This window comes from Streptomyces sp. NPDC052301 (assembly GCF_044593395.1).
GTDB lineage: Bacteria > Actinomycetota > Actinomycetes > Streptomycetales > Streptomycetaceae > Streptomyces.
This window is the reverse complement of sequence record NZ_JBIUBE010000003.1, coordinates 285969-343009: the sequence shown is the minus strand read 5'-3', so window position 1 is coordinate 343009 and position 57041 is coordinate 285969. Positions and strand designations below refer to the sequence as shown.

Genomic DNA, 57041 nt, shown 5'->3' with positions numbered 1-57041 from the left:
TCCGCTCGCGGGCGATGTTGCGCTCCAGCAGGGTGGTGGACGCCTTCACGCCGACTCCGCTCGTGGGGTCGACCTCCGGCAGCCGGCCGTCGGCCTCCTTCAGGTCGGCGAGTGCCGAGTCCATCGCCTTGTGCGCGGCGAACAGACACGGGGTGCTGTAGATCGCGACGTCGACGCCGAGGTCGGACAGTTCGCCGAGGGAGAGGCGGGGTGACTTCCCGCCGGCGATCTGGTTGAAGAGGAGCGGTTTGCCGCCGACGACCTTCCGGATGCGCTCGATCCACTCCACGCTGCGCACTCCGTCGACCAGGACCACGTCGGCGTCGGTGGCGGCCAGCCGCTCGGCACGGTGCAGGATGTCGTGTTCGTCGGTGGCGTCCGTACGGGCGACGACGACCAGGTCGTGGCGGGTGGCCAGGACCTTCTCCAGTTTCTCCAGGTACTCCTCCAGCGGCAGCACCTGCTTGCCGTCGGCGTGGCCGCAGCGGCGGGGCCGCTTCTGGTCCTCCAGGATCACTCCGGAGGCCCCGATGCGTTCCAGGCCCTCGACGACGTGGCAGGCGACCTCGGGGTCGACGTAGCCGTCGTCGATGTCGACCAGCAGATGGTGGTGCGGGAACGCGCCGCGCAGCCGCTGGACGAAGGCCACCATGTCGGGCCAGGCGATGAAACCGATGTCCGGCAGCCCGTAGTACGAGGCCGCGAATCCGAAGCCCGAAACGAACATCCCGTCGTAGTGCTTGGCCGCGATCGACGCCGAGTACATGTCGTACACGCCGATCAGCGGTGTGGTCCCGGGCCCGGCGATGCGCTCGCGCAGCTTCTTACCGTAAGTCAAGGTCCGGCTCCTCCTGTGGGTGGTTGACGCGGGACGGGAGGGTCCCTGCGTCTCGACGCCCTTTGCCAAGACAAGAGCATCTCTAGATAGTCACGTGACTATCTGCGAACGCGAGCTTTACTCACCCCAATGGTGGAAGCGATTCACCGGAGAAACGTCACTCGACGAGCCCCGCGGCCCAGGCGATCCCACCGTTCAGGTGGGCCCGGAACCGGGTTCGCGGTAGGCGTCGGCGGCCGGGACAAAGTCGTGGCGGTGGCCGGTGGGCGGGTGTGGAGCAGGAGTCGAACGGCCATGCGAGGCACCTATGCCGCACGGCGCGTCCGCTCCTCAACTCCTTTACATGTCGCCGAGTTCGCCCGCAGGACCGCAGTGACGCCCGCGCCCGGCGTGGTGCATGCCGGGCTGGGCACGCGGATCCATCTGGTGGGGCTGGCGGGGCGGAGCTAGAAGACCGAGGTGTGCCGGTACGGGTAGGCGCTCACGTCGTCGTGGATCGCCCGCAGCCACGGCTGCCGGACGGCGGGGAGCCGGGCCAGGCTGCCCAGGAACACCTGCCGGTCGGGCCGGAACGTCCAGATCGGGTGCAGCGGCAGCGGGTCGTCGCGCTGGACGTCATGGGGCAGTCCCCCGGTCACGGGCAGGCGCGAGCGGTCCCGGGGGAAGGCCAGGCCCAGCCACACGTCGAAGGGCAGCGGCACGATCGCCGCGGTGCCGGGTGGCTGCCAGATCTCGCCCGTCTGCGGATGCTCCGGGACCAGCGCGATGTCGGGCGCCGGGGCGGAGGCGGGCAGTTGCGGACCGGAAAGAGCAGCGGTGCGGGCGGACGCCCCCGGCGGGCCGGACGGGCTCGCCGGGCCGGACCGGCTCGGTGGGCCGGACCGGCTCGGTGGGCTCGGTGGCAGCAGCGCGTCGAGCGCGCGGCCGAACAGGTCCGTGACCAGTCCGCCGGGGAGGGCCACCGGAGCGCCGCCCGAGGCGACGAGCAGATGGGCCAGGGCCCGGCCCGCCGCCGCCTCCCACTGCGGGCTCCAGCGGCCGGGCGGCTCGACCGGGGGCGCGCTGTCCCGGTCTCCGCGTCCTCCGCGTCCTCCACCAGGGTCGCCCAGTCGGTGACCGGCGTGGCGGGGCCCGCGACGCGGCGTACGGCGTCGGCCTCGAACCACACCGCCTGCCAGAGCGAGCAGTCGTCGATCCGGGTCGCCACGGCCTGCCCGCACCGCGCGCAGGCCAGGTTCGGGCCGTCCCTGCCGTCCAGTCCCGTGCAGTAGCCGTCGCACCGGTCCGGGATCAGCACGGTGCCACGGGTGTCGCCCGGTGCGACGACGACGGCGCCCGGCGGCCCGGACGGCAGCGAGTGCACCGGGGCGAACACCCCCAGTGCCGCCGCCTCCTCCGCGCCGGCCTCGTCCCAGGGACGCCAGGGCCCTCCTCGGGGCTCCGGGTCGACGGCGTACGTGCCCGATGCCATCAGCGCGGGAAGCATCTCGTGCCCGCAGCGATGACGGGCACGCACCGGAAATGCCACCCTCGACACGGAGACGGTCAGTTCGGTACCGCACCGGTCGCAGGCGAAGACGTCCGCCAACAGCCACTCCCCCACTCTCGGACAGACGGATCATCACCGGGCGGCAGGACCGGGAGCAACTTGTCATCCGCCGGGTCCGCCGCGCGCCGCGCAGGCCGTCACCGGGTCCGCCGACGTCGTGTCCGATTTCTTCAAGACCGGGTCGGCCGGCCCTCCCTACGGTGGCCGTATGACTCCACGATTCGCCCTGATCGGCGTGGTGACCTCCGACATGGCCGCCTCGCTCGCCTTCTACCGTCGTCTCGGACTCGTCTTCCCCGAGGGTTCCGAGGAGCAGCCGCACGTCGATGTGGAACTGCCCGGCGGGCTGGTCTTCGCCCTGGACACCGAGAAGACCGTCCACTCCTTCCACCCCGAGTGGCGGCCGCCGACGGGCGGCGGCCGGATCGGCCTCGCCTTCCGGTGCGACTCGCCCGCCGAGGTCGACACAACGTACGAGGACCTGGTGGGCGCCGGCCACCACGGGGAGCTGAAGCCGTGGGACGCCTTCTGGGGGCAGCGGTACGCCACCGTGCACGACCCCGACGGCAACGGTGTCGACCTGTTCGCCCCGCTACCCGCCGCCGAGTAGCTCCCCGAGCGGCATGCCCGCCAACTCCCGCACGTCCCGGGCGAGGTGCGGCTGGTCGGCGTAGCCCGCGCGGATCGCCGTCTCGGCGTACGGCGTCCCGGAGCGGGCCAGTGCCAGCGCCCGTTGCAGGCGCAGGACGCGGGCCAGGGTCTTGGGTCCGTAGCCGAACGCGGCCAGGCAGCGGCGGTGCAAGGTGCGGGCGCCGATGCCGAGTTCGGCGGCCGTCGCGGACACCGGGCGACCCTCGTCCAGGCACTCCACCAGCCGGTGCAGCAGCGGGTCGGGGGCCGCCGTCCGCGCGGCCCGGTCCAGGGCGATGTCCTCCAGGGCCGTCACCGGGTCGGGAGCCGCCTCGATGCGGTCGCGCAGCCGCCGGGCCCGCGCGGCGGACCAGAGGTCGGCCAACTCCACCCGGCGGTCGCGCAGTTCGTGTGCCGGTACGCCGAGCAGCGCGGGTGCGGTGCCGGGGAAGAAGCGGATGCCCGCCCACGACCGGCCGGGCCCCTGGGGGAGGTAGGGGCGGGTGTCGGGACCCGCGACCAGCAGCCGGCCCTCGCTCCACATCAGGTCCATGCAGCCGTCGGGCAGCACGGGCCGCGCGCCGGACCCGGTCGCCGTGTCGGTCCACAGGACCGCGCCGGTCAGCCGGGACGCCCGCTCCGCATACACAGCCGCCAGCGTACGGCGCCGGCGGTGCCCGGTGCGCGGCCGGCCGGTCAGCTCGGGCGCCGGGCCGGGACACGAGAGCTCTCCGGGGCGGGCCGTTCGTTGTCCGCTCGCGCCGTCACCATCGCCGTCACCATCGCCGTCACCGTCGCCGTCGCCGTCGCCGGTCCGGAGGGAGAGGCAGGGGCGGGGGCTGGGGCGCCGAACAGCGGGAGGCCGTGACGGGTGCGGAAGCGGCGGGCGTAGCCGGCGGTGACCGCGGCGGCCAGGAGGAGCAGGAGCAGGGACAGGCCCCGGCCGAGCAGCGGCACCGTGTCCGGGGGCAGGGTGGCGGCGGCGAGCGCACCGAGGCCGCTGTCGAGCAGTTGCTCCGCGCCCCAGACGAAGGTGAGGACGCGCAGGCCCCGGCGGAACTCGGCGGACTCCTGCCAGAGCCTGGCCCGGGCCCGGGCCGCATCACCCCGGTGCAGGCGCCGGCCCAGCTGGAAGGCCAGCGGCCTGCGGGTGAAGCCGGTGCCGGACACCCAGCCGCCGACCGTGAGGGACAGCGCCGCGTCCTTGAGGAGGAGCAGCCGGGTGCCGCCGCCGACGAGGGATGCCAGGGCGGCCGCGGCGAGCAGCAGCGTGAAGAACAGGTCGACGCCGTCGATCCCGCGCCGCCGTACCGCGCCGGAGAGCAGCCGCAGGGCCGGTGGTGCGCCGCTCAGCAGCAGCGCCGGTGCCTGGCCGGCGCCGAGAGCCCGGGCGGCGTAGTAGACGACGAGCGGGAGGACGATGTCGACGGCGAGCCCGAGGAGCGGACCGCGGACCGCACCGCGACTCCCGGCAACGGCTCCGGACCCGGCGGCGGCTCCGGACTCCACGGCGCGTGCGGCCACCCGTGCCGCACCTTCCGCCCCGGCCTCCCGCGCCGCTGCCACCGTCCCCGTGGCCCGCGCCGCACCCGCCGCACCCGCCGCACACGCAGCACCGGTCGCCCGCACCGCTGCGCCCGCCCAGGCCGCCGTTCTCGTCGAACCCCGCCCTCGGTCCGGGCCTCGGCCCCCGCCCCGGCCCCGCCGTCGGCCCTGTCCCGTCACGTCAGCCGCGTCCGTCACCGCCTTCGCCTCCTGTCCCGTGCCCGAGCCGTGCCGGGCAGCGCCGGCCTGGGAAAACGCTAGGCGCGGAGCCGTTTGCGGCGGATCGGAGCACGGGTGGAGAGCGGGGTGGAACCCAGGTGGAGACATCGATCGGCGGTCTCCACCTCGGCGGCACACCCGGGGGTGGAGAAGCCCGGCGTCAGCCCGGCGTCAGCCCGCGTCAGCCCTCAGGGTGCCCAGTCTCCCCGTCCCTGCCGGACTCGTGCGGGTGCCGGGCGTGCGGCTTGTGCGCGGGGTGGGCGCTCTTCGCGTGCGTGCGCAGGCGGGCCGTCACGTCCTCGGGGGGCAGGAAGCGGGACCAGCGCTCCGGGAACTCGGAGGGCATGTCGGGGTCGTCGGGGTCGGACTCGCGGGCCGCCGCCGCGCGGGTGACGTACTCGACGACCTGGGCCTCGCGGATCCGTTCGTTGGCCTCGCGGGCGGCGGCCGTGGCGGCGGCGGGCCAGACCCGGTCGATGGCCGCGTTGACCGCCGCGCCCACGAGGACGGCGAAGGCGGCCACCCCGATCCACAGCAGCACGGCGACGGAGGCGGCGAGGGAGCCGTAGATCGTGGCGCCCTCGATGGTGTGCACGAGGTAGATCCGGAGCAGGAAGCTGCCGAGGACCCACATGGCGAGGGCGACGAGGGCGCCGGGGACGTCCTCGATCCAGGGTGAGCGGACCGGCACGGACACGTGGTACAGCGTGGTCAGGAAGGCGACGCACAGGACGATGACGACCGGCCAGTACAGGACCTGGACGACCGTCTCGGACCAGGGCACCACCCGGACCACCGCGTCCGGTCCCGCCACCATCAGCGGCAGCGCCACCGAACCGATCAGCAGCGCCACGATGAACAGCAGGAAGGACATCATCCGCGTCTTGACGATGCCCCGGACGCCGTCGAGGCCGTACATGACGGTGATGGTGTCGATGAAGACGTTCACCGCGCGGGACCCGGACCACAGGGCGAAGACGAAGCCGATGGAGATGACGTCGGGCCTGCCGCCCTTCATCACGTCGTGCAGGATCGGCTCGGTGATCTCCTTGACGCCCTTGTCGGACAGGACCGTCCGCGAGGCGTCGAGGATGTTGGTCTCCAGGCTCCGGATGGTGTGGGCGCCGGTCCAGGTGTCGACGTAGGCGAGCAGCCCGATGAGGCAGAGCAGCAGCGGCGGCACGGACAGCAGCGTGAAGAACGCCGCCTCGGCCGCCAGGCCCAGGATGCGGTACTCCATGCAGGAGTTGACGGTGTCCTTGAGCAACAGCCAGGCGGTCCTGCGCTTGGAGACGTTCCGGTAGAGGGCTCTGGCCCGGTGGAGGCGGCCGGCGGGCCGCTCGGGGGGTTCACTTGCTGGCTGCACGACCCAAAGGTATCCGCAGCACCCGACCCGCCTCACCTTCCGGGGCAGCTCGACCGGATCATGCACAAGAGGTGGCCGGGTCGGGTACGCGCGCGTGCGGTGCTGTGTCACTCTGGAGGCCATCACCGCCGCCGTCCGGGGTAGGTTCGCAGTCATGGCAGGCACCCCCACCCACACCGTGACGAATCAGCCGCCACCGCTGGTCGCCCACGACGTCTTCACCACCGACCGGGCCCTGGTCGAGGCCGTGGAGCGGTACACCGGTCCGGACGTGCTGGACGAGGTGCGCGCGGAGCTGTCCGCGCTGGGCCGGGCCTGTGGTTCGGCGCAGGTGCAGGAGTGGGGCGCGCAGGCGAACGAGCACCCGCCCCGGCTGCGCACCCACGACCGGTACGGCCACCGGATCGACGAGGTCGACTTCCATCCTGCCTGGCACCGGCTGCTCGGCAAGGGCGTCTCGGCGGGGCTGACCGGTGCCTGGACCCGGCCGTCGGGGCATGTGCGCCGGGCGGCCGGGTTCCTGCTGTGGACCCAGGTCGAGGCGGGCAACTGCTGTCCGCTGTCGATGACGCACGCGGCCGTGCCCGCGCTGCGCGCGGATCCGGAGCTGGCCGACGAGTGGGAACCGCGGCTGACGTCGACGGTCTACGAACGGGAGCTGCGGCCCGCCGGGGAGAAGCCCGGTGCGATCTTCGGCATGGGCATGACCGAGAAGCAGGGCGGCAGCGACGTCCGCGCCAACACCACCGAGGCCCGGCCGCTCGCCGAGGACGGCACGTACGCGCTGACCGGGCACAAGTGGTTCTGCTCGGCGCCCATGTCGGACGCCTTCCTGGTGCTCGCGCAGGCCCGGGAGGGGCTCACCTGCTTCCTGGTGCCGCGTGTGCTGGCGGACGGCAGCCGCAACGTCTTCCGCATCCAGCGGCTGAAGGACAAGCTGGGCAACCGCTCCAACGCCTCCGCCGAGGTCGAGTTCGACGGGACCTGGGCGCGCCGGGTCGGCGAGGAGGGGCGGGGGGTGCGGACCATCATCGGGATGGTCGCGGCGACCCGGCTGGACTGCGCGCTGGGCTCGGCAGGGCTGATGCGGCAGGCGGTGGCGCAGGCCGTCCACCACTGCACGTACCGGGAGGCGTTCGGTGGCAGGCTGGTCGACAAGCCGCTGATGCGCAACGTCCTCGCCGACCTGGCGCTGGAGTCGGAGGCGGCGACCGCTCTCGCGCTGCGGCTGGCCGCGGCCTGCGACGCCGACGGTGAGCGGGAGCGTGCCTTCCTGCGGCTGGCGGTGCCGGCCGCCAAGTACTGGATCACCAAGCGCTGTGCGCCCGTGGCCGTCGAGGCGGCCGAGTGCCTGGGCGGCAACGGGTACGTCGAGGAGTCCGGGCTGCCCCGGCTGGTGCGGGAGTCGCCGCTGAACTCCGTCTGGGAGGGCGCCGGCAATGTCCAGGCGCTGGACGTGCTCAGGGCGCTGCAGCGGGAGCCGGGCGCGCTGGACGCGTGCCTCGCCGAGATCGGGCAGGCGCACGGCGCCGACCACCGCCTGGACCGGGCGGTGAAGGATCTGTTCACCGAGCTCGCCGATCTGGAGGGCGTCGAGGGCCGGGCCCGGCGTCTGGTGGAGCGGCTCGCGCTGGTGCTGCAGGGCTCGCTGCTGGTGCGGCACGCGCCCGCGGAGGTCGCCGACGCCTTCTGCGCCTCGCGGCTGGGCGGCGATCACGGGGCGTCCTTCGGCACGCTGCCGGCGGGGCTGGACCTGAAGGCGATCGTGGAACGGGCGCAGCCGGGCGCCTGACGCGCGGGCCGCCCCGCTCCGCCCGGGTGTTGGACGCCCGGAGGGGGTGGTGCTGCGCCGACACGGCACCACCCCCACCCCATGGGCCCGTTGAGCCCGCGGACGCGCCGCGGACGCGCAACGCGTCGAGGTCCAGTCTCAGCCACCTTCGGACGGTCCACCAGGGTTGCAGGGGGTTGCAACTTGTGGGTGCACATGCGCGGAGTGTGTGCCTCCGGCCTGCCCGGAACGGCAGTATGAGAGGCACAGTCGGACCGGAAACCGCCGCCCGGACGGCTTGACAACTGTGTTCGACATCTTTTTCCGGGAGGGCCCCAGTGGTGAACCCGCCGATGAACGTGGCGCGTCTGGCCGCCGTGGACGCGGCGCAGGCGGCGCGGGTGCTGAGCGAGGTGCGCGAGGCCGCGCTGGCCGGTCAGCGTACGCGGATCGCGCCGCGGCCGGTGATCGAGCAGTCCTGGGGACGGATGCTGCGCAGCGGCGTCGATCCCGAACGGGACTTCAGGTCGGGCCTGTTGCCCTCCGACGAGGTACGGCGCCGACGCGAGGAGTCACCGCTGAGGCATGTCCTGCCGGTGCTGCGAGAGGGTCTGCTTTCGGTCGCGGACGTGTCCCAGCACATCATGGTGGTCGCGGACGCGGACGGGCGTGTGCTGTGGCGGGAGGGTGCTCCTCCGGTGCTGCGCAAGGCCGACGGCCTCGGCTTCGAACTCGGCGCGGACTGGCGGGAAGACGTCGTCGGCACCAACGGGGTGGGCACCCCGGCGGTCGTACGGCGGCCGGTGCAGGTCTTCGCCGGTGAGCACTTCGTCCGCTCGCAGACCTCCTGGACGTGCACGGGCGCTCCGATCACCGATCCCAGGGACGGCCGGCTGCTCGGTGTCGTGGACGTGAGCGGACCGCTGGAGACGATGCATCCGGCGACGCTCGCCTGGGTGGACTCGGTGGCGAAGCTGGCCGAGGCGCGGCTGCGGGAGCGGCACCTGGCCTCGCTGGAGCGGTTGCGGGCGGTGGCGGCGCCCGTGCTGGCCCGGTTGGGCGGGCGGGCGCTGGTGGTGGACCGGGACGGCTGGGCGGCGGCGGTGACGGGGATGCCGTACGTGCGGCGGGTCATGCTGCCCAAGTCGCTGCGGCCGGGCCGCCGGTGGTTGGCCGCGCTCGGCTCGTGCGGGGTGGAGCCGCTGGCCGGTGGCTGGTTGCTGCGGGCGTCCGAGGAGCCGCAGGCGTCCGCCGCCCGCACCCGGATCGTGCTGGACCTCGCCCGGGCGGGCCGGTGTGCGCTGACGGTCTCGACGTCGGCGGGCTCCTGGTCCCGGGAACTCAGCCCCCGGCACGCCGAGTTGCTGTTCCTGCTCGCCGAGCACCGGGCCGGGCGGGGGGCGGCGGCCCTGGCCGAGGATCTGTTCGACGACCCCTCACGCACGGTGACCGTACGGGCGGAGATGTCCCGGATCCGACGGTATCTCGGAGATGTTCTGCACCACCGACCGTATCGTTTCAGCGAGGAGGCGGAGGTCGAGATGCTGCTCCCCGACGACCCCCGTGACCTGCTGCCTGCGTCGACGGCACCGGCGGTGACCCGCAGACGGACGGCCGCGCGCGGCGGCCGGTCCACGTCCTGAGTCGTGCGTCCTGCGCATATTTGCGGGGTCTTCGCCCTGCGCGGCCCGTTACTGCCGTAGCATCCCCTACGGGCCTCCCCACCTGTTCCTCGCGTCAATGTACGGATCACCAGGCGCAGTTGGCCGGCCCCCGGGAGGAGACATGAAGCATCGTGGCAGACACCGCAGGCGCAGGCGGGGCGCCGCTCTGCGCGCGGTCCTGACCGGGACCGCGCTGGCACTCACCGCCGCGGCCACGCTGATCAGCACGTCCCAGGCCGGCGTCGCGGGGCATCCCGGCGCCCTCAAGCCGCTGTCCTCCGCCGCGGACACCGGCCGGCTCCGGCTGCAGGAGCACCTGGTCCCCGCCCGCACCCTCGACCGGCTCTCCGCCGGGATGGGGCGGCCGGTCGGCGTGGACGCCGTGCTGGGCAGCACCGACCGTGTGATGCGCGAGGGCACCGGCTGCTCCTCCGCCGACCACGCGTCCCTGCCCGTCGCCCCGGCCGCGACCCGTGCCTACTGCTGGGATCCGGCCGACGCGTCCGGGGACGCCTGGCGTCCCGCCTCGGTCACCACGTCCGGGGACGCCGGCGGCGACGGCGTCTGGGGCACCCACCGGGTCGTCCTCGCCGGCTGGACGCACAGCACCACCACCGGCCGCGCCGCGGAGCGGGGGCTGGCCCGGGTCGCCGTCGTGGACGCCGACGACCCCGCCCGCCTCTCCTACCGCTGGGTGCTGCTGGTCGTACCGGTCCGGGGCGGCCGTGACTACCGTGGACTGACGTCCGATGTCGCCGGCATGGTCTGGCACCAGAACAAACTGCTCGTCACCACCAGGACCGGCAGCGCCGACGCCCTCTACGTCTACGACCTCGACCGCATCCAGCGCGCCACGGTCGACGGTCCCGCGATCGGCCGGGTGCCCGGGGGCTGGTCCGCCGACGGTTACGGCTACGTGATGCCCGCGGTCGGCTCGTACCGTTTCTCCTCCGGTCACTGTTCCGCCTCCGGGCCGCCGTGCCCGGGGGCGCTCGCCCTGGACCGCGGCACCGCGCCCGACAGCCTGGTCGCCGCGGAGTGGACCGCTGCGGACAGCGACCGGCAGGCGCGGCTGTGGCGGTACGCGTTCGCCACGGAGCCCACGCGCGGCGGGCTGCTCGCCACGGACGGCGCGGGGCGGGTGGACGCGGTGGAGGCCTACCGCACCCGGGCCACCGGGATCCGGGGTGTGCTGTCGTACCGGCCGGCCGGGGCGGCGGAACCGTCCTGGTATGTGGGACACCTGCCCGGCTCGCAGGACGGTCACGGTGGACTGTGGCGTCAGGACGTCCGGGGGGCGAAGGCCGCCCACTGCGGCGCGGACGGCTCCGCCCACTGCTGGGCCGTGGCGGCCGGGTCCATGTCGTACTGGCAGGCGACGGGCGAGGTGTGGTCCCTGTCGGACCGGATGCTGTTCGCCCTGCCCCTGGCCGACCTCGACCGGTCCGTGGAGTGAGTCCGCCCGACCGGCTGCCATCATGACCGCGGGTGTCACGCCCGGCGTTCCCGTGCCGGGGCACGCCCGGCCGCCGGCCGACCCGCCCCCGCCCACCCCGTCACCGGCGTGATCCGGTCGATCGACAGACCGGCCGACGGGATGATTCCCTGGCCCGCATGAGCAGCGTTCCCGTCACCACCTGGTCGCTCCAGCAGACCTCCCCGGCCGATCTCCTGCCCGCCGCGGCTCCCGGGGGAGACGTCCGGATCGTCCGCGCCGAGGTGCCCTCGCCCGAGTTCAGCCGCTTCCTGTACGCCTCGGTCGGCGGTGACATCCTCTGGACCGACCGGCTCCGCTGGACGTACGCGCAGTGGCAGGAACACCTGGAGCGGCCCGGCGTGGAGACCTGGGTGGCCTACGACCGGGGCACCCCGGCCGGCTATGTCGAGCTGGACCCGCAGGACGAGGGCGTGGTCGAGATCGTCTACTTCGGGCTGATCCCGGCCTTCCGGGGCCGGCGCATCGGCGGCCATCTGCTCGCGTACGGTGCGGCCCGCGCCTGGGACCTGGCCGAGCGGTGGCCGGAGCGGACGCCGACCAAGCGGGTGTGGCTGCACACCTGCAGCAAGGACGGCGAGTTCGCCATGGACAACTACCTGCGGCGTGGCTTCACCCTGTTCGACACCAAGGTGGAACTGGAGCCGGAGGTGCCGTCGCCGGGCCCCTGGCCCGGGGCGTTCCCCGCCTGACCCTGCCGTGTCCGCCGCCTGATACCCCGTTGGACGTGCCGGGACAACCCTCCCGGCGGCGCATGTGAGCGACAACACCCTTGTCCCACATTCCGGGACATCGATGTCCGCATGATGGACGAAGCTGGACTGTGTCCAGATCGCCATGACACGCTTCCGTCATGTCCGGAACTGGAGTTGCCTTGGTGAGTCGGCGGCACGTCGACCTCGGCCGCATGTCCAGCGCCATCTGTCCGGCGAGCTGAGCCTCCCAGCACCGCCGAGAAGCCCGTACCCGATCCCTGCTTGCGCAAGGACGCGCACGCATGCCCGCATGCGCACGGACGCGCAGGTCAGAGCATCTTTCCGCCTGTCCCGAAGGACGTAGAACCATGGCCGCCACCCCGCAGAACCCAGCCGCCTCCGCGCCCCGCCGCAGGGTGAGCCGTCACCGCGGTGAGGGTCAGTGGGCCGTAGGCCACTTCACCCCGCTCAATGGCAACGAGCAGGTCAAGAAGGACGACGACGGTCTCAATGTGCGGACACGCATTGAGACGATCTACTCCAAGCGGGGATTCGACTCGATCGACCCCAGCGACCTGCGCGGCCGGATGCGTTGGTGGGGGCTGTACACCCAGCGCAAGCCGGGGATCGACGGCGGCAAGACCGCGGTCCTGGAGCCGGAGGAGCTGGACGACCGCTACTTCATGCTGCGGGTGCGCATCGACGGCGGTGCGCTGACGACGCGGCAGCTGCGGGTGATCGGTGAGATCTCGCAGGAGTTCGCGCGCGGCACCGCGGACATCACCGACCGGCAGAACGTCCAGTACCACTGGATCCGGATCGAGGACGTGCCCGAGATCTGGGACCGGCTGGAGGGCGTCGGCCTGTCCACGGTCACCGCCTGCGGTGACACCCCGCGTGTGATGATCGGCTCGCCGGTCGCGGGCATCGCCGAGGACGAGATCATCGACGGCACTCCGGCGCTGGAGGAGATGAAGCGCCGCGTCCTGAACAACAAGGCGTACTCGAACCTCCCCCGCAAGTTCAAGACGGCCATCTCGGGTTCGCCGGTGCTGGACGTCGTGCACGAGATCAACGACGTGGCGTTCGTCGGTGTCCGGCACCCCGAGCACGGCCCGGGCTTCGACGTGTGGGTCGGCGGCGGGCTGTCCACCAACCCCAAGCTCGGTGTGCGGCTGGGCGCCTGGGTGCCGATCGACGAGGTCCCGGACGTCTACGAGGGCGTCATCTCGATCTTCCGTGACTACGGCTACCGCCGGCTGCGCAACCGCGCCCGGCTGAAGTTCCTCGTCGCCGACTGGGGCGCGGAGAAGTTCCGTCAGGTGCTCCAGGACGAGTACCTCAAGCGCGAGCTGGTCGACGGGCCGGCCCCCGAGCAGCCCGTGCAGCAGTGGCGCGACCACATCGGTGTGCACCGGCAGAAGGACGGCCGTTACTACGTCGGCTTCGCGCCGCGTGTCGGCCGGGTCGACGGCGCCACGCTGACGAAGGTCGCCGACCTCGCCGAGGCGCACGGCTCGGGCCGGGTCCGTACCACCGTCGAGCAGAAGATGATCGTCCTCGATGTCGCGGAGGACCAGGTGGACTCGCTGGTCGAGGGCCTGGAGGCGCTGGACCTCAGCGCCCGGCCGTCCAGCTTCCGGCGCGGCACCATGGCCTGCACCGGCATCGAGTTCTGCAAGCTCGCGATCGTGGAGACCAAGCAGCGCGGCTCGACGCTGATCGACGAACTCGAGCGCCGGCTGCCGGACTTCGACGAGCCGATCACCATCAACCTCAACGGCTGCCCGAACGCCTGCGCCCGTATCCAGGTCGCGGACATCGGTCTCAAGGGCCAGCTGGTCCTCGACGACCAGGGCAGGCAGGTCGAGGGCTACCAGGTGCACCTCGGCGGCGCCCTGGGCCTGGAAGCGGGCTTCGGCCGCAAGGTGCGCGGTCTGAAGGTCACCGCGGACGAACTGCCCGACTACGTCGAGCGGGTGCTGAAGCGTTTCCAGGCCGAGCGCGAGGACGGCGAGCGGTTCGCCGCCTGGGCGGCCCGTGCTTCCGAGGAGGCCCTCTCGTGAGCGAGCGTGCCGCCCCCTTCCACTGCCCCTACTGCGGCGACGAGGACCTGCGTCCGCACGAGCAGGGCCACGGCGCCTGGGAATGCGGGGCGTGCAACCGCGCATTCCAGCTGAAGTTCCTCGGGCTGCTCGCCCGGGGGCTGCAGCGAGCCGACCACGGAGGGGACGAGCGAATATGACGACGGCTCAGCAAGGCCGCACGGCCGAGGAGTTGAAGGCACTCGCCGAGCAGGCGGGCCGTGAGCTGGAGGACGCCTCCGCGCTGGAGATCCTCCAGTGGGCGGTGGACACCTTCGGCACGGCCTTCTGCGTCACCTCCTCCATGGAGGACGCCGTGGTCGCCCATCTCGCCTCCCGGGTGCTCAAGGGGGTGGACGTGGTCTTCCTCGACACCGGCTACCACTTCCCGGAGACCATCGGCACCCGGGACGCCGTCGAGGCCGTGATGGACGTGAACGTCATCACCCTCACGCCGCGGCGGACGGTCGCCGAACAGGACGCGCAGTACGGTCCGAAACTGCACGACCGCGACCCCGACCTGTGCTGCAAGCTGCGCAAGGTGCAGCCGCTGGAAGAGGGCCTGAAGGGGTACCAGGCGTGGGCGACGGGCCTGCGCCGCGACGAGTCCCCGACCCGGGCGAACACCCCGGTGGTCGGCTGGGACGAGAAGCGGCAGAAGGTCAAGATCTCGCCGATCGCCCGCTGGACGCAGGACGACGTGGACGCGTACGTCACCGAACACGGCGTCCTCACCAACCCGCTGCTGATGGACGGCTACACCTCCGTCGGCTGCGCCCCGTGCACCCGCAGGGTGCTGGAGGGCGAGGACGCACGCGCCGGCCGCTGGGCGGGCCGTGCCAAGACCGAGTGCGGGCTGCACGGATGACCGACTCTCAGACTTCCCAGGAGAACGACGTGACGACCGGAGCCACCGTCTGGCTCACGGGTCTGCCGAGCGCCGGCAAGACCACCATCGCGCATGAGCTGGCCGGCCGGCTGCGCGCCGAGGGCCACCGGGTCGAGGTGCTCGACGGCGACGAGATCCGCGAGTTCATCTCGGCGGGCCTCGGCTTCTCCCGTGAGGACCGGCACACCAACGTGCAGCGCATCGGCTTCGTCGCCGAGCTGCTCGCCCGCAACGGCGTCAAGGCGCTGGTGCCGGTGATCGCGCCGTACGCGGACAGCCGGGACGCGGTCCGCAAGCGGCACGAGGAGAACGGGACGCCGTACCTGGAGATCCATGTGGCGACCCCGGTCGAGGTGTGCAGCGTGCGCGATGTGAAGGGGCTGTACGCCAAGCAGGCCGCGGGCGAGCTGACCGGGCTCACCGGGGTCGACGACCCGTACGAGGAGCCCGAGACGCCGGATCTGCGGATCGAGTCGCAGGACCAGACGGTTCAGGAGTCCGCCGCGTCCGTGTACGCGCTGCTGAGCGAGAAGGGACTGGCATGACGACCGTCGCCAAGACCGCGACCGGTGACGAGGGTACGGACAGCCCGTACGCCCTCTCGCACCTGGACGCCCTCGAGTCCGAGGCCGTGCACATCTTCCGCGAGGTGGCGGGTGAGTTCGAGCGGCCGGTGATCCTGTTCTCCGGCGGCAAGGACTCCATCCTCATGCTGCACCTGGCCCTGAAGGCGTTCGCGCCGGCACCGGTGCCGTTCTCGCTGCTGCACGTGGACACCGGCCACAACTTCCCGGAGGTCCTCGACTACCGGGACCGCACGGTGGAGAGGCACGGGCTGCGCCTCCACGTGGCCTCCGTGCAGGACTACATCGACCGCGGTGTGCTCAAGGAGCGCCCCGACGGCACCCGTAATCCGCTGCAGACGCTTCCGCTGACGGAGAAGATCCAGAGCGAGAAGTTCGACGCGGTGTTCGGCGGCGGCCGCCGGGACGAGGAGAAGGCCCGCGCCAAGGAGCGGGTGTTCTCGCTGCGCGACGAGTTCTCTCAGTGGGACCCGCGCCGGCAGCGGCCGGAGCTGTGGAACCTGTACAACGGCCGGCACGCTCCCGGTGAGCACGTCCGGGTCTTCCCGCTGTCCAACTGGACCGAGCTGGACGTGTGGCAGTACATCGCCCGCGAGGGCATCGAGCTGCCCCAGATCTACTTCGCGCACGAGCGCGAGGTGTTCGCCCGCGGCGGCATGTGGCTGACCGCCGGCGAGTGGGGCGGTCCGAAGGACGGCGAGACCGTGGAGAAGCGGCTCGTGCGGTACCGGACCGTCGGTGACATGTCCTGCACGGGTGCCGTCGACTCCGACGCGAGCACACTGGACGCCGTGATCGCCGAGATCGCCGCCTCCCGCCTCACCGAGCGCGGCGCGACCCGCGCCGACGACAAGCTCTCCGAGGCCGCGATGGAAGACCGCAAGCGCGAGGGGTACTTCTAGCCATGAGCACGATCACGACCGAGTCGCTCTCGGCCACCACCCTGCTGCGGTTCGCCACCGCCGGGTCCGTCGACGACGGCAAGTCCACCCTCGTCGGGCGCCTGCTGCACGACTCCAAGTCGGTCCTCACCGACCAGCTGGAGGCCGTCGAGCGGGCCTCCGCGAGCCGCGGCCAGGACGCGCCGGACCTCGCCCTGCTCACCGACGGCCTGCGGGCCGAGCGCGAACAGGGCATCACCATCGACGTGGCGTACCGCTACTTCGCGACCCCGCGCCGCCGGTTCATCCTCGCCGACACCCCCGGCCATGTGCAGTACACCCGCAACATGGTCACCGGCGCCTCCACGGCCGAGCTGACGGTGATCCTCGTCGACGCCCGCAACGGTGTGGTCGAGCAGACCCGGCGGCACGCGGCCATCGCCGCCCTGCTGCGGGTCCCGCACGTCGTCCTCGCCGTCAACAAGATGGACCTGGTCGGGTACGAGGAGACGGCGTTCGCCGCGATCGCCGAGGAGTTCACGGCGTACGCGACCGAGCTGGGCGTCCCCGAGGTCACCGCGATCCCGATCTCGGCGCTGGCCGGGGACAACGTGGTGGAGCCGTCCGCGAACATGGACTGGTACGGCGGCCCGACCGTTCTGGAACACCTGGAGACCGTGCCCGTCAGCCACGACCTGGCGCACTGCCACGCCCGGCTGCCCGTGCAGTACGTGATCCGACCGCAGACCGCCGAGCACCCCGACTACCGCGGCTACGCGGGTCAGATCGCGGCCGGTACCTTCCGGGTCGGCGAGCAGGTCACCGTCCTGCCGTCCGGGCGGACCACGAAGATCTCCGGGATCGACCTGCTGGGCGTGCCGGTCGACGTGGCGTGGACGGCGCAGTCGGTGACCGTGCTGCTCGAGGACGACATCGACGTCTCGCGCGGCGACCTGATCGTGCCGACGAAGGACGCGCCGGCCACCACGCAGGACGTGGAGGCGACCGTGTGCCACGTCGCCGACCAGCCGCTGACCGTCGGGCACCGGGTACTGCTCAAGCACGGCACCCGCACGGTCAAGGCGATCGTCAAGGACATCCCGTCCCGGCTGACGCTGGACGACCTGTCGCTGCACCCGCACCCGGGGCAGCTCGTCGCCAACGACATCGGCCGGGTGAAGGTCCGTACCGCCGAGCCGCTGCCGGTCGACTCCTACGCCGATTCGCGGCGCACGGGCTCGTTCATCCTGATCGACCCCGATGACGGCACCACGCTCACCGCGGGCATGGTCGGCGAGTCGTTCGCCGCTCCCGAGCCGGTCATGGACGGCCCGGACGACGACAGCTGGAACTTCTGACCTATGAACCCGACCGATTTCTACTCGACGTTCGCTAAAGAGGGCGGCCGCGTCGGCAGCGGCGCCCTCGGAAGCGGGCAGGGTGGAGTGGCGCGATGTGTGCGATGACGTACGCGCACCGCTTGCGCGCCCTGTCCCCCCACCCGACGTCCCGGAAGCGACGAAGACCCTTTGCCGAACTCCCGGCCACGACCTGAGAGACCGTGACCGCCGGGCCAACGAGAGGAACACCTCCCGTGCCTGCCAACCGCTCGAAGCTCTTCCGTCGCGGGACAGCCGCGATCGCCGCACTCCCCCTTCTCGCCCTGGCCGCCTGCGGCTACGGGTCCGAGGCCAAGAACGACGGCACCACCAAGGTCGCCGCCGGGGCCGAGAAGACCGACGGCCTCGACTCCGTCAAGATCGGTTACTTCGGTAACCTCACCCATGCCACCGCGCTGGTCGGCATCCAGAAGGGCTTCTTCCAGAAGCAGCTGGGCGCCACCACGGTCAAGCCGGCGATCTTCAACGCGGGCCCGTCCGAGATCGAGGCCCTCAACTCCGGCTCCATCGACATCGGCTGGATCGGCCCGTCCCCGGCGATCAACGGATACACCAAGTCCGACGGCAAGAGCCTGAAGATCATCGGCGGTTCGGCGTCCGGCGGTGTCAAGCTGGTCGTGAACCCGAAGAAGATCACGTCCCTGAAGGACGTCAAGGGCAAGAGGATCGCGACCCCCCAGCTGGGCAACACGCAGGACGTGGCGTTCCTCAACTGGGCCGCCGAGCAGGGCTACAAGGTCGACCCGCAGAGCGGCAAGGGTGACGTCACGGTCGTCCGCAGCGACAACAAGGTGACACCGGACGCCTTCAAGGCCGGCTCGATCGACGGCGCCTGGGTGCCCGAGCCGACCGCGTCCAAGCTGGTCGCCGAGGGCGGCAAGGTGCTGCTGGACGAGTCCACGCTGTGGCCGGACAAGAAGTTCGTGATCACGAACATCATCGTGCGGCAGGCCTTCCTCAAGGAGCACCCGAAGGCCGTCGAGGCGGTCCTGAAGGCAGCGGTCGAGACCAACAAGTGGATCAACGCCAACCCGGACCAGGCGAAGGCCGCGGCGAACAAGCAGCTGGCTACGGACTCCGGCAAGGCGCTCCCGGCGGACGTACTCGACCCGGCCTGGAGTTCCATCCAGTTCACTGACGACCCGCTGGCCGCCACCCTCGGCACCGAGGCCGCACACGCGGTCAAGGCCGGTCTGCTGGACAAGCCGGACCTCAAGGGGATCTACGACCTGACGCTCCTCAACAAGGTTCTCAAGGCCGAGGGCGCGAGCCCGGTCGACGCCGCCGGTCTCGGCACCAGCTGACGCACAGCCCGATGAGTTCCCAGGAGGTGACGACCATGGCCACGACGACCCTTGCCAAGGCCGCTGCGTCGGTCGAGTACGCCGCACGCCTCGAGCACGTCTCGAAGTCGTATCCGACACCGGGCGGGCAGCAGCTCGTCCTGGACGACATCAGCCTCGATGTCGCGCCCGGCGAGTTCGTCACCCTCCTGGGGGCCTCGGGGTGCGGCAAGTCGACCCTGCTCAACCTGGTGGCGGGCCTGGACCGGCCCTCCGCCGGCTCCATCAGCACCGACGGCCGCCCCGCCCTGATGTTCCAGGAGCACGCCCTCTTCCCGTGGCTGACCGCGGGAAAGAACATCGAACTCGCCCTGAAGCTCCGGGGGGTCGCCAAGCCCGAGCGGCGCGACAAGGCCGAGGAGCTGCTCGAACTCGTCCGGCTGAAGGGCGCGCACGGCAAGCGCGTCCACGAGCTGTCGGGCGGGATGCGCCAGCGCGTGGCGATGGCCCGCGCCCTCGCCCAGGAGAGCAGCCTGCTGCTGATGGACGAGCCCTTCGCGGCGCTGGACGCCATCACCCGGGACGTGCTGCACGACGAACTGACCCGCATCTGGGCCGAGACCGGGCTGTCGGTGCTGTTCGTGACGCACAACGTGCGCGAGGCGGTGCGGCTCGCCCAGCGTGTCGTCCTGCTCTCCTCCCGTCCGGGCCGGGTGGCCCGCCAGTGGGAGGTGGAGATTCCGCAGCCGCGCCGTATCGAGGACGCGCCCGTGGCGGAGTTGTCCCTCGAGATCACCGAAGTACTGCGTGGGGAGATCCGCCGTCATGGCCAGCACTGAGACGACCGCCCGCGAGACGGCGGGGAGCGTGGAGGCGGGCCTCGACGCGCTGGAGACCGCGCAGTCGGGCCGTAAGCCGCTGGGCAAGACCCTCGTCGACAAGGTCGTGCCGCCGGTCACCGCGATCGTCGTGGTGCTGGTGGTGTGGCAGGGCCTGATCAGTCTGAAGATCGTCGACGACCCGACCAAGCTGCCCACCCCGGCCGCGGTCTGGCACGCCGTCCGCGAGGACTGGCTGCAGGGCAAGCTGCTCGACTACATCTGGACCAGCGTCTCGCGCGGTCTGCTCGGCTTCTGCTTCGCGCTGCTGATCGGCACCCCGCTGGGCCTGCTGGTGGCGCGGGTGCGGTTCGTGCGCGCGGCCATCGGGCCGATCCTGTCCGGTCTGCAGTCGCTGCCGTCGGTGGCGTGGGTGCCGCCCGCGGTGGTCTGGTTCGGCCTGGACAACTCGATGATGTACGCCGTGATCCTGCTGGGCGCCGTGCCGTCGATCGCCAACGGCCTGGTGTCCGGCGTGGACCAGGTGCCCCCGCTGTTCCTGCGTGCGGGCCGCACGCTCGGCGCGACCGGCCTGAAGGGCACCTGGCACATCACCCTGCCGGCGGCTCTGCCCGGCTATGTGGCCGGTATGAAGCAGGGCTGGGCCTTCTCCTGGCGCTCCCTGATGGCCGCGGAGATCATCGCGAACTTCCCCGACCTCGGGACGGGCCTCGGTCAACTGCTGGAGAACGCCCGCACGGCCAGCGACATGGCCATGGTCTTCGAGGCCATCCTGCTGATCCTGTTCGTCGGTATCGCCATCGACCTGCTGATCTTCAGCCCGCTGGAGCGGTGGGTGCTGCGCAGCCGCGGCCTGCTGGTGAAGAGCTGATTCCCATGCACACGAAGCCCGTTCTCCTCGTCGTCGCCCACGGCAGCCGTGACCCGCGGCACGCCCAGGCCGTGCACGCCCTCGTGGAGCGGGTGCGGTCGCTGCGGCCCGGGCTGCGCGTGGAGACCGGCTTCCTCGACTTCAACGTCCCCTCGGTGAAGGGGGTGCTGGATTCCCTGGCGGCGGAGGGCGTGCGGGACGTCGTCGCCCTGCCGCTGCTGCTGACCCGGGCCTTCCACGCCAAGGCCGACATCCCCGCCGTGCTGCGCGAGGCGCCGGCACGGCTGCGGATCCGGCAGGCGGAGGTGCTCGGCCCGTCACCGCTGCTGCTGTCCGCGCTGGAACGGCGGCTGCACGAGGCGGGTCTGACGCCCGCCGACAAGTCCTCGACCGGGGTCGTGCTGGCCTCGGCGGGGTCCTCCGACCCGGAGGCGATCGCAGTGATCGCAGGAATCGCGCGGGAGTGGCGGCACACCGGTTGGTGCGCCGTGCGGCCTGCGTTCGCCTCCGCCGGTTCTCCCGCGGGGTTCCCGCGCACCGAGGACGTGGTGCGCGAGCTGCGTGCCCTCGGCTGTGAGCGGGTGGCCGTCGCGCCGTACGTCCTCGCTCCCGGCTTCCTGCCGGACCGGATCGCGCGCGGCGCGGCCGAGGCGGACGTGCTGGCCGGCGTGCTGGGACCGGCGCCGGAGGTGGCCCGGGTGCTGCTCGAACGCTACGACGAGGCCCGTGCACCCGCTCTGACGGCGCTCGGCGCCTGACCGCGGCCGTCCCGCCCCGGCAGGCTCCGACCTGCCCGGTTTCCCCGAAAACCCTTCCTGGCCACGTCCGGATCTGCTGGGATGGGTGCGGGAGCACTATCGGGGGAGAGCGGTTCGCGTGACCGGTCACGAGTTCGGGCATCATCTGGGGCTGCCCAGAGCCCTGTCGGGACTGCCGCTGAGCCCCCTCGTGCCCGGATACGGCACCCTCGCCGCCGCCCAGCACGCGGCCGGCTTACGCCATCTCGGCGAGGTGCTGCGGGCCGGGCCCGAGGGGTTACGGGTCCTGGACGGGCTGTACGTCTCGGCGGGGCCGCGCGGCCGGCGCCGGGTGGACGCGGCGCTGCTGGACGATCTGGCCGCGTCGTCGGGTCCGGCCGCCGCGCCGCTCGCCGCACGGCTGGCAGCGCTGCACCGCGCCGATCCGCAGGCCGTACGCCGTGTCGTCCTCTATCAGTTGATATGCCTGCTGCAGGAGCACCCGGAAGCCCGGCGCGCGCAGTCGGCCCGCGATGCGGGGGTGCACGCCGACGAAGTGGCGGGTCTGGTGGCGGCGGCCCGGCTGCGGCCCGTGCTCGACCGGCGGCAGCGGGACGCCGCCGAGTCCCTGGCCGAGGCCCGCGAGCAGCGGCGGCTGCACCGGCTGCGGGACCTGCTCGGCCGGCTCCCCGCCGACGGCGGCGACCCGGCGCTCGCGGCCCTGCGGACGGAGGTGACCGGGCGGCTGCGCGGGGTCGAGGACGCGGTGCGGTGCGGGCGGCGGGCCGAGGACCGCGGTGACCACCGCGAGGCGAGCGCCGCGTACCTGCGGGCACTGCGCGAGGCCACCGACGACCGGCGTGCCTTGTCCGCCCTGGTCCGCGTGCATGGCCGCCGCCCCCGCCTCGTCGCCGAACTGGCCGATTACCAGGTCGAGTTGAGCTGGAAGGACCGGCGGGGGACACCGGGCGAGTGGCGGCTGCTGCGGCTGCTGCGCGACGGGCGCGGCAAGCCTGTCGTCCGCAGTGTCCTCGGTGCCGGTACGACCCCGGCGGGCACCGTCCGCGACCCGGGCGCCGCGCCGGGCTCCACCGTCCGGTACGCGGCCCTGCCGATGCGGGACGGGCGGCCGGACGGCCCGCCGCTGGTGTCGCGGCGGCTGCTCGTCGCCCCGGAGGTGGAGCGCCTGGTGCTGACCGACGGCCCGGACCGGATCGACGGCACCTGGCAGCGCCCGGCGGCCGCCGTCGCCGTCACGGTCGAGCACACCGCGCCCGACGGAACGACCGCCGAACTCGACTCCGGCGAAGGCGGGTTCACCGCCACCGGGCTGCCGTCCGGCGGCCACGCCTTCCGGATCGTGTGCCACTACCGGGCACCCGACGGCCGCCGTGTGTCCTCCCCCGGCATACGGGCGACCGCCACGGTGCACCCCTGGCCCGCACCCGTGGACACCCTGAGCGCGCGGGCCGACGACGGCTCCGTACGGTTCGCCTGGACCGGGGCCGACGAGGCGGAGGTCCGGCTGGTGGTGTGGCCGGGCGGGGCTCCGGCGCCGGGCACCCGGCTGCGCACGGACGCGCTGCCGGCCCCGCTGGACTGGCCCGGGGAGGGCGACGCCCGGCGCCCGCCGCCCGGCAGCTGCACGGAGGTCGCCGCCGTCGCCGTACGCGGTGCCCGGGCAGTGGCAGGACCGACGGTCGACGTGGAGGCCGTGCGCCCCGTGCCCGGGCTCGTGGCGCACCGGCTGCCCGACGGGCTGGCGCAGGTCTCCCTGGACTGGCCCGGGGACGCCACGCACCTCCTGGTCGGCTGGGAGCCCCTGCGGTCCGGGGACGGCGGGGAGCGCACCGTCACCGTGCACGCCTACCGGCGCGGCGGGCTGCGGCTGCCGGTCGGGCCGGATGCCGTCCGGGTGCGGGCGACGGCCCTGCCCCGGGTGCCCGGTGCCGTCGTCGTGACGCCCGACGCGGCCGAGGCGGTACTGCCGCCGGACGCGTCCGTCGCCTATCAACTGGTGCGGGTGACAGGGCGGTTCCGCGGCCGGGGGCACACACTGCTGCGGGTCACGCTGGCCGCGGCCGGCGTACTGCCGGAGGTCCCGGAGTTCGTGTGCGTCGCGCGCGGCGGCACCCTCCGGCCGCGTGACGCGTCGGACGGGACGACCCTCGTGCGGATCCCCGGACCGGAGCTGGCCCGGCACGGCAGCCTGGAACGGGAGCTTCCGGCCGCGCCCTGCCCGGCTCCCTACACCCTGCGCGGCTTTCTGCTCGGGGAGCACGCCGCCTCGGTACGACTCGAAGAACCCCCTCTCGCGAGCCTGGTGGTGCGCTGAGCCATGACGACCGTGATCTGCCCCTACTGCTTCGCCCGCACGTCGGCGGCCAAGCTGCCCTACCGCTGTCTGATGACCCCGAGCGGGGTGCGCGGCGCAGCGCCCTGCGGGCCCGAACGCGACGACCTGTGGGCCGGGTTCATGGGCCCCGGGGTGCCGCCGGCGGCCCGGATGCGCGGCCCCGTGTTCACCCCGCGCCGCAAGCCGGTCTCCTTCGGCGGGGCCGGCAGCAGCGTGCCCTGCCCGAAGTGCGGGGTGCCGACGCCGGTGCGGGTGTGCGCGTCCTGTCACAGCGATCTGCCCAGTGACTACTGCGACCAGGACAGCCGGATCATCGCGCTGGTCGGCGCGAAGGCCTCCGGCAAGAGCACGTACGTGGCCGTGCTGCGCAACGAACTGGACCACCGGGTCGGGCAGGCCTATCACGCCTCGCTGGCCGCGATGGGGCAGAGCACCCAGACGCGGGACCGGGAGATGGCGGAGGACCTGTACGAGCGGCTGCGGCTGCCCGACGCCACCCGCCCGGCCGCGCTCGGCTTCAACGACCCGCTGCTGTACCGGCTCAGCCTGCCCAGACGGGGGCTGCTGGGCGGCTCCGGCACCCGGCACACGACGCTGGTCTTCTTCGACGCGGCCGGGGAGGATCTCGCGGGCGCGGAGGCGATGGACCGCTACACCCGCTATCTCGGTGCCGCCGACGGCATCATCCTGCTCGTCGACCCGCTCCAGCTCGGCTCGGTGCGCGACCGGTTGCCGGTGCACGACGGTCCCCCGCTGCCCGTGGTGGAGACCTCGCCCCGGCAGATCGCCGCCGACCTCGCGGCCCAGCTGCGCGCCCACGGCAAGGGCGGGGCCGGCGGCCGGGTGTCCACACCGATCGCGGTGGCCGTGACCAAGACCGACATGCTCAAGACTCTGCTCGACCCGCACTCCCCGCTGCTGCACAGCGCCCCGCACGGTGACGGCGCCTACGACACCGAGGACCGGCTCGCCGTCCACGAGGAGCTGCGGTCACTGCTGACGGACTGGGACTCCGGTGCGCTGCTGCGCCAACTGGAGCTGGACTTCGCCGAGTTGTCGCTGTTCGGGCTGTCCGCGTTGGGGGCGCCGCCGCCCGCGGACGCCCCCGCGGACGCACCGAAGTCGGGGCCGCAGCCGGTACGGGTGGAGGATCCGCTGCTGTGGCTGCTGTCCCTGCGCGGGCTGCTGCCGGTCCGCGCCACGGCGAAGGGACGTGCCCGGTGAGCCTCGCGCAACTGCACTACACCTCGGCGCCGCCCGGCCCGGACGGGTCCGGCTTCCGGTTCACCGCGGTCAGCCCGGAGGTGCCGGCCACGCTGCTGCGGGAGGCCGAACAGCTCATCGGGTACGAGCCGCCGCGCGACCTGCCGGACCGGCCGGACGCCGAGCAGCTGAAGGGCTTCCCGAAGTCCTTCTCCTTCAGTGAACTGGCCGACGGCGGGCACCTGTTGAGCCGTTCGGTGTACACGGGGGCGGACTACAGCGGGCGCTGGGGGAACTTCCACGCCCACGCGGTCCACCTGCCCGCCGGCCTGCGGCTGCCGGACGGGGCGCTGCCGATCACGGCCTGGGAGTCGGCGCGCTGGGCCGACACCACTCCCCCGGGCGGCCGGCCGGCGCCGATCGACCGGTTCGAGCCGTCGGGGCTGCTGCGCCGGGAGGGGCTGGTGGCGTTCGCCCGGTCCCGCGCGGAGCGGCTCGCCGCCTTCTTCACCGACCTGCGCACCCTGGCCGAGGGCGTCGACGCCCGGCAGATCGTGCTCGTGGAGCGGGACAGCGCCGACGTCGCCCAGTGGATCGCGCTCGCCTGCACGGTCCTGCCCCGCGAACAGGCGCACCGGCTCACCTTCACGACGTACACGCGGCGCCCGCAGCAGGCCCGGCAGCAGATCGTCGGTGCGCTGCCGTCGTCGGAGCCGGTCGGCCACGACCACCGGTTCCGGGTGCACGACTGCAGCGGCCGGCCGGCGGCGGAGCCGGTGACCGACGCGTGGGCCGAGACGTGCGCGCGCGTGTGGGCGGCCGGGCGGCCGGAGCTGTTCCGCGAGACGTCCGGCGAGCTGGGGCCGCTCGCCGTGGCCGCGCTGGCCGACGGCATCGCCCTGCGCGCGGACGCCCGCGCGGCGGCCGCCCGCTGGACCGCCGACCACGCGTCCACCCTGCCGGAGGAGACCCTGACCGCGGTGGTCGCGGAGCTGGCGCGGGAGCGGGGAGGAGACATCGCACCGTTCGGCGGGAACGGGCGGTTCGGTGAGGCCGCTCCGGCCGCCCGTCACTCCCCCACCGGTACGCCGCTCGACGAAGAACCCGCCGCGCTGGGCGCGCTGTTGACCCGGCTGGACCGGCGGGTGCCCACCGCCGTGTCGGCGCCACTCGCCGCACGGGTGCTGACCATGGCCGTGCACGGGCCGGGCCCGGTGCCGGCGCTGGGCGCGGGCTCGCTGACCCCCGGGGTGCGGACCGCCCTGGCCCGGGACCTCGCACCGGCCCTGCGGCGCGGCATCGCCGACCCGGCGGAGTCGGCGACCGGCCGGCCGCTGGCGCTGCTGCGGGTCGCCGACCTGCTCGACGTCGACTGCCAGGACGTGCTCCCGGACTTCGCGGGACGGATCGCCCGGGACCTGGTGAGCGGCGGGACGGCGCGGAGCGCGCCCGGGGACGGAGGCGAACGGCAGGCGGCGCCCACCGGTGAACCCGCGGACGCGGGCAGCCTCCCGGGCGCGCCGTCGTCGCCCCACACCGCCGGACACGGCGGCCACCGGGCACGCCAGGACGGTGAGCCCGCCTGTCCTCCCGCCCTCCTCGACGCCGTCCACGCTCATCCCGCCCTGCGGGCGGCGCTGTTCGGGGCGCTGGACGCGCTCGCGGCGGCCCATCCGCCCGGGGTCGCCGCCCAGCTCGTGGGGTCGGGCCTGCCGGTGAGCCTGGACCCCGGTGTCCCGCACCTGCGGATGTGCGTGCTGGAGGGGGCGCCGGCGCGGCCCGGTGAGGACCGGCTCGGCCGCTGTCACGCCGTGCTGCGCGCCGCCGGGGTCTCCCCGCACGCCGACCCGTCCGTCCTGCGCACGGCGTTCCACCTGGTGTGGCCCGCCGGCCCGCCCACCGGTGCGGAGGCGAGCCTGCTGCTGAACGAGCTGGGCTCGGACGCGCACCGGCTCGCCGGCACCCGGGACCTGCTGGTCGAGGCCGCGCTCGCCGCCCCGGCCGACGACCCCGACGTACCGGTGCTCGCCACCGAACTGCTGCGCTGTTTCACCACCGAGCTGCTCCCCGCGCACCGGGCGCCGCTGCTCCTGCTGGAGTTCGCGGCGCTGCTGGGGGCCGACGGCGAGGGCGAGAACTGGGTGGAGCGGGTCCGGGTGCTGCGCGACGGCGCGGTCGAGCCCGTGCCCGAGCAGGTCACCCGGCGGCTGTACGACGCCCTCGCGCGGCGGTTGCTGCTCACGCCCGCGCCGGAGAGCGAGCTGTACGCGCTGGCCCGCTCGGGTGATGCGGAGCTGCTGGCCGCGTACGAGCGGGTGGCGCGCGGGGACGAGGTGATGCAGCGGCTGCGCACGGTGCCGTCGTACGTCGCCGCCCGCTTCTGCGACTGGAGCGCCTACCCGGACACCCATGCCGCGTGGGCGGCGACCCGGACGGCCCTGCTGACGAAGGTGTTGCGGCCGGTCGTACGGGCGTTGCGCGAGGAGGACCGGACGGCGGTCGAGGAGGCGTTGCGGCGCATCGGCCGGGGCCGGCTGGACGCGTACCACGCGTGGAACCGGCCGGGCGCGTTCGGCCGGCTGGCGGGCCGGCTGACCGGGCGCGGCCGGCGCGAGGAGCGGCCCGCGACCTGGTACGGGGATGTACAGCCGCCCGTCGACGGCGGTGCGCCGTGAACGAGGCCGACGGCTTCGGGGGAGGTCCGGGGATGCAGATCGCCGTGCAGGTGGCGGAGGTCGTGTGCGTCTGGGCGGGGGTGGTCGCCGCGGCGGTGTGTCTGCTGCGGACACTGTGGGAGTTCCTCGGCCGGGGCGTGAGCGGGGTGTGGCGGAGCCTCGGGCCGTGGGAGGCGGGCCGCCCGGACCCGCGCCTGCCCGGCGCGGGCGGCCCGGAACCGGCCCAGCTCGCCTACTGGTGGCGGCAGTCGTGGGTGGACGCCGTCTCGGCCGGGCGGGACGGCATGCGGTTGTTGTGGCGGGCGTTCAGCGATCCGTGGATGGACCGGATCGTGCCGAACCTGTTCCGCGGGCGGCGTCCGGCCGGCCGGCGCGGCTCGGTGCCGTTCACCCGGCTCCTGCTGATCACCCTGATCGCGCCGGGCACGGCGGCGGGCACACTGGTCGGCGCGGTGCTGGCGACCGTGCTGCTCGGCTGGGGCCTGCTGGTCTTCGGCCTGCTGCTGGGCGTGCTGTGGCTCGGCTGGGCTGCGGGGGTGCCGGTGCTGCGCGGGGTGGAGCGCGGCTGGGCGCTGCTGCGCGGCATCCGGATCAAGTGTCCCCACCCCGGCTGTTACGCCCCTGCCCCGCTGGCCGTGCACCGCTGTCCCGACTGCCCGTCGCGGCACGCCGAGTTGCGGCCCGGGCGGTACGGCGTCCTGTGGCACGTCTGCGGCTGCGGCCGGCGGCTGCCGGCCACCCGGATCACCGGGCGCGGCAGGCTGTCCACGCTGTGTCCCGCGTGCGAGCAGGTCCTGCCCGACGCGGTGGGCACCACCCGTGTGGTGCACGCCCCGCTGGTCGGCGGAACCTCCTCGGGCAAGACGATGCTGATGGCGGCCATGGTCGAGGGGCTGCAGTCCTGGGCACGGGAGGGCGAGCTGGGGGTGACGTACGCCTCCGCCGACGACCGGCGCTCCCACACGGGGCTCAGCCGGCAGCTGACCGGTGCCGGCTGGGCGCACGCCACGACGGGCGGCCCCCCGCGCGCGCTGATGCTCACGGTGTCCCGGGGACGGCGGCGCCGGCTGCTGTACCTGTACGACCCGATGGGCGAGTCGGTGAGCGATGCCGAACGGGTGCGCGCCCAGCGTTACCTGGGGCACGCGGACGGGGTGGTGCTGGTCGCCGACGTGCTGGCCGATCCCACGGTGCGCGGCCGGCTGAGCCCGGCGGACACCGAGCGGGCGGACCGGGCGCGGCCCTCGGCGCAGGGGCCGTGGGAGACGTACCAGCGGCTGACCGGCGAGCTGGCCGCGCTGACCGGGCGGCGGCGCCGGCTGCCGGTGGCCACCGTGGTCACCAAGCGCGACGTGCTGGAGCAGCTGACCTCGCTGCCGGTCCCGGGTGCCCGGATCGACGGCTGGCTCGGCGACATCGGCCTGGGCGCGCTGGTGCGGGCCCTCGGCCATGACGTCGGGGCGGCCCGCTACTGGGCGGTCAGCGCCTACACGGCCACCGGCACCGGGCCGCTGGACAGCGAGCAGCGCCGGGCGGCCGAACCGGTGCTGTGGCTGCTCGCGGCCTCCGGGCTGCGCACCGGCCCGCTGATCCGGCAGCCCGGCGGCGCCGGGCCCGGACGGTTCCCGCGGCCCCGAAGGCGGCCGGACGGCGACAGGGAAGGCAGGTACAGCCCGGCATGAACCACGTCACCCCGCCCGTCGGCCGTGCCCGGCGGGTCATGGCGGGCCTGTTCGTCACCGCTCTGGTGCTGGCGGCGGCCGCCCTCGCGTACACGGCCCGGCTGCTGCTGGCGTGAGGGGGCCCGGCTCCCTCGAACAGACGTGAAGACAGATGTGAAGAGAAGAGAGGAACGACGGCGTGAGTGACATTCCCGGCGGGCCGATGGCCAACCGGCCGGTCCACTTCATCTGGCTGCTCGACTGCTCGTACTCGATGCAGGGCGAGAAGATCGCCAAGTTGAACTACGCGATCAGAGAGGCCGTTCCGGAGATGCGGTCGGTGGCCCACGACAACCCCGCGGCCCAGCTGCTGCTGCGCACGATCACCTTTTCCACGACCGCGCGGTGGCACCACCAGACCCCGGTCCCGGTGGACGACTTCACCTGGCAGGACGTGCAGGTCGACGGCATGACCAACCTCGGTGAGGCGCTGCACCTGGTGGCCCGGGAGCTGCAGACCCCACCGATGCCCCAGCGGGCGCTGAAGCCGGTGCTGGCGCTGGTGTCGGACGGAGGGCCCACCGACGACTGGAAGGAGGGCCTGAAGGCCGTCGACGCCACGCCGTGGGGCCGCAAGGCGGTGCGGGTGGCCATCGCGATCGGCGGGGACGCGGACCGGGACGTGCTGCAGGAGTTCCTCGGCAACCCGGAGCTGCAGCCGCTGGACGCCAACAGTCCCAAGCAGCTGGCGGCGGCGATCCGGTGGGCGTCGACCGCGGCCGTGAAGGCGGCCTCGCAGCCGGTCGCGGGCGACGGCTCCGGGGTGAACATGGCGAAGCAGCCGTTCGCGCCGCCGGTGCTGGACGACGACGATGACGACGACGTGTGGTGACGCTCGGGGTGCGACGGTGGGAGATGCTGGCCGACAGCGTCCAGGGGGTCGGCAAGCGCCACAACCAGGACTGGTACGACTGCCGGGGCACCGGGTCCGGTGAGGATCCGCTGGTCCTCGCGGTGGCGGACGGCCACGGCTCGGCGGTGCACGCGCGCAGCGGGCTGGGTGCGCGGTTCGCCGTCGACCGGTTCCTGGCACTGGCCGCCGGCTTCGGACGGGCGGCCCACGACTGCCATGAACCGGGGCGGCTGTCCCGGCTGATGACGTACGCGCGGGACGACTTCCCGCGCGCCCTGGTGCAGGAGTGGCGGCAGGCGGCCCTCGGCCACTGGGACCGCCATCCCCCGGAGGGGAAGGAGGCGCCCCGGCGGGGCGGTCAGCCGTCCTCGCAGGACAAGCTCGTGCTGTACGGCACGACGCTGATCGGCGCGGTGCTCACACCGTGGCTGTTCGTGGCCTGGCAGATCGGGGACGGGGACCTCGCGGTGGTCGAGCACGACGGCACACTGAGCCGGCCGCTCGCGCCCGCCGAGGAGGACCTGGGCGACGAGACCGAGTCGCTGTGCGGGCGGGAGGCGTGGCGGGCGATGCGGATGCACTGGGCGCCGGTGTTCGAGGAGGCCCGCGCCCCGCGCCTGGTGGTGCTGTCCACGGACGGCCTGTCGAAGAGCTTCGCGTCGGCCGACGGCTACCCGGACTTCGTGGCGGGCCTGGCCGGCCGCCTCACCGAGGCGGGCAGCACGGGCGTCCGCGAGGCCCTCCCCGAGTGGCTCGCCCAGGCCTCGCGCTACTCCGGCGACGACACGACCCTGGCGGCGGCGGTACGCCCCGAGCACGAGGGAGAGCGGACACCGACGGCTCCCGGGACCGGGCCGGAGACCGAGACGGCGGGGACGGAAGCCGAGGCGGCGGAGACGGAAGCCGAGGCGGCGGCCGAGCGGCGCAGCGACGACGTGGACAGGGAACGGAGGACGGAGACGTAGATGAGCGGCATGCTCGATGGCGGGACGCGCCTCGTGGTGGAGAGCGGTGACGAGGCCGAGATCGTCGGCTTCCTCGGCGCGGGCGGCCAGGGCGAGGTGTACCGGGTCCGCACACCGGACGGTGAGCGGGCGCTGAAGTGGTACTACCCGACCTGCGCGACCCCGGAGCAGGAGGCGGTCGTGCGGGAGCTGGTCACCCGGGACTTCGCCGACGACCGCTTCCTGTGGCCGGAGGCCTTCGTGCCGCCGTACCGCGGCTCGTTCGGGTATCTGATGGGTCTGCGCCCGGACCGCTACAAGGGGCTCCCGGCGCTGTTCCGGCGGCAGTTGCGCACCAGCCCCGGCGCGCTGCTGACGGCCTGTCTGTACACCGTGGAGGCCTACCAGGCGCTGCACTCCCGGGGCATCGCCTACCGGGACATCTCCTGGGGCAACATCTTCTTCGACCCGGACACCGGCGACGTCCTGGTCTGCGACAACGACAACGCGGTGGTGGAGGGCGACGCCAGCGGCATCTCGGGGACCATGGAGTTCATGGCTCCCGAGCTGGTGCGGGGTGACACGGGTGCCCGGCCCGGCACCCAGTCGGACCTGCATTCGCTCGCCGTCCTGCTGTTCATGTTCCTGATGAACCATCACCCGTTGAAGGGCCGGCTGGAGCTGGGCATCCACTGCCTGGACGAGGCGGCCGAGCGGAAGCTGTACGGAAAGAGCCCGCTGTTCGTGTTCGACCCGGTCGACGGCTCCAACGCGCCCGACCCGGTGGAGCACACGACCGTGCTGGCCACCTGGGGCGCGGCGCCGGGCAGGCTGCAGGAGCTGTTCCGGCGGTCGTTCACGCTCGGGCTGCGCGATCCGGCCGCCCGGGTACGGGAGTCGGAGTGGCGTGACGCCCTGCGGGCGGTGCTGGACGCGGTGGTGGAGTGCGCGTCGTGCGGGCGGCAGAACATGACCGAGCCCGGCGAGAATCCGCCGCCGCGGGGCTGCTGGGGGTGCGGGGCCCGGCTGGTGCTGCCGCCGCGGCTGACGGTGACCACTCCCCCGCCGCGCACCGAACACCACATCCGGCTGCGCCGCGCGGCCCGGGTGCAGGCCCACCATCTGCTGCCCGAGCCGACGCGGCACGACTGCTCGGACGCGGCGCTGGTGGCGGAGCTGGTCGAACACCCCAAGAAGCCGGGGCGGTTCGGCATCGCCAACCGTTCGCAGGCGACCTGGACGGGCACCCGCTCCGACGGCACCGTGCAGAAGGTCGAGCCCGGTCAGACCGTGCCGCTGCGGTCCGGTCTGGAACTGGATCTCGGAGGCGGGGTCCGGGCGGTGGTACGGGCGAAGTAGGGAGCTGAGGGGGACCGGGGCCCCGTGGCGGCGGGGCCCCGGCCTCACAGCCCCATGGCGTGCAGGAGCTGCTGGGTGAAGGTGAGGCTGGCGGTGCCGGCCGCGGCGCCGATGCTGATGGTCTCCAGCGCGGAGCGGATCCGGCCCCGGTTGGGGGGCAGCCCGTCCTCGGCGGACTCCTCCAGCGCGCCCTGGATGACCTCGCCGCGGTCGACGAGCCCCGGGTACTCGGCGCGCAGCGCCGCGGTGAGCCGGTCGGCGAGGCCCATGAGGGCCTCCAGGTCCGGCGCGTAGTGGTTGATCTGCATACGGCCGTGATCGCCGAACTGGGCGGGGCCGCTCACGTTTCCGAAGTTGTAGGTGCTCATGTCCTGTCCTTGATCGTGACGAAGGAAGCGTGGTGGATCGAAAGGGCCGTCAGCGGACGGCGCTCAGGGTCTCGGCGCGGGCGAGCCGGGCGCCGCGGGCCCCGGTCCGCCCCCCGGCGGTGCGCCGTGGGGCCCGGGCCCCTGTTGCCCGGCCACGGCGATCGAGCCCTGGTTGCCGAAGATGCTGGGACCGCTGACGTTACCGATGTTGTAGGTCTGCGTGCTGATGACCTGGAGGGCCTTGTCGTAGGAGCTGGTGTCGATGTTGTGGTCCTCGAGGAACCGTTCCGTGGCGACGAGTACGCCCTGCTGGAGCCGGAACAGGAAGTCCTGCGCGTCGGTGCGTTCGGCGTAGCCCGCCTCGTCCCACGCGCCGAGGTCCTCGCGGAGGCTGCCGGTGGCGCCGTAGTCGTACCGGACGTGCTGCTTGGTGATGCCGCGCCTGTCCCTGGCCAGCGCCCTTTCGTGGTCGCTGTGCCAGCGGTGCCGGCGCTGGATGCGGCCGAGGGCGCCGCGCAGTTCCGGGCCGGTGCGGCGGGTGGCGTACCGGATGAGGTCCCACCGGTGTTCGAAGGGGGCCACCGGGAGCCGGTCCACGCGGTAGAAACGGCCGTCCAGCGGCGGTATCGCGTAGGCGGCGACCTCCCAGGTCAGGCTGGGCGGCTGGAGGATCGCCCGCAGGTACATGGAGACGATGAGCCGTCCGCCCTCGCCGATGCGCTCCAGGCACAGGTGGGTGCGCATGCCCGCGCCGGGTGTCTGCAGGCCCGCCTGGACGAACTGCTTGGGTATCTGGGCGCGGGGCCGCCGGGTGCGGTCGGGCACCAGGTCAGGGATGAGGTGGGCGTTGCTGCCGAGGACGTAGAGCCGGTTCCTGGCCCGCAGTCCCTGCAGACCGGAGACGTTCTCCATGTGGCGTGCCACGTAGGTGTGCAGGTCGATGGCGTCGAACGGGAGCAGCGGGAGCTTTCCGCCGCCGGGGGCGTCGGCGGGCCTGCTGACGTCGATCGGCTGCCAGACCACCTCCTTGATCTTGTCGCCGCTGCCGACGAACGGCTTGGTGTAGGCGGCCGCGTCCGCGTAGGGCAGCACGTTGGCGCGTTTCAGTTCGGTCAGGGCGGCCTCGGCCTCGGGCTCCACCGGGGGTGCGGTCTTCTCCGGTCTCTCGGCGGAGAGGAACACCTCCCGTGCCGTCTTGCGTCCTCGGGCCTCCTTGTGGTGGACCAGCGCCCAGGCGACCGCGTAGGCGCCGAGTGGGCCGAAAATCGCCACCCATCCGAGTGATGCGTGTCCGTTGACCAGCCCCCAGAGGGCGAGGAGGAGCGCGAGGGGTACGACCGCTGCGAGGAGGGCGAGCCGGCGGTCGAGGGCGGCGCGGCGCCGGGTGGCCACGCGCGCGTGCCGGGCGAGTGCCACGAAGTTGATGCCGAGGCTCAGCCCGAGGGCGTCGAGCCGATCGCCGGTGAGCGCCCGGTCGACGTAGAGGGCGAAGTCGTCGTCGAGGTGCACCGAGGCACTCAGCCGCCGTGTCACTCCGTCTTTGCGGTACTGCGGCAACGACGGTAATGGCCTGCCCGTCACGTGCATCGTCCCCCTCCGACCGGTCCGCGTCCTTCACCCTAGGGACAGCCTTGCGGTTTGTCGCGGGGTTCGGTGAGCCGGGCCCTCCCGGGGCGGGACCGTGGTAATGGCCGCCGCGGTCCGGCGCTCCCCTGCGACGTCGGACCGGCGGCGGCGTCTCGTTCAGCGTCGGTCGCGGCCCGCGTGTCACAGGTGTGGCGTACGCGCGGCGGCCGAGGGGCGTTTATCGGCCAAACGGATTCCGCTCAGTCGAAGCGGAGGGATCCGGTGCGGGTGCGCTTGAGTTCGAAGACGTCGGGATGGCGGGCCATCACCCGGAAGGCGTCGAAGAGTTCGGCCGCGGCGGGGCCGCGGGGCACGGCGCGCAGCACGGGCCCGAACCACACCGCGCCGTCGACGTGCAGGGTCGGGGTGCCGACGTAGCCGCCCGACTCCGGTTCCACGCCGGCCTCGTGGCTGCGGCGGACCGCGTCGTCGTACGAGGGGTCGTGGGCGGCGGCCGACAGTTCGGCGGCGAGCCCGAGTTCGGCGAGCGACTCGCTGATCACCAGGTCGAAGTCGTCGGTACCGCGTTCGTGGATGCGGGTCCCGAACGCGGTGTAGAGGTCGCCGAGCACCTTCTCGCCGTGCCGTTCGGCGGCGGCCACGGCGACCCGCACCGGGCCGACGGACCGGTCCACCAAGTCGCGGTACCAGTCGGGCAGTTCGTTGCCGGTGTTGTGCAGGTACAGGCTCATCACCCGGAACCGGAGGTCGAGCGGGCGCAGCCGCTCGACCTCGAGCAGCCAGCGGGAGGTGATCCAGGCGAAGGGGCAGGCCGGGTCGAAGAAGAGGTCGACCCGGGTCGGCGCGTCGTCGGTACCGGCATCGGTGGCGGTGGTGGTGGCGGTGTCACGGTGGCTCATGACGGCGACGGTAGTCCGTCATTGGGTCGCACACCCGGCCCATTCACCGCCTGTTCCGTTGGCCCACTTTCGCCGCGCCGACTGTCGGTCCCACCGGCCCGCCGCCGTTCGGTCGCCCCCTCCGCGTCCCCGCCCACGACCCCGATCCCGGTCGCGCCCAGCCGTACCGGGTCCGCCGTGACGACGATCCGGGTCATCCGGCCGTCCGTGCCGAAGGTGAAGGCCAGGGCCAGGCGCAGGCGGCCGTGCTCCGTCATGACCAGGCCGATCCGGCCGTCGAGCAGGGCGAGGCCCGCCGACCGGGCGCGGGCCATGGCGGCCATGGCGCCGCGGGCGACGGGCTCGGCGCCCCGCAGGGTGATCGGCTCGGGCGTGGGCACCACGCGGGCGTCGGCGTGCAGCACCACGTCCGGGTCGAGCAGGGCGACCAGGGCCGTGAAGTCGCCGCCGCGGGTCGCGGCGAGGAACGCTTCCACGGCCGCGTGGCGGCGCCCGGCGTCGGCCGTGGGCGTGGACGGGCGGCCCCGTACGCGGCGCCGGGCGCGGGCGGCGAGCTGCCGGGTGGCGGCCGGGGTCTTCTCGATCAGCGGGGCGATCTCGTCGAAGGGCACCGCGAACATGTCGTGCAGCACGAAGGCCACCCGTTCGGCCGGGCCGAGGGTGTCGAGGACGACCAGCAGCGCGACGCCGACCTCGTCGGCCAGCAGCGCCTCCCGGACGGGGTCACCGGCCTCGTGCGGGCCCGCCGGGCCCGGTGCGTGAGCACGCTCGCGGGCACGGTCGTGGGCGTGCGCGTCGGCGCCCGCGTCGAGGAACTCCTCGCGCCGGTTGCGCCGGGCCCGCAGCAGGTTCAGACAGACCCGGGTCACGACGGTGGTCAGCCAGGCGGTGAGGTTCTCGACCGCGTCGATGTCCGCCTGCCGGGCGCGCAGCCACGCCTCCTGCAGGGCGTCGTCGGCCTCGGCGGCCGAGCCGAGCAGCCGGTGGGCGACGGCCGACAGATGCGGCCGGTCCGCCGCGAACCGTGCCGCCAGCCGCTCCCCGGCATTCTCCGCGACGTCCCCCACCGTGCCCCTCCCCACTTTCCCGCGCGCGGGTACGTACGCCCCCGCGCGCTCCCGGGAGACACGAAACGCCAGACCGGCCGGAGGATCAACTTCCGTTCCGTACCGCCTCGTCGGCCCTGCGCACCAGCTCCGCGACCGGCATCGACCCGGCGGCCCGGCGCTCCCGCGCGAACCGGCCCGCGAGCCGCTGCAGCAGTTCGTTCAGCGGGGTCGGTACGCCGTGCAGCCGGCCGAGCAGGACGATCTCGCCGTTGAGATGGTCGGCCTCGATGCTGCCGGTGCCCCGGACGAGGGACTGCCAGGAGGAGCCACCCCCGCGCGGGGCGCCGTCCAGCGGCACCAGGGTGACCTTGTCGCCGCGTGCCGCCCGCTGTTCCTCCGGGCTCGCGCAGGCGATGCCTGCCGCGGCGAGCACGGCCTCCCCCTCGGCGCGCACGCGCGCGTACAGCCCACGCGCCTCCTCGCTGTCGACGGGACCGCTCACCGCCTCCAGCGCGTTGGAGAGGTTTCCGAGCAGCTTGGCGTACTGCCAGCGGGCCACGTCGGGCACGACCGGCGCCTCGAAGTGCGCGACCCGGAGGTCGGCGGCGATCCGGTGGGCGGTGTCGTCGGTGCCGTGCGGGAGCCGGCCGAGGTGCAGGACGCCGGTGAGCGGGGTGCCGGCGGCGGAGACCACCCCGGGTTCCAGATGGGTCGAGGGCAGCCAGACGCAGACGCCGTACACGTGCCGGAAGCGGCGCAGCGCCAGGCGTCCGCCCTCGACGCCGTTCTGCAGGCAGACCAGCGGCAGGAGTTCGGCCGCCGTTCCACCGCCCGCGACCGGCACGTCCGCCCAGGCCTCCAGGGCCGGCACGGTGTCCTGGGTCTTCACGGCGAGGACGAGGACATCGTCGGCGCGCAGCTCGCCGAGCTCGGCCGGCCCGTCGACCGCGGGCAGCCGCTGCGTCAGCTCGCCCTGCGGCACCCGCAGCCGCAGTCCGTGCTCGCGCAGTGCCGCCAGATGCCTGCCGCGTGCGACGAGCACGACCTCGTGGCCGGCCTGGGCCAGCCGTCCGCCGACGGTGCCGCCGACCGCTCCCGCCCCGATGACGATGTAACGCATGGGGCAGAGCCTCGCACAGATGTGTTTGACCTTTCCCCTGGGGCAGGGAGAACCGTGCGGGGCATGGACGACTTCGACTTCTGTCTGCGGCAGACGCCGTACAGCGACCCGGGGGACCTGGACGTCGGCGCCCTGCCACGTGATCCGCGCCGGCTGGCCGCGATGGTGCGCGGGCTGATCCTGCACCGGCTGGAGGGCGAGCGCTTCGGGTACGCCGTCGCGGAGGAACGGCTGCACCACGACGCCGAGTCCCGGTACGTCACGGAGATCCTGCGCATCCTGCGCGAGCGCGGGGGCACCCCGCTCACCGAGGAACGGCCGTACGAGGAGCGGTTCGTCGGCACCTGCCGGGACTATGCGCTGCTGCTCTGCTCGCTGCTGCGGGCCACCGGCACCCCGGCGCGACTGCGCGGCGGCTACGCCCGGTACTTCGTCGACGGCTTCCACGAGGACCACTGGGTGACCGAGTACCGGCTTCCCGGCGGCACCTGGCGGCTGGCCGACGCGCAGGTCCACCACCCGTCCTACGACGTGCCGTTCGACCCGCTGGACGTGCCCCGGGACCAGTTCGTCGTCGCCGGGCAGGCATGGCGTGCCTGCCGGACCGGGCAGGCCGATCCGGAGAGTTTCGGCGTGTGGGGCGTACCGGGTCTGCGCGGCACGGGGCTCGTGCTGAACAGCGTCGTGCTGGACCTGGCCGCGCTGAACGGCACCGAGCCGCTGCCCTGGGACGGCTGGGGCATGGCGGGAGAGCAGGAGTTCGGCACGCTCACCGAGGACGACCTCGCGCTGATCGACGCGGTGGCCGCCGCCGGTCCGGCGGCGGAGCTGCGACGCCTGCACGCGGACCCGCGGCTCGCGGTGCCCCGCGAGATCCTGTCCCGGGCCCCCTTCCTCGGCCCGCGGACCGTCAGGCTTCCGGTGCCGTCAGCTCGACCAGCTTGACCACGGTGTTCCAGTTCCGGCTGGTCGCGATCACGCCCCTGGTGCTCGACGGCCGGGACAGCGCCTCGGCCAGCTTGGACCGGCCGACGCCGTCCGGGGCGTACAGGTACAGGCAGCGGTCGCCCAGCCGGAACTCCTCCGGGAGGTGGGCGGCCTGGTCGATCGCCGCGAAGCGGTCCTCGGTGACGGGCGCGGAGAAGTAGGTGACGTGCAGCTGTCTGGCCTCCAGGCCGGCGGCCGGGAACGGGCAGTTGTCGGCGACCGCCTTCAGATAGGTGTGGTCGCGCACGATCACGTCGACCGGGAAACCGAACCGCTCCTCGACGGCCCGGCTCAGCTCCGCCCCCAGCGACTCCTCGTCGCCGCGTTCGGTGGCGAAGACGGCCTGGCCGCTCTGCAGATGGGTGCGTACGCCGGTGTGTCCGAGTCCGCTCAGCAGGGTGCGCAGCTCGGCCATGGGGAGCTTTCTGCTGCCGCCGACGTTGATTCCGCGCAGCAGCGCCGCATAGGTCGTCATCCGGCCAGCCTAGAACGGCCGTCGTGCCCCGTGGGGGCGGGCACGACGGCCGTGCGCCCGGCGTGCGCCGGGTTGCGCGAAACTCTGGCGGATCAGCGGGTACGGATCAACTCCTACACGCAGCTGTGACTTGTTCAACAAGGTTTCGTAATCACAAAGTGGATCTCTGTCGGCGGATCGGACAGCCACCGGCATCCCTGAGAGGCGTCCCGGAGAACGACCGATAGATGTAAGGGCCCGCCGTCCTCCTGAGCGATGAGCCCGCCGCCCCGTACTTCACCGGGCAGCACGACGAGACGGCCCGGTACGGCCCATACCGTCGATCCGGAGCACGGAGGTGGCGGCAGGGGGCCGCCACCGCACACGAGGGGGAAGGCCCGTCATGGGGAACAGGGACGCGCGGGTACGGGGGCTGGCGGCCCGGGCCGGCGGCTGGAGCGCCCGGCACCGCTGGGCGGCCGTCGGCATATGGGTGTTGTTCGTCGTCCTGGCGATGGGACTGGGCTCGGCGGCGGGCCGGGTCGACGTGGACGAGGGCGACCAGCTCAAGGGCGAGACCCACACCGCCGCACGGATCATCGCCGACGCGGGGATCAAGGAGCCGGCCGGGGAGAGCGTCCTGATCCAGGCCGAGTCAGGGTCGGTGACCGCGACTTCGGCCGAGTTCCGGGCCGCCGTCGCCGACGTGATGAAGGCCGTCGGGGGGACCGGGAAGGTCACGGCCGTGACCTCGCCGTACGACACGCACACCGTCTCCCGGGACGGCCGCAGCGCGCTGGTGCGGTTCGACATGCGCGGGGACGCCGAGACGGCCGTCGACCGGGTCGAGCCGGTGCTGCACGCCGTCGCCGGGGTGCAGAAGGCGCATGGCTCCCTGCGGATCGAGGAGATCGGCGGCGCCAGCATGCAGAAGCAGTACAAGGACGCCTTCGGCAACGACTTCCAGCAGGCCGAGTACTCCGCGGTGCCGGTGGCGTTCGGCATCCTGCTGATCGCGTTCGGCGCGCTGGTGGCCGCGCTGCTGCCGGTGGCGCTGGCGATCACCGCGATCATGGCGACGATGGGGCTGATGGGCCTGGTCAGCCATCTGCAGCCGATGAGCGACACCGCCAACTCCGTGATGCTGCTGGTCGGTATGGCCGTCGGGGTCGACTACTGCCTGTTCTACCTGCGCCGCGAGCGTGAGGAGCGGGCCGCCGGCCGGGACGCGGGCACCGCGCTGCGGATCGCCGCCGCCACCAGTGGCCGGGCCGTCATCGTCTCCGGGGTCACGGTGTGCGTGGCGATGGCGGGCATGCTGTTCACCGGGCTCGCCGAGTTCGAGGCGATGGGCCTGGCCTCGCTGATGGTGGTCGCCGTCGCCATGGTCGGCTCGGTGACCGTCCTGCCCGCGCTGCTGTCGCTGCTCGGCGAGCGGGTCGAGAAGGGCCGGATCCCGTTCCTGAGCCGCCGGCGCGGGAAGCGGTCCGCGAACGAGGGCAGCCGGTTCTGGACGGCCGTGCTGCGGGGCGTGCTGGCCCGGCCGCTGATCTCCGTCCTCGTGGCGGCCGGCGCGCTGCTGGCGATCGCCGCCCCCGCGCTGGGCATGAAGACCCAGCAGCTCACCCTGGACCAGGAGTTCGGCTCGTCGCTGCCGATCGTGCAGACGTACGACCGTGTCAACGACGCCTTCCCCGGCGGCAGCGAGCCGGCCGAGGTCGTCGTCCGGGCCAAGGACATCGACGCGCCCGACGTACGCCAGGCGCTGGCCGAGTTCAAGAAGCAGGCGATCGCCTCGGGTGCCTCGCGCGGCCCGGTCGACATCCGGCTGCACGAGGCGCAGAACGTCGCCCTGGTCTCCGTGCCGCTGGTCGGCGGCTCCGACATGGACCGGGCGGTGAAGAGCCTGGACAAGCTGCGCGACGAGGTCCGGCCCGCCACGCTCGGCAAGGTCGACGGCGTGCAGGCGCCGATCACCGGACAGGTGGCCGGCAACCAGGACTTCAACGACCAGCTGCTCGGCTCCGTCGTCCCGGTCTTCGCGTTCGTGGTCGTCTTCGCCTTCCTGCTGATGCTGCTGTCGTTCCGCTCGCTGACCGTCGCGATCACGTCGATCGTGCTCAACCTGTTGTCGGTGGCCGCCGCCTACGGTGTCCTCGTCGCCGTCTTCCAGCACGGCTGGGGTGCCTCGCTGGTGGGCGCGGAGGGGGTCGGCGCGATCGTGACCTGGCTGCCGCTGTTCCTCTTCGTCATCCTGTTCGGGCTGTCGATGGACTACCACGTGTTCGTCGTCTCCCGGATCCGTGAGGCCCGGCTGCGCGGCCGGGACACCAAGGACGCGATCCGGCACGGCGTGGTCACCACGGCCGGCGTCGTCACCAGCGCCGCGGTCATCATGGTCGCCGTCTTCGCGATCTTCGGCACGTTGTCGATGCAGTCCATGAAGCAGATGGGTGTGGGCCTGGCCGCGGCGGTCCTCATCGACGCGACGGTCATCCGCGGGGTGCTGCTGCCGGCGGTGATGGCGCTGCTCGGCGAACGCAACTGGTACCTGCCGAAGTGGCTGCACCGCCTGCCCGACCTCACCCACGACGAGGCCCCGGCGCCGGCCGTGGCTCCGGCCCGCGGGCCGGAGGAGCGGCTGCCGGTCTGATCCCGCCCCCTGTCCCGCGAGGGCCCGCCGTCTCCCCCGGGAGCCGGCGGGCCCTCGCGGCTCGACCGGGCGGCGTGGTCCGGGCGACCAGCCGCCTCCCGGCGGCCCGGACTCAGCGCTGGTACCGGGCCAGGACCAGGTTGCCGTCCTTCTCCAGGCGTCTGCGCAGGGTGTCGAGGCCGATGGCGCCGCTGTAGTACTCCTGCAAGGCGGGGGTGGCCACCTTGTCCTTCCATTCCGGGTAGCCGCGGACGGACTGGGCGGGTGCCGGGCGCAGGTGGGCCGCGAGGGCGGTGCCGGTGGCCCAGCCGTACCGGGCGGTGTGCAGGGCGGGGTCCTTCAGGGCCTGGGTGCCGGTGGGCAGCATCCAGTCGCCGAGGGCGAGGCGGACCATGTTCTTCGGGCGCAGCAGGAAGTCGATGAACGCGGCGGCTTCCTTCTTGTGCGGGCAGTCCGCGGAGACGGACAGGGTCTGCGGGCTGACGCCCTGGCTGAGCCCGTCGGCGCCCACCGGGGCGGGCAGCACCTTCCAGTGGAAGCCCTTCGGGGCCTGCTGCACGATCTGCTGGCGGTAGGAGAAGCCCAGCGGCACCATCGCGTACCGCCCCCCGAAGAGGCCGGGCAGCGTGTCCGAGCCGCCGCTGCCCAGGGTCGCGGCGGGGGCGCTGTGGTCGGTGGCGACCTGGTCGTGCACGGTGCGGGGCATCACCGCGTCGGCCGCGGTGAAGCGCACGGCCACTCGGCCGTCGGCGTCCCGGTGGAAGAGCTGTCCGCCCGTGGAGAGGGAGAGGTTGAGCGTGGCGGAGACGGGCTCCTTCAGCGGCCAGGCCACCCCGTACCTCCCGGGCCCGCTGAGCTTCTTGGTGACCTGCCGGAACTCCGCCCAGCTCCAGGGGTGTGCCGGCGTGGGGATGCGGACGTCGGCGCCGCGCAGCCGGTCGGCGTCGGCGATGAGCACCCGGGGTTCCTGGAGGAAGGGCACGCCGTAGACGCCGTGCCCGAAGGTGGCGGTGTCCCAGCTGCTGCGCGGGATGCCGGCCTCGAGGCGCGCGGGCAGCAGGCCGGTCAGGTCGGCGAGGTAGCCGCCGTAGGCGAAGTCCGCGAGGTCGTCGGAGGCGTCGTGGATGACGTCCGGGGCCTCGCCGCCCTCGAAGGAGGTGAGCAACTGGTCGTGCACACCGTCCCAACTGCCCTGGACGTACTCGACCTTGACGCCTGGATGGGTGGCGTTCCACTCCTGCACCAGCGCCTTGTTCGCGGCGACGGACTCCTGCTGCCAGGCGAGGGACTGGAAGCGCAGGGTGATGGGGCCGCCCGCGCGGTGGCTCGGCGCGGAGCAGCCGGCGAGGAGCAGCAGGAGCACCACGAGTGCCTTCACGGAGGTCCGCATCAGCTCTTCACCGCCCCGGCGAGCAGGCCGCCCGTGATCCTTCGCTGGACGAGTGCGAAGACGGCCAGGGAGGGCAGCGTGGCGAGGAAGGCCGCGGCGGCCAGCGGGCCGAGGTCGGCCACGCCCTCGGCGCCGATGAAATGGGTGAGGACCACCGGGAGGGTCTGCTTCGTGGGGCTCTTGAGCAGCACCAGCGCGAAGAAGAACTCGTTCCAGGCGGTGACGAAGGCGAACAGTGCCGTGGCCGCGATCCCCGGCGCGAGCAGCGGCGCCGTCACCGACACCAGGGTCCGCAGCCGCCCGGCACCGTCGACGGCCGCCGCCTCCTCCAGTTCGACGGGCACCGCCCGGACGTGCCCGGCGAGCATCCACAGCGCGAACGGCAGCGACCACACCACGTACACCACCCCCAGTCCGGCCAGGGAGTCGATCAGCCGCAGGTGCTTCAGCACCAGGAACAGCGGGATGATCACCAGCACGAAGGGGAAGGCCTGGCTGACCACGACCCAGCCCGTCGCGGCCCGGGCGAGCCGGGTGCGGTGCCGGACCATGACGTACGCCATCGGGGTCGCGATCAGTACGGCCACGACGGCGGTCCCGGCCGCCACCAGCAGGGAGTTGAGGGCCGCGTGTGCCAGCGGCTGCTCCTGGAAGGCCTGCCGGACACCGGCGAGGGTGGGGTGGCGGGGGATCCAGGTCGGGTGGAGGCTGCCCAGCTCGCGCGGTGCTTTGAGCGCGGTGGACAGCAGCCACAGCAGCGGGAAGGCCAGGAAGACCAGATAGCCGAGCAGGGCGGCGTACTGTCCGGCGCGTGCCGCACGGCGGGCCCTCATGCGTCCTCACCCCCGCGCAGCCGGCCGGCCAGGAACAGCGCGAGCAGGATCGAGACGACCGCCACCAGCACGCATCCCATCGCCGCCGCGTAGCCGAACTGGCCGTAGCGGAAGGCCTCCTCGTAGGCGAAGAGCATCGGCAGCCGGGTCTTTCCGCCGGGGCCGCCGCTCGTCAGCACGTACACCAGGGCGAAGGAGTTGACGTTCCAGATCAGGTTGAGCGCCGTGATGGCGAGGGCCACCGGTCTGAGGGCCGGCCAGGTGACGGTGCGGAAGCGGCGCCAGGCGCCCGCGCCGTCCACGGCCGCCGCCTCGTGGAGTTCGCGCGGGACGTTCTGCAGTCCGGCGAGCAGGGCGACCGTGGACTGCGGCAGGCCCGCCCAGACGCCGACGACGATCACGGCGGGCAGCGCGGTGGCCAGGCCGCTCAGCCAGTCCCGGCCGTCGCCGAGACCGAGGTCGCGCAGGGTCTCGTTGAGCACGCCCGCGTCCGGGTTGTAGACCAGCCGCCACATGATGCCGACGACGACCTCGGGCATCGCCCAGGGCACGATCACGAGAGCCCGGGCTGTCCCACGCAGCCGTAGCGGCTGGTCGAGCAGGAGGGCGAGGCCGAGGGCCAGCAGGAACTGGGGCACCGTGACGCCGGCCGCCCAGACCAGTCCGATCCGGAAGGACTCCCAGAAGAGCGTGTCGTGCAGCAGGTCGCGGAAGTTCAGGCCGCCGATCCACCGCGTGGCCTGGGTACGGCCGGACTGCGCGTCGGTGAAGGCGAGCAGGAGGCCGTAGAGCAGGGGGCCCACGCTCAGGACGAGGATCGGGATCAGGGCGGGCAGGACCAGGAACCACGTGCCGCGATCGGCGACACGGCGACCGGCCGGCCGCCGCACTTCGGCCACTGCTGTCACGGAATCAGCCCCTTTGCCACTCCGATTGGCGTGTTCATGTTCGTGAAGGGCCGATGCCCCGTCAAGGGGCCGTGCACGCCCTCCTACCTGTGCGAATGCGAGACTGGCCCGAGGACCGGCAGAGTGCGGACGGCACGAAAGGCGCGACGATGGACGAGGCACGGGCACGGGACGTACTGGCCACCGCGGGGGTGCTGCCGGGCGCGGCCGGGGACGCACGGCTCCTCGCCCTCGGCGAGAACGCGGTGTTCGCCGCCGGTGACCTCGTGGTGAAGGTGGGCCGGGACGCGGAGTTGCTGGACCGGGCCCGGCGCGAGCTGGACATCGCCGGCTGGCTGGCCGGGGCGGGCGTGCCGGCGGTGCGGGCGGCCGAACCGGAGGCGCGGCTGGTGGAGGGGCATCCGGTGACCGTGTGGCACCGGTTGCCGGATCCCGTACGGGCCGCCGAGCCGCGGGACCTGGCGCAGCTGCTGCGCGTCGTACACGCACTTCCCTCTCCTCCTTTCGCGTTGCCGCCCCGCGAGCTGCTGGGCGGTGTGGAGCGCTGGCTGCGGCTCGCGGGCGACGCCGTCGATCCCGCGGACGCGGCATATCTGCGGGAGCGCCGGGACGGCTTCGCCGCGGCCGCGGCGGCGCTGACTCCCCGTCTGACGCCGGGGCCGATCCACGGCGACGCGCTGCCCCGCAATGTGCACGTCGGGCCGGACGGACCGGTGCTGGTCGATCTGGAAACCTTCTCCGCCGACCTGCGCGAGCACGACCTGGTGGTCATGGCCCTCTCCCGCGACCGGTACGGGCTGCCGGCCGAGGCGTACGGCTCCTTCACCGCGGCCTACGGCTGGGACGTGCGGGAGTGGGAGGGCTGTTCGGTGCTCCGGGGTGCCCGCGAGACGGCGAGCTGCGCCTGGGTGGCCCAGCATGCGCCGAGCAATCCGAAGGCCCTGGCCGAGTTCCGGCGGCGCGTGGCGTCGCTGCGGGACAGGGACGAGACGGTGCGCTGGTATCCGTTCTGAGAGTGCCGCGCGCTGCGGTGTCCGCCGGCGTGGCACCCCTACACGGGCCGGCTCTCCGCCAACTCCCGCAGCGGCCAGGCGCCGTCGACCACCGCGTCCGCCTCCCCCTTGCGCCGCAGGAATCTCTGGAAGTCCGCCGCCCAGTCCGCGTACCACCGGATCTGGCGCTCGTGGAGTTCCGCGGGGCCGAGTGCGGCGATCTTGGGGTGCCGTTCGGCTATCGCGGAGGCGAGCCGCGCCGCGGCGAGGGCGTCGGCCGAGGCTTCGTGAGCCGCGTCGAGGACTATGCCGTACTCGGCGCAGACCGCCTCCAGGTTCCGCTTGCCGCGGCGGTAGCGGTCGACCCAGCGGTCGATGGTGTAGGGGTCGACGACCGGGGCGGGGGCGAGGCCACCGAGCCGGTCGGAGAGGGACGGCAGGCCGTGCCGGCGCAGCTCGGCGGAGAGCAGGGTGAGGTCGAAGGCCGCGTTGTAGGCGACGACCGGGACGCCCGTCTTCCAGTACCCCACCAGGACGTCGGCGATGGAGTCGGCCACCCGGTCGGCCGGTCGGCCCTCGGCCGCCGCCCGCTCGGTGCTGATGCCGTGCACGGCGACCGCGTCGGCCGGGATCTCCACGCCCGGATCGGCCAGCCACTCCCGGTGTCCCATGGGCTCACCGGCCCTGACCTCGATCACGGCGCCCGTGACGATGCGCGCCTCGCGCGGATCGGTCCCGGTCGTCTCCAGGTCGAAGCCGATCAGCAGCTCCCGGTGCCAGCCCATGGGCGGCCCCCCTTCTTGGTGGTGCTTTCCCCCAGTGGCCTCCACCATCGCACGCGGCACTGACAATCCGAGGGCCGCGCTCCGCCTGCCCTCCCGGACAGGTCAGGACACCGGGCGCGAATCCGCCCAAGTCAGCTCGAATTCCTCGCGATACGTGGGGAAGAGTCCGACTTCACCCACATCATCCGACTTCACCAGCCGGCTGCCGTTGCGCAGCACCAGCACCGGCGACTCCATCCCGCGCGCCCCGCGCAGATAGGACTGCACCACGGCGACGCCGTCGGCGCCGTCGCCGTCCACCAGATAGGCGGAGAAGCGGGGCGTCTCGTCGTACACCTGGATCTCGAAGGCGCCCGGGTCGCGCAGCCGGGACCGCACCCGGCGCATGTGCAGGATGTTCATCTCCACCGAGCGGCTCAGCTCGCCCCGTTTCATCCCCAGTTCGCGTTCGCGGCGCTTGACCGAGCTGGAGGCCGGGTTGAGGAAGAGCAGCCGCACCCGGCAGCCGGACTCGGCGAGCCGGACCAGGCGGCGGCCGGAGAAGTTCTGCACCAGCAGGTTGAGGCCGATGCCGATCGCGTCGAGGCGGCGGGCACCGCCGAAGATGTCCTCGGCCGGGAACTGGCGCATCAGGCGCACCCGGTCGGAGTGGACGGCGACCACGTCCGCGTACCGGTCGCCGACCAGGTCCTCGACCGCGTCGACGGGCAGCCGCCGCGCGGAGGGCACGTCACCCCCCGCCCCCAGCATCTCGAGGAGGCGGGCCGAGGCGCGCTCGGCCTGGCTCAGGACCGCCCCGGACAGCGCCCGGTTGCGGGAGACGACATTGCGGGTCACCTCCAGCTCGTCCAGGGCGAGTTCGAGGTCACGGCGCTCGTCGAAGTACGGCTCGAAGCACGGCCAGTGCTGCACCACCAGCTCACGGAGCTGGGGCAGGGTGAGGAAGCTGAGCACGTTGTCGTCGGCCGGGTCGAGCAAGTAGCCCTTGCGACGGCTGACTTCGCGGACGGCGACCGCGCGCTGCACCCACTCCTGGCCTGCCGGGCCGGCCGCGGCGACCACCCAGTCGTCGCCGTGGACGGGTTCGTAGATGGGCCGCAGCACGGCGGCCACGACGGCGCGCAGCCGCTGTTCGACGAGGTTCAGCCAGATGTAGGCCCGGCCGGCCCGCTGGGCGCGGGTGCGCACCTCGCGCCAGGCATCGGCGTCCCAGTCCAGCTCCGGCCCGATGGACCCCGCGTCCATCGGCCGGGCCAGGGACACCGCGCCGGGCGGGACGTCTGCGGAGCTCCCCTCGTGACCCTCGTCACCAGGGGGCAGCTCCAGCCCTCCCGAGCCCACCCGTGCACCGCCTTCCGCTCCCCCGGGCCTTTCCCGTCTCAACGATCAAGGAAGGGTACTCCGCGAGCGGTCGGCGGTGCAGCCGGATGGACAGGTCGGTTTCTCAGCTGCTTTCCTCAACTGCGGCATGTCTGAGGGACGTTCCGCAGCACCCGTGCGCGGGAAGTGAGCGGATTCATAGCCGTGACCTCCCGCCACGTCCACGCCGCCGGGTTGGCCGGCCCGGGAGCGGGAAGGCCGATGCCGAGCCTCCTCGGGCCGTGCCCGCCGGCCGTGCCGTCACCCGCGCGGACGAGCCGTGCGGTTCGCCGGTCCGCCCCCCGCGACGGATCACGCCTCCCCACGGCCGGTGCGCACGGCATTGCCGACACTTTCCGGGAGACTCGGAAGCCAACAGGGCCCCAGGGGGGCGGTACAGCTGGGAGAGTCGTATCCATGCAGGTCTGGCCTGGAGAGGCGTATCCGCTCGGCGCCACCTATGACGGCGCCGGAACCAACTTCGCGGTCTTCACGGAGGCCGCGGACCGAGTAGAGCTGTGTCTGCTGCACGACGACGGCTCGGAGACGGCGGTGGAACTGCGCGAGAGCGACGCTTTCGTGCGGCACGCGTACCTGCCGGGCGTGATGCCGGGACAGCGGTACGGGTTCCGGGTGCACGGCCCGTACGACCCCGGGCGCGGGCTGCGCTGCAACTCCGCGAAGCTGCTGCTCGACCCGTACGCGAAGGCGGTCAGCGGCTCGGTCCGCTGGGGCGAGGAGGTGTACGGCTACCACTTCGGCGCGCCCGAGAGGCGCAACGACCTGGACTCGGCGCCGCACACCATGTCCTCGGTGGTGATCAACCCGTACTTCGACTGGGGCGACGACCGTCCGCCGCACACCGAGTACCACCACACGGTGATCTACGAGGCCCATGTGAAGGGCCTGACCATGCGCCACCCGGGGCTGCCGGAGGAGCTGCGCGGCACGTACGCGGCGCTCGCCCACCCGGCGATCATCGAACATCTGACCAAGCTCGGGGTGACGGCACTCGAGCTGATGCCCGTACACCAGTTCGTGAACGACCACCGGCTGGTCGACATGGGCCTGAACAACTACTGGGGCTACAACACCATCGGTTTCTTCGCCCCGCACAACGCGTACGCCTCCTGGGGAGACCGCGGCCAGCAGGTGCTGGAGTTCAAGTCGGCGGTCCGGGCTCTGCACGAGGCCGGGATCGAGGTCATCCTCGACGTCGTCTACAACCACACCGCCGAGGGCAACCACCTCGGCCCGACGCTGTCCTTCAAGGGCATCGACAACCCCTCCTACTACCGCCTGACGGACGACCCCCGCTACTACATGGACACCACAGGCACCGGGAACTCGCTGCTCATGCGGTCCCCGCACGTGCTCCAGCTGATCATGGACTCGCTGCGCTACTGGGTCACCGAGATGCACGTCGACGGCTTCCGCTTCGACCTCGCGGCGACGCTCGCCCGGCAGTTCCACGAGGTGGACCGGCTGTCGTCGTTCTTCGACCTGGTGCAGCAGGATCCGGTGGTGTCCCAGGTGAAGCTGATCGCCGAGCCGTGGGACGTGGGCGAGGGCGGCTACCAGGTCGGCAACTTCCCGCCGCTGTGGACCGAGTGGAACGGCAAGTACCGCGACACGGTCCGGGACCTGTGGCGGGGCGAGCAGCGGGCGCTCGCGGAGTTCGCGTCCCGGCTGACCGGGTCGTCCGACCTCTACCAGGACGACGGCCGCCGGCCGCTGGCCTCCATCAACTTCGTCACCTGCCACGACGGCTTCACCCTGCACGACCTGGTGGCCTACAACGACAAGCACAACACGGCCAACGGGGAGGACAACCGGGACGGCGAGAGCCACAACCGGTCCTGGAACTGCGGGGCGGAGGGCGAGACCGACGACCCGGAGGTGCTGCGGCTGCGGGCCCGCCAGATGCGGAACTTCATCGCCACGCTGATGCTGTCCCAGGGCGTGCCGATGATCAGCCACGGCGACGAGTTCGCCCGCACCCAGCGCGGCAACAACAACGCCTACTGCCAGGACAACGAGCTGGCGTGGGTCGAGTGGCCCGAGGAGGACACGGATCTGCTGGAGTTCACGCGCGCGATGGTGTGGCTGCGGCGGGACCACCCGGTGCTGCGCCGGCGCCGTTTCTTCCACGGCCGGCCGGTGGAGGGCACCCACGACGAGCTGTCCGACATCGCCTGGTTCACCCCGGAGGGCCGCGAGATGACGCAGCGGGACTGGGATTCGGCCCGGGCCTCCGCATTGACGGTGTTCCTGAACGGCAACGCCATCTCCGAGCCCGGCCCGCGCGGGGAGCGCATCACCGACGACTCCTTCCTGCTGATGTTCAACGCCTCCCCCGGCCCGCTGGACTTCCTGGTGCCGGTCGACCACGGCCGGCAGTGGCAGGTGGTCGTCGACACGGCCCGCCCGGAGGGAGTGCCGCCGGGGGCGGGAGCGAAGGTGGCGGCCGGTGACCGCGTCACCCTGCCGGAGCGCAGCCTGACGGTGCTGCAGCGGCCTGTGTAGCCGGGAGCCGGAACCGGGGACAGGAGCCGGTGGCGGCAGCCCCCTCAGCGGGGCTGCCCGTCCGGCACGCGCGCGTGGGCGGCGTTCTCCCGGACTCCCGGCTCCTGCTGTCCCTGTCCCTGTCCCTGCTCCTGCTCCTGCTCCATTCCCTGTCCCTGATCCTGCTGCTGCTCCTGCTCCTGCTCCTGCTCCTGCTCCTGCTCCTGGTGCGTCGTCGGACGCGTCGTGAGCGCCAGGGCGAAGGCGAGCGCGGCCGCCGTGCTGCCCGCCGCGAAGGCCGCCGCGGGGCCGTAGGAGTCGGCCAGGCGTCCGGTGACCGCGACCGACAGGGCCTGACCGCCGACCAGGGCGCTCGTGGCGGTCCCCATCGCCTCGGCCAGCCGGGACGGAGCGACCGCGCGCTCCAGGAGCCCGAACACGGTGACGAGGTGCGGGGCGTAGGTGACGCCGAGGACGGTGACGACGGCGTACAGGCCGGGCAGCCCGGTGACGCCGGTCAGCGGCAGCGACAGCGCGAAGCAGGCGCCGGTCGCCAGCCGCCACCGCGCCGGGCGCCCGAACCGCTCCGGTACGGCGGCCGTGCCGAACCCGGCCACGGCGCTCATCACCCCCATGGCGGCGTACACGAGCCCCGCCTGGTCCTCCTCCCCGAGCCGGCCGGTGAGCGCGGTGATCCCGGCCTGACAGGCCCCGAACATCGCGCCCTGGAGCGCGAGGGCGGCGAGCAGGGCGGGCGCACAGCGAGGCAGCGGGGTCCGCACGCGTGCCCGGCCGGCTCCCGCACGCGCGCGTGACCGACCGGAACCCCCCGGCGCGCGTGACCGACCGGAGATCTCCTGCGCGGCGCCGGGGGCCTCGGGCGTGCGGGCGGTGGGAGCCGCGCGTGCCGGGGCGACGAGGCGGGCCGTGGGGTGGAGGGCGAAGGCGCTGCCGCAGACGGCCACCAGCACCGCCGCCGCACCCATCGCGTAGGCCGGATGGGCGAGCACCGCCGCGAGACCGACGAGCGCCGGGCCGAGGACGAACGACAGTTCGTCCAGGGTGCTCTCCAAGGAGAGCGATGCGCCGACGGTCGCCTCGGGGGCTCCGTCGCGGCGGGCCAGGGCGACCAGGCGGGTGCGGGCCAGCGGGCCGACGAGCGGCACGGCGGCACCCGCGGCGGCCCCCAGAGGGGCCAGGACGTACGCGGGGAGGCCCGCGAGCGCTCCGGCGACCAGAAGGGCCACGGCGAGCGCGTTGGCGAGCGAGAAGGCCAGGACGACGATCCGCTGCCCGTGCCGGTCCGCGAGCCGTCCCACCAAGGGCCCGCAGACCACCTGGCCGAGCGCGAGGGCACCGCCGGTCAGCCCCGCGGCGGACAGGGAACCGCTCGTCCGGGCGACCAGCAGGACACTGCCGAACTGGATGGTCGCCGTCGGCAGCCGCCCCAGGAACGACACCCACGGCAGCAGCGGCCCGGTCAGGCCGATCACCCGGCGGTAGGTGTCCAGCGTGCCGTCCCGGCCCGGCTTCCCCGTCGTTCCCATCACTCGAAGCTAGGCACGTGTGCGCGGGTCGTGCAGGGGTCGATGACACGAAAGCCGACGGGCTGGGTACGTAGGTTCCCATGACTTCTGCGCGACCCGGCCCGGGGGTGCCCACGGCCACCTACCGGCTGCAACTCCAGCCCGCGTTCCCGTTCACCGCCGCCGCGGCGGCCGTCCCCCACCTGGCGTCGCTCGGCGTCTCGCACCTGCATCTGTCCCCCGTTCTGGAGGCCGTCCCCGGCTCCCTCCACGGCTACGACGTGGTGGACCACGCGCGCGTGCGCGAGGAACTGGGCGGCGAGGAGGGCCTGCGGGCGCTCGCGCGGACCGCGCGGGAGCACGGCCTGGGCCTGGTGCTGGACATCGTGCCCAACCACATGGCCATGACGCCCCGGCACAACCGTGCCCTGTGGGAGGTGCTGCGCGAGGGCCCCGAGTCGCCGTACGCGCGCTGGTTCGACATCGACTGGGAGGCGCAGGGCGGGCGCCTGCTGCTGCCCGTGCTCGGCGGCCCGCTCGGGTCCGAGCTGGAGCACCTCGTCGTCGACGGTGACGTGCTGCGCTACCACGAGCACGCCTTCCCGCTCCGCGCCGGCACCGAGGAGCTGCCGCTGCCGGAGCTGCTGGACGCTCAGTGGTACCGCCCGGTGTGGTGGCGGCTGGCCCGCACCGAGCTGAACTACCGGCGTTTCTTCAGCATCTCGGAACTGATCGGCGTGCGCGTGGAGGACCCGGAGGTGTTCGACGCCACGCACGCCAAGATCCTGGAGCTGCTGCGGGAGGGCGTGGTCGACGGTCTGCGGATCGACCACCCGGACGGTCTCGCCGACCCCGACGGCTATCTCGCGCGGCTGCACGAGGCGACCGGCGGGCGCTGGACGGTGGTGGAGAAGATCCTCGCCGACGGCGAACGGCTGCCGGCTTCCTGGCCGGTCGCGGGCACCACCGGGTACGACGCCCTGCGGCACGTCGACGGCCTGTTCACGGACCCGGCCGGGGCGTCCGAACTGGTCGCCGGCTACCGGCGGTTCGCGGCCCCGCAGACCGACCGGGGCGGCAACTGGTACGCCACCGTGCGGAGGGCCGCCTACAAGGTGCTCACGCACGAGCTGGCCACCGAGGCCGACCGGCTCACCCGGGTCGCGGCCCGGGTGTGCGCGTCCTCGCCCGACCTGGCGCTGCGCGACCGGGCACCCTGGGCGCTGCGCACGGCCCTGGAGGAGCTGCTGGTGCGGATGCGGGTGTACCGGCCGTACGCCTCCGGTGACGCGGCCGCCGTCGTCACCGAGGAGGCCGCCGCGGAGGCCCGGCTGGCCTTCGTGGTGCCCGAGGAGGCGGCGGCCGTGGACATCGTCCGCCGGCTGCTGGTCGAGACACCGCAGGACGAGTCGGCCCCGGACCATGCCGACCGGGTGGAGTTCCGCACCCGGTTCGCGCAGACCGCGTCGGCGCTGCGCGCCAAGTCGGTGGAGGACACGGCGTTCTACCGCTATGTGCCGCTGCTCTCGGCGACCGAGGTCGGCGGCGATCCGGGCCGGCCGGGTGTGTTCCCGGAGGAGTTCCACGCGTACTGCGCGCGCGTGCAGCGGGACTGGCCGCTGACCGGCACGGTCGTCACCACGCACGACACCAAGCGCAGCGCCGACGTGCGGGCGGCCCTGGCCGTGCTCACCGAGTGCCCCGGACGGTGGGCGGAGCTGCTGGCCGAGGTGACCCGGCCCGAGGAGGGCGTGCCGGACGGGCAGCTGGCCTGGGCGGCCTGGCAGACGGTGTTCGGACTGGGCCCGGCCGAGGAGGAGCGGGTCCGGCAGGCACTGCTGAAGCATGTGCGTGAGGCGGGCATGTACACCAGCTGGACGGAGCAGGAACCGCCGTACGAGGAGGCGGTGGCGGCCTTCGTCGCCGCCGGGCCGTGCGGCCCGCCGGGCGAGCGCGTGGCGGCGTTCCGCAAGGCGCTGGAGCCGCACGTGCGGGCCAACGTGCTCGGCACCGCGCTGGTCCATCTGACGATGCCGGGGGTGCCGGACGTCTACCAGGGCACGGAGGGCGAGTACCGGGCGCTGGTGGACCCGGACAACCGGCGACCGGTGGCCCTCCCGCCCGACATGCCCGGCGAGAAGGACGCGTTGACCGCGGCGGCGCTGCGGCTGCGCGCCCGGCGGCCCGGCGCCTTCGGCGCGACGGCGGCGTACGCCCCGCTGGTCGCGGACGGCCCGGCGGCGGAGCACTGCCTGGCGTTCGCGCGCTCCGGTGAGGTGGTCACGGCGGTGACCCGGCTGTCGCTCCGGCTCGCGGAGGCGGGCGGCTGGCAGGAGACACGGCTGGAACTGCCGCCCGGCCGCTGGGCGGACACGCTCACCGACGGCCGGGAGTTCACGGGGCACGCACGCGTGGCGGACCTCTTCGAACGGCTGCCGGTGGTGTTGCTGGAGCGGGTCGCCGAGGGCTGAGGCGGTTCGGGGGCCGCCGGGGGCCGGGCGGGCACGACGAGACGGCTGTGTCTCCAGGGCGGCCGAACGGCCCCAGGAGGTCCACGACCGCCTCGGCGGCCCCCGTCGCGGGGGCTCAGTGGGCCGGTGGGGTCTCCAGGGTCGGCCAGGTGGCCCGCAGCAGGTCCACGAAGGCCTCGGCGGCTCCGGTCGGCGGCATGCGCGCGTAGACGGCGATGAGGCGTTTCCAGGCCGGGTCGGGGGTGAGGAGCACGCAGTCCTCGCCGACGGCCCCGCGCACGAGGTGGGCCGAGGAGGCACACACGCCGCGCGGCAGCCGCTCCAGCAGGTCGCCGCCGACCGACCGCTCCAGCGCCTTGATCTGGTGCGAGAGCGCGGGCTGGGTGACGTGCAGCGCGGGTCGGCCCGAACGTGTCGGAGATGATCGCCGAGAGCCAGCTGATCGTCGGCTGGGACGCCCAGCCCTCGGACGTGGCCCGGCACGTGCACGCGCACCCGACGCTGTCGGAGGCGGTGGGCGAGGTGTTCCTGACCCTCGCGGGACGCGGACTGCACCAGCAGTGACCCCGCGGAACGCGCGGGTGGCGACAGCCCACGGAAACTGCGTCCGGGCGCCCCAGAGCCTCCACCTCCGCGCGCTTGACAGTTGACCCGTCCCGTGCGGGACTGGGAGGGCGAAGCCGGGCGGACTAGTCGGGGGTGAGTCCTCTGCCGGAGCCGCGCTATCCCAGCGTTCCCGAACTGGTCGCCTCCGCACGGGCGTTGGCCGCTCAGGAACCAGGGCTGTGCACGCTGCGCCAGGTGGGCGCCTCCCGCGCGGGCAGGCCCCTGCACCTGCTGTCGGTGGGACACGCCCGCCGGACGGTGCTGGTGGTCGCCGGCGCGCACGCCAACGAGCCGACGGGCGGCTCCACCCTGCGGGTGCTGGCGGAACGGGTGCTGGCCGAAAGGGAGTTGCGGGCCGACACCTCCTGGCACTTCCTGCTGTGCGCGGACCCCGACGGGGCGAGCCTGCACGTGACCCCGGCACCGCGCAGCCTGCTCGACTACCACCTCGGCTTCTACCGGCCGACCGGCGCCGAGCAGCCGGAGTGGTCGCCGTCGGTGCTGCCACCGGACCGGCTGCCGCCCGAGACCCGGACGCTGACCGGGGTGATCGACGAGCTGCGCCCGTACCTGCAGGTGACGCTGCACGGCACGGATCTGGGCGGCAGCTGGGTGCAGCTGACGCGGGACGTGCCGGGCCTCGCCGAGCCGTTCGCGAAGTCGGCGGCACAACTGCACATCCCTGTGGAGACGGGCGCCTCGGACGCGGCGGGCTGGCCGGCCTCCGGTCCCGGGGTGCATGTGATGCCGGGCCCGGAGACGGGCGTGGCCTACCCGAGCATGCCGGACGACGCCCGGCACAGCACCTGGTACCACGCTCACCGGTACGGCGGTCTGACCGCCGTGGTGGAGGTACCGATGTGGGCGAGCGACCTGGTGGACGATCCGGCCCCGCACCCCGCACCGGCGGCGGCGATGCGGCGGCTCGCCGCGCGGCTGCTGCGGGACGCGCTGGCCGTGGAGGGGATCCTCGCCGAGGCGCTGCCCCGGCTGGACGGCACGGACGGGCCGCTGCTGCGGGCGGCGCGCTGGGCGCTGGACCTCATTCCGGGCCTGGCCGAGGACTGGGTCCACACCCCGCCGGCCGCCACGACGATGGCGTACATCGGCAGCGTGGACGCGTTCGGGCGGCGGCTGCCGCTGCGGGCGGCGGCGATGCTGCTGCGGGTGCTGCGGGCGGCGGACGACCGGGCGGCGCCCCGGCTCGAACACCTGGTCGCCGACTGGTGCGACGCGTTCGCGGAGCGCTTCCGGGCCCGCTGGGTGCCGTTGGAGCACCAGGTGGAGCACCAGTCCAGGACGGTGCTGGTGGCGGCGCAGCAGGCCCGGGAAGAGGTGAATTGACCCGCGCCGTGCCGCCGCCACCGGGTCGGCCGGTTCGTCAGTCGTCCAGGGCGAACACCGATCCCGTGCGCGCGTGCAGCACGCATCTGTTGGCGTACGTCTCCTGGAAGTCCACGGAACGACCGTCCCACCGCCCGCGCACGTGGGCGGTCACCGGGGCCCAGATCATCGTGCAGAAGACGTTCCCGGCGGGGATGCGGCCGATGTCGCCGTGGGCGGCGGCGAGTTCCGCGCACGCCTCGGCCGCGTGCGCGTGGCCCTGCGGCGGGTCGCACAGCAGCAGGGTGCCGCCCGTGAGTCCGGAGGAGGCTTCACCCTTGGTGACCGTCAGGTAGAGCCAGTTGCCCGGCAGGACGTCGCGGGACGCCGCCCGGGCCGGTCCGGCGGTGAGCAGGCCGGTGGCCGCCAGCAGGACACCGGCCGCCGCTGTCGCTCTGGTGAGGTACGTCATGCCTCGTTGCATCGGCACGGCGGGGCGCGTTCCCGAGCCACCCTCACCCGATCGGGAGCGGCACGCGCACGGGACAGGGCGTATGTTCGAACGGGGCGGCCCCGGATCTCAGCCGGCCGCGAGCCGGAAGGCCGTACTGCCGAAAGCCACCTGGTCGCCCTCGCGGACGACGACCGCGCCGATCACCCGGCGGCCGTTGACGGTGGTGCCGTTGGTGGACCCGAGGTCCCGGAGGATCCACAGCCCGCCCTGGCGGCTCAGTTCGGCGTGCACCCGGGAGACGGTCTCGTGGTTCAGGCGCAG

The 57041-nt window shown here is 73.3% G+C and carries 49 protein-coding genes and 2 pseudogenes (2 of these 51 cut by a window edge); 30 read left to right on the top strand and 21 right to left on the bottom strand.

The window, feature by feature from the left end; genetic code table 11:
- Both ACIHEJ_RS08805 and ACIHEJ_RS08800 read right to left on the bottom strand, forming a co-directional pair.
- Nucleotides 1–838: the 5' portion of an oxaloacetate decarboxylase gene (locus ACIHEJ_RS08805; RefSeq protein WP_400133345.1), read on the bottom strand. Its footprint begins 26 nt before the window's first position; only the first 838 of its 864 coding nucleotides appear in the window; it begins with the start codon at nucleotides 836–838; its stop codon lies beyond the left edge, outside the window.
- 446 nt (nucleotides 839–1284) lie between these two features.
- Complete coding sequence (locus tag ACIHEJ_RS08800; protein ID WP_400133344.1) at nucleotides 1285–1800, bottom strand: hypothetical protein; 516 nt, start codon at nucleotides 1798–1800, stop codon at nucleotides 1285–1287.
- 795 nt (nucleotides 1801–2595) lie between these two features.
- Here ACIHEJ_RS08800 and ACIHEJ_RS08795 point away from each other — a divergent pair.
- Nucleotides 2596–2997: a VOC family protein gene (locus tag ACIHEJ_RS08795; RefSeq protein WP_400133342.1), complete on the top strand. Its 402-nt coding sequence runs from the start codon at nucleotides 2596–2598 to the stop codon at nucleotides 2995–2997.
- Here the strand turns inward: ACIHEJ_RS08795 and ACIHEJ_RS08790 are convergent.
- The 3 genes from ACIHEJ_RS08790 to ACIHEJ_RS08780 all read right to left on the bottom strand — a co-directional run bounded on the left by ACIHEJ_RS08790 (nucleotide 2980) and on the right by ACIHEJ_RS08780 (nucleotide 6147).
- On the bottom strand, nucleotides 2980–3666 hold the full coding sequence (locus tag ACIHEJ_RS08790; protein WP_400133340.1) for a helix-turn-helix domain-containing protein: 687 nt from the start codon (nucleotides 3664–3666) through the stop codon (nucleotides 2980–2982). The two genes, ACIHEJ_RS08795 and ACIHEJ_RS08790, sit on opposite strands and share 18 nt — an antisense overlap.
- A gap of 47 nt (nucleotides 3667–3713) precedes the next feature.
- Entirely contained in the window at nucleotides 3714–4541 is an 828-nt protein-coding gene (locus ACIHEJ_RS08785; RefSeq protein ID WP_400133338.1) for a VC0807 family protein, read from the bottom strand.
- 421 nt (nucleotides 4542–4962) lie between these two features.
- Nucleotides 4963–6147 carry a YihY/virulence factor BrkB family protein gene (locus ACIHEJ_RS08780; RefSeq protein ID WP_400133337.1) on the bottom strand — a complete coding sequence of 395 codons (1185 nt, stop codon included), beginning with the start codon at nucleotides 6145–6147 and terminating at the stop codon, nucleotides 4963–4965.
- Between the two features lie 154 nt (nucleotides 6148–6301).
- On the opposite strand from ACIHEJ_RS08780, the gene ACIHEJ_RS08775 reads away from it, so the two are divergent.
- The 22 genes from ACIHEJ_RS08775 (at nucleotide 6302) to ACIHEJ_RS08670 (ending at nucleotide 32451) form a co-directional block, all read left to right on the top strand.
- Entirely contained in the window at nucleotides 6302–7939 is a 1638-nt protein-coding gene (locus ACIHEJ_RS08775; RefSeq protein ID WP_400133336.1) for an acyl-CoA dehydrogenase family protein, read from the top strand.
- A 332-nt stretch (nucleotides 7940–8271) separates the two neighbouring features.
- On the top strand, nucleotides 8272–9561 hold the full coding sequence (locus ACIHEJ_RS08770) for a GAF domain-containing protein (RefSeq protein ID WP_400133334.1): 1290 nt from the start codon (nucleotides 8272–8274) through the stop codon (nucleotides 9559–9561).
- Nucleotides 9562–9703: 142 nt separating this feature from the next.
- Nucleotides 9704–11038, top strand: coding sequence for a hypothetical protein (locus ACIHEJ_RS08765; RefSeq protein ID WP_400133332.1), 1335 nt, complete (start codon nucleotides 9704–9706; stop codon nucleotides 11036–11038).
- 158 nt (nucleotides 11039–11196) lie between these two features.
- A complete protein-coding gene (locus tag ACIHEJ_RS08760; protein WP_400133330.1) occupies nucleotides 11197–11769 on the top strand; it encodes a GNAT family N-acetyltransferase in 573 nt (190 codons plus the stop codon).
- A 161-nt stretch (nucleotides 11770–11930) separates the two neighbouring features.
- Nucleotides 11931–12014: a putative leader peptide gene (locus ACIHEJ_RS08755; protein ID WP_345942706.1), complete on the top strand. Its 84-nt coding sequence runs from the start codon at nucleotides 11931–11933 to the stop codon at nucleotides 12012–12014.
- Nucleotides 12015–12140: 126 nt separating this feature from the next.
- A complete protein-coding gene (locus ACIHEJ_RS08750) occupies nucleotides 12141–13838 on the top strand; it encodes a nitrite/sulfite reductase (protein WP_400133328.1) in 1698 nt (565 codons plus the stop codon).
- On the top strand, nucleotides 13835–14017 hold the full coding sequence (locus ACIHEJ_RS08745) for a hypothetical protein (RefSeq protein ID WP_400133327.1): 183 nt from the start codon (nucleotides 13835–13837) through the stop codon (nucleotides 14015–14017). The genes ACIHEJ_RS08750 and ACIHEJ_RS08745 overlap by 4 nt, the downstream gene beginning before the upstream one ends.
- Nucleotides 14014–14724 carry a phosphoadenylyl-sulfate reductase gene (locus ACIHEJ_RS08740; protein ID WP_400133326.1) on the top strand — a complete coding sequence of 237 codons (711 nt, stop codon included), beginning with the start codon at nucleotides 14014–14016 and terminating at the stop codon, nucleotides 14722–14724. Before ACIHEJ_RS08745 ends, ACIHEJ_RS08740 begins: the two co-directional genes overlap by 4 nt.
- A gap of 29 nt (nucleotides 14725–14753) precedes the next feature.
- A complete protein-coding gene (gene cysC, locus ACIHEJ_RS08735) occupies nucleotides 14754–15290 on the top strand; it encodes an adenylyl-sulfate kinase (protein WP_400133324.1) in 537 nt (178 codons plus the stop codon).
- Nucleotides 15287–16231, top strand: coding sequence for a sulfate adenylyltransferase subunit CysD (cysD, locus tag ACIHEJ_RS08730; protein WP_400133322.1), 945 nt, complete (start codon nucleotides 15287–15289; stop codon nucleotides 16229–16231). Before cysC ends, cysD begins: the two co-directional genes overlap by 4 nt.
- A gap of 2 nt (nucleotides 16232–16233) precedes the next feature.
- Nucleotides 16234–17568, top strand: a complete 1335-nt coding sequence (locus ACIHEJ_RS08725) for a sulfate adenylyltransferase subunit 1 (RefSeq protein ID WP_400133321.1) — start codon at nucleotides 16234–16236, stop codon at nucleotides 17566–17568.
- A gap of 236 nt (nucleotides 17569–17804) precedes the next feature.
- On the top strand, nucleotides 17805–18914 hold the full coding sequence (locus ACIHEJ_RS08720) for an aliphatic sulfonate ABC transporter substrate-binding protein (protein WP_400133319.1): 1110 nt from the start codon (nucleotides 17805–17807) through the stop codon (nucleotides 18912–18914).
- Nucleotides 18915–18925: 11 nt separating this feature from the next.
- Entirely contained in the window at nucleotides 18926–19732 is an 807-nt protein-coding gene (locus ACIHEJ_RS08715; protein WP_400133317.1) for an ABC transporter ATP-binding protein, read from the top strand.
- Nucleotides 19719–20603 carry an ABC transporter permease gene (locus ACIHEJ_RS08710; RefSeq protein WP_400133315.1) on the top strand — a complete coding sequence of 295 codons (885 nt, stop codon included), beginning with the start codon at nucleotides 19719–19721 and terminating at the stop codon, nucleotides 20601–20603. Before ACIHEJ_RS08715 ends, ACIHEJ_RS08710 begins: the two co-directional genes overlap by 14 nt.
- A 5-nt stretch (nucleotides 20604–20608) precedes the next feature.
- The gene (locus tag ACIHEJ_RS08705; protein ID WP_400133314.1) at nucleotides 20609–21361 is read left to right on the top strand and encodes a sirohydrochlorin chelatase; all 753 of its coding nucleotides are present in this window, start codon (nucleotides 20609–20611) and stop codon (nucleotides 21359–21361) included.
- 118 nt (nucleotides 21362–21479) lie between these two features.
- Nucleotides 21480–23675: a hypothetical protein gene (locus tag ACIHEJ_RS08700; RefSeq protein ID WP_400133312.1), complete on the top strand. Its 2196-nt coding sequence runs from the start codon at nucleotides 21480–21482 to the stop codon at nucleotides 23673–23675.
- Between the two features lie 3 nt (nucleotides 23676–23678).
- Nucleotides 23679–24920, top strand: a complete 1242-nt coding sequence (locus tag ACIHEJ_RS08695; protein WP_400133310.1) for a hypothetical protein — start codon at nucleotides 23679–23681, stop codon at nucleotides 24918–24920.
- Nucleotides 24917–27574, top strand: coding sequence for a GTPase-associated protein 1-related protein (locus ACIHEJ_RS08690; RefSeq protein WP_400133308.1), 2658 nt, complete (start codon nucleotides 24917–24919; stop codon nucleotides 27572–27574). Before ACIHEJ_RS08695 ends, ACIHEJ_RS08690 begins: the two co-directional genes overlap by 4 nt.
- A 32-nt stretch (nucleotides 27575–27606) precedes the next feature.
- Nucleotides 27607–29256: a hypothetical protein gene (locus tag ACIHEJ_RS08685; protein WP_400133306.1), complete on the top strand. Its 1650-nt coding sequence runs from the start codon at nucleotides 27607–27609 to the stop codon at nucleotides 29254–29256.
- A 202-nt stretch (nucleotides 29257–29458) separates the two neighbouring features.
- Nucleotides 29459–30127 (top strand): tellurium resistance protein, encoded by a 669-nt coding sequence (locus tag ACIHEJ_RS08680; RefSeq protein WP_400133994.1) that lies wholly within the window; start codon nucleotides 29459–29461, stop codon nucleotides 30125–30127.
- Nucleotides 30121–31113: a PP2C family serine/threonine-protein phosphatase gene (locus ACIHEJ_RS08675; RefSeq protein WP_400133304.1), complete on the top strand. Its 993-nt coding sequence runs from the start codon at nucleotides 30121–30123 to the stop codon at nucleotides 31111–31113. Before ACIHEJ_RS08680 ends, ACIHEJ_RS08675 begins: the two co-directional genes overlap by 7 nt.
- Nucleotides 31114–32451 (top strand): protein kinase, encoded by a 1338-nt coding sequence (locus ACIHEJ_RS08670; RefSeq protein ID WP_400133302.1) that lies wholly within the window; start codon nucleotides 31114–31116, stop codon nucleotides 32449–32451.
- A gap of 44 nt (nucleotides 32452–32495) precedes the next feature.
- On the opposite strand, the gene ACIHEJ_RS08665 is transcribed toward ACIHEJ_RS08670, so the two are convergent.
- From ACIHEJ_RS08665 to ACIHEJ_RS08645, 5 genes are all read right to left on the bottom strand, one after another.
- Nucleotides 32496–32819: a hypothetical protein gene (locus ACIHEJ_RS08665; protein WP_400133300.1), complete on the bottom strand. Its 324-nt coding sequence runs from the start codon at nucleotides 32817–32819 to the stop codon at nucleotides 32496–32498.
- 63 nt (nucleotides 32820–32882) lie between these two features.
- Nucleotides 32883–34328: a hypothetical protein gene (locus tag ACIHEJ_RS08660; RefSeq protein ID WP_400133298.1), complete on the bottom strand. Its 1446-nt coding sequence runs from the start codon at nucleotides 34326–34328 to the stop codon at nucleotides 32883–32885.
- A 317-nt stretch (nucleotides 34329–34645) separates the two neighbouring features.
- The gene (locus tag ACIHEJ_RS08655) at nucleotides 34646–35305 is read right to left on the bottom strand and encodes a DsbA family protein (RefSeq protein WP_400133296.1); all 660 of its coding nucleotides are present in this window, start codon (nucleotides 35303–35305) and stop codon (nucleotides 34646–34648) included.
- Nucleotides 35302–36372 (bottom strand): sigma-70 family RNA polymerase sigma factor, encoded by a 1071-nt coding sequence (locus ACIHEJ_RS08650; protein ID WP_400133294.1) that lies wholly within the window; start codon nucleotides 36370–36372, stop codon nucleotides 35302–35304. Before ACIHEJ_RS08650 ends, ACIHEJ_RS08655 begins: the two co-directional genes overlap by 4 nt.
- An 85-nt stretch (nucleotides 36373–36457) precedes the next feature.
- Nucleotides 36458–37474: a ketopantoate reductase family protein gene (locus tag ACIHEJ_RS08645; protein WP_400133292.1), complete on the bottom strand. Its 1017-nt coding sequence runs from the start codon at nucleotides 37472–37474 to the stop codon at nucleotides 36458–36460.
- A gap of 63 nt (nucleotides 37475–37537) precedes the next feature.
- Here ACIHEJ_RS08645 and ACIHEJ_RS08640 point away from each other — a divergent pair, with 63 nt between their 5' ends.
- On the top strand, nucleotides 37538–38419 hold the full coding sequence (locus ACIHEJ_RS08640) for a transglutaminase-like domain-containing protein (protein WP_400133290.1): 882 nt from the start codon (nucleotides 37538–37540) through the stop codon (nucleotides 38417–38419).
- Here ACIHEJ_RS08640 and ACIHEJ_RS08635 read toward each other — a convergent pair.
- Nucleotides 38385–38936: a DUF1697 domain-containing protein gene (locus ACIHEJ_RS08635; RefSeq protein WP_400133288.1), complete on the bottom strand. Its 552-nt coding sequence runs from the start codon at nucleotides 38934–38936 to the stop codon at nucleotides 38385–38387. The two genes, ACIHEJ_RS08640 and ACIHEJ_RS08635, sit on opposite strands and share 35 nt — an antisense overlap.
- Nucleotides 38937–39318: 382 nt before the next feature.
- On the opposite strand from ACIHEJ_RS08635, the gene ACIHEJ_RS08630 reads away from it, so the two are divergent.
- Nucleotides 39319–41568, top strand: coding sequence for an MMPL family transporter (locus ACIHEJ_RS08630; protein WP_400133287.1), 2250 nt, complete (start codon nucleotides 39319–39321; stop codon nucleotides 41566–41568).
- A 112-nt stretch (nucleotides 41569–41680) separates the two neighbouring features.
- On the opposite strand, the gene ACIHEJ_RS08625 is transcribed toward ACIHEJ_RS08630, so the two are convergent.
- The 3 genes from ACIHEJ_RS08625 to ACIHEJ_RS08615 are packed head-to-tail and all read right to left on the bottom strand — an operon-like array spanning nucleotide 41681 to nucleotide 44699.
- A complete protein-coding gene (locus tag ACIHEJ_RS08625) occupies nucleotides 41681–42958 on the bottom strand; it encodes an ABC transporter substrate-binding protein (protein ID WP_400133286.1) in 1278 nt (425 codons plus the stop codon).
- Nucleotides 42958–43791, bottom strand: coding sequence for a carbohydrate ABC transporter permease (locus ACIHEJ_RS08620; RefSeq protein WP_400133284.1), 834 nt, complete (start codon nucleotides 43789–43791; stop codon nucleotides 42958–42960). Before ACIHEJ_RS08620 ends, ACIHEJ_RS08625 begins: the two co-directional genes overlap by 1 nt.
- Nucleotides 43788–44699: a carbohydrate ABC transporter permease gene (locus ACIHEJ_RS08615; protein ID WP_400133283.1), complete on the bottom strand. Its 912-nt coding sequence runs from the start codon at nucleotides 44697–44699 to the stop codon at nucleotides 43788–43790. Before ACIHEJ_RS08615 ends, ACIHEJ_RS08620 begins: the two co-directional genes overlap by 4 nt.
- Before the next feature lie 149 nt (nucleotides 44700–44848).
- Between ACIHEJ_RS08615 and ACIHEJ_RS08610 the strand changes: the two genes are divergently transcribed.
- Nucleotides 44849–45712 carry a phosphotransferase enzyme family protein gene (locus tag ACIHEJ_RS08610; protein WP_400133282.1) on the top strand — a complete coding sequence of 288 codons (864 nt, stop codon included), beginning with the start codon at nucleotides 44849–44851 and terminating at the stop codon, nucleotides 45710–45712.
- 38 nt (nucleotides 45713–45750) lie between these two features.
- Here the strand turns inward: ACIHEJ_RS08610 and ACIHEJ_RS08605 are convergent, their stop codons facing one another.
- The gene (locus ACIHEJ_RS08605; protein WP_400133280.1) at nucleotides 45751–46476 is read right to left on the bottom strand and encodes a 3'-5' exonuclease; all 726 of its coding nucleotides are present in this window, start codon (nucleotides 46474–46476) and stop codon (nucleotides 45751–45753) included.
- A gap of 102 nt (nucleotides 46477–46578) precedes the next feature.
- On the bottom strand, nucleotides 46579–47817 hold the full coding sequence (locus ACIHEJ_RS08600) for an SAV2148 family HEPN domain-containing protein (RefSeq protein WP_400133278.1): 1239 nt from the start codon (nucleotides 47815–47817) through the stop codon (nucleotides 46579–46581).
- A gap of 435 nt (nucleotides 47818–48252) precedes the next feature.
- On the opposite strand from ACIHEJ_RS08600, the gene glgX reads away from it, so the two are divergent.
- Nucleotides 48253–50361: a glycogen debranching protein GlgX gene (gene glgX / locus ACIHEJ_RS08595; protein WP_400133277.1), complete on the top strand. Its 2109-nt coding sequence runs from the start codon at nucleotides 48253–48255 to the stop codon at nucleotides 50359–50361.
- A gap of 44 nt (nucleotides 50362–50405) precedes the next feature.
- Here glgX and ACIHEJ_RS08590 read toward each other — a convergent pair whose 3' ends face one another.
- Nucleotides 50406–51887, bottom strand: a complete 1482-nt coding sequence (locus ACIHEJ_RS08590) for an MFS transporter (protein WP_400133275.1) — start codon at nucleotides 51885–51887, stop codon at nucleotides 50406–50408.
- Between the two features lie 80 nt (nucleotides 51888–51967).
- On the opposite strand from ACIHEJ_RS08590, the gene treY reads away from it, so the two are divergent.
- Nucleotides 51968–54337: a malto-oligosyltrehalose synthase gene (treY, locus tag ACIHEJ_RS08585; protein WP_400133274.1), complete on the top strand. Its 2370-nt coding sequence runs from the start codon at nucleotides 51968–51970 to the stop codon at nucleotides 54335–54337.
- Between the two features lie 115 nt (nucleotides 54338–54452).
- On the opposite strand, the gene ACIHEJ_RS08580 is transcribed toward treY, so the two are convergent.
- Together ACIHEJ_RS08580 and ACIHEJ_RS08575 are read right to left on the bottom strand one after the other, a co-directional pair.
- Entirely contained in the window at nucleotides 54453–54641 is a 189-nt protein-coding gene (locus ACIHEJ_RS08580; protein ID WP_400134042.1) for a hypothetical protein, read from the bottom strand.
- Nucleotides 54642–54650: 9 nt separating this feature from the next.
- Nucleotides 54651–54731 (bottom strand): annotated as a pseudogene (locus ACIHEJ_RS08575) (LysR family transcriptional regulator); the annotation flags it as partial.
- Nucleotides 54732–54736: 5 nt separating this feature from the next.
- Here ACIHEJ_RS08575 and ACIHEJ_RS08570 point away from each other — a divergent pair.
- Together ACIHEJ_RS08570 and ACIHEJ_RS08565 are read left to right on the top strand one after the other, a co-directional pair.
- A pseudogene (locus tag ACIHEJ_RS08570) lies at nucleotides 54737–54901 on the top strand (dihydrolipoyl dehydrogenase); the annotation flags it as partial.
- Nucleotides 54902–55036: 135 nt separating this feature from the next.
- Nucleotides 55037–56287: a M14 family zinc carboxypeptidase gene (locus ACIHEJ_RS08565; RefSeq protein ID WP_400133272.1), complete on the top strand. Its 1251-nt coding sequence runs from the start codon at nucleotides 55037–55039 to the stop codon at nucleotides 56285–56287.
- A 37-nt stretch (nucleotides 56288–56324) separates the two neighbouring features.
- On the opposite strand, the gene ACIHEJ_RS08560 is transcribed toward ACIHEJ_RS08565, so the two are convergent.
- Nucleotides 56325–56738 (bottom strand): SSI family serine proteinase inhibitor, encoded by a 414-nt coding sequence (locus ACIHEJ_RS08560; RefSeq protein ID WP_400133270.1) that lies wholly within the window; start codon nucleotides 56736–56738, stop codon nucleotides 56325–56327.
- Between the two features lie 108 nt (nucleotides 56739–56846).
- Nucleotides 56847–57041, bottom strand: partial view of an FHA domain-containing protein gene (locus tag ACIHEJ_RS08555; RefSeq protein ID WP_400133268.1) — the final stretch only. Its footprint extends 357 nt past the window's final position; only the last 195 of its 552 coding nucleotides appear in the window; its start codon lies off the right edge, out of view; it ends in the stop codon at nucleotides 56847–56849.

Bases quoted from the DNA above. Each gene is read 5' to 3' on its own strand.
- ACIHEJ_RS08795 (WP_400133342.1), top strand. From the start codon at position 2,596: ATGACTCCACGATTCGCCCTGATCGGCGTGGTGACCTCCGACATGGCC.
- ACIHEJ_RS08775 (WP_400133336.1), top strand. From the start codon at position 6,302: ATGGCAGGCACCCCCACCCACACCGTGACGAATCAGCCGCCACCGCTG.
- ACIHEJ_RS08770 (WP_400133334.1), top strand. From the start codon at position 8,272: ATGAACGTGGCGCGTCTGGCCGCCGTGGACGCGGCGCAGGCGGCGCGG.
- ACIHEJ_RS08765 (WP_400133332.1), top strand. From the start codon at position 9,704: ATGAAGCATCGTGGCAGACACCGCAGGCGCAGGCGGGGCGCCGCTCTG.
- ACIHEJ_RS08760 (WP_400133330.1), top strand. From the start codon at position 11,197: ATGAGCAGCGTTCCCGTCACCACCTGGTCGCTCCAGCAGACCTCCCCG.
- ACIHEJ_RS08755 (WP_345942706.1), top strand. From the start codon at position 11,931: ATGTCCGGAACTGGAGTTGCCTTGGTGAGTCGGCGGCACGTCGACCTC.
- ACIHEJ_RS08750 (WP_400133328.1), top strand. From the start codon at position 12,141: ATGGCCGCCACCCCGCAGAACCCAGCCGCCTCCGCGCCCCGCCGCAGG.
- ACIHEJ_RS08740 (WP_400133326.1), top strand. From the start codon at position 14,014: ATGACGACGGCTCAGCAAGGCCGCACGGCCGAGGAGTTGAAGGCACTC.
- cysD (WP_400133322.1), top strand. From the start codon at position 15,287: ATGACGACCGTCGCCAAGACCGCGACCGGTGACGAGGGTACGGACAGC.
- ACIHEJ_RS08725 (WP_400133321.1), top strand. From the start codon at position 16,234: ATGAGCACGATCACGACCGAGTCGCTCTCGGCCACCACCCTGCTGCGG.
- ACIHEJ_RS08715 (WP_400133317.1), top strand. From the start codon at position 18,926: ATGAGTTCCCAGGAGGTGACGACCATGGCCACGACGACCCTTGCCAAG.
- ACIHEJ_RS08710 (WP_400133315.1), top strand. From the start codon at position 19,719: ATGGCCAGCACTGAGACGACCGCCCGCGAGACGGCGGGGAGCGTGGAG.
- ACIHEJ_RS08705 (WP_400133314.1), top strand. From the start codon at position 20,609: ATGCACACGAAGCCCGTTCTCCTCGTCGTCGCCCACGGCAGCCGTGAC.
- ACIHEJ_RS08695 (WP_400133310.1), top strand. From the start codon at position 23,679: ATGACGACCGTGATCTGCCCCTACTGCTTCGCCCGCACGTCGGCGGCC.
- ACIHEJ_RS08685 (WP_400133306.1), top strand. From the start codon at position 27,607: ATGCAGATCGCCGTGCAGGTGGCGGAGGTCGTGTGCGTCTGGGCGGGG.
- ACIHEJ_RS08680 (WP_400133994.1), top strand. From the start codon at position 29,459: ATGGCCAACCGGCCGGTCCACTTCATCTGGCTGCTCGACTGCTCGTAC.
- ACIHEJ_RS08670 (WP_400133302.1), top strand. From the start codon at position 31,114: ATGAGCGGCATGCTCGATGGCGGGACGCGCCTCGTGGTGGAGAGCGGT.
- ACIHEJ_RS08665 (WP_400133300.1), bottom strand. From the start codon at position 32,819: ATGAGCACCTACAACTTCGGAAACGTGAGCGGCCCCGCCCAGTTCGGC.
- ACIHEJ_RS08655 (WP_400133296.1), bottom strand. From the start codon at position 35,305: ATGAGCCACCGTGACACCGCCACCACCACCGCCACCGATGCCGGTACC.
- ACIHEJ_RS08645 (WP_400133292.1), bottom strand. From the start codon at position 37,474: ATGCGTTACATCGTCATCGGGGCGGGAGCGGTCGGCGGCACCGTCGGC.
- ACIHEJ_RS08640 (WP_400133290.1), top strand. From the start codon at position 37,538: ATGGACGACTTCGACTTCTGTCTGCGGCAGACGCCGTACAGCGACCCG.
- ACIHEJ_RS08635 (WP_400133288.1), bottom strand. From the start codon at position 38,936: ATGACGACCTATGCGGCGCTGCTGCGCGGAATCAACGTCGGCGGCAGC.
- ACIHEJ_RS08630 (WP_400133287.1), top strand. From the start codon at position 39,319: ATGGGGAACAGGGACGCGCGGGTACGGGGGCTGGCGGCCCGGGCCGGC.
- ACIHEJ_RS08625 (WP_400133286.1), bottom strand. From the start codon at position 42,958: ATGCGGACCTCCGTGAAGGCACTCGTGGTGCTCCTGCTGCTCCTCGCC.
- ACIHEJ_RS08620 (WP_400133284.1), bottom strand. From the start codon at position 43,791: ATGAGGGCCCGCCGTGCGGCACGCGCCGGACAGTACGCCGCCCTGCTC.
- ACIHEJ_RS08610 (WP_400133282.1), top strand. From the start codon at position 44,849: ATGGACGAGGCACGGGCACGGGACGTACTGGCCACCGCGGGGGTGCTG.
- ACIHEJ_RS08605 (WP_400133280.1), bottom strand. From the start codon at position 46,476: ATGGGCTGGCACCGGGAGCTGCTGATCGGCTTCGACCTGGAGACGACC.
- glgX (WP_400133277.1), top strand. From the start codon at position 48,253: ATGCAGGTCTGGCCTGGAGAGGCGTATCCGCTCGGCGCCACCTATGAC.
- ACIHEJ_RS08590 (WP_400133275.1), bottom strand. From the start codon at position 51,887: ATGGGAACGACGGGGAAGCCGGGCCGGGACGGCACGCTGGACACCTAC.
- treY (WP_400133274.1), top strand. From the start codon at position 51,968: ATGACTTCTGCGCGACCCGGCCCGGGGGTGCCCACGGCCACCTACCGG.
- ACIHEJ_RS08560 (WP_400133270.1), bottom strand. From the start codon at position 56,738: ATGACGTACCTCACCAGAGCGACAGCGGCGGCCGGTGTCCTGCTGGCG.